Annotated in this window: 40 protein-coding genes and 2 pseudogenes (2 of these 42 only partly in view); 17 read left to right on the top strand and 25 right to left on the bottom strand. The window is 72.4% G+C overall.

Annotated elements, in window-relative coordinates:
- Positions 1-22, top strand: the 3' end of a protein-coding gene (locus tag AB6L24_RS11435) for a response regulator (RefSeq protein WP_030356118.1). It extends 665 nt beyond the left edge of the window; 22 of the gene's 687 nt are visible here — the last part of the coding sequence; the start codon falls outside the window, past its left edge; the stop codon is at positions 20-22.
- 190 nt (positions 23-212) lie between these two features.
- Positions 213-1,250 carry a lytic polysaccharide monooxygenase gene (locus AB6L24_RS11430; RefSeq protein ID WP_405654771.1) on the top strand — a complete coding sequence of 346 codons (1,038 nt, stop codon included), beginning with the start codon at positions 213-215 and terminating at the stop codon, positions 1,248-1,250.
- Positions 1,251-1,353: 103 nt separating this feature from the next.
- On the opposite strand, the gene AB6L24_RS11425 is transcribed toward AB6L24_RS11430, so the two are convergent.
- From AB6L24_RS11425 to AB6L24_RS11415, 3 genes are all read right to left on the bottom strand, one after another.
- Entirely contained in the window at positions 1,354-2,223 is an 870-nt protein-coding gene (locus tag AB6L24_RS11425; RefSeq protein WP_380836106.1) for an esterase/lipase family protein, read from the bottom strand.
- Positions 2,224-2,447: 224 nt separating this feature from the next.
- A complete protein-coding gene (locus AB6L24_RS11420) occupies positions 2,448-3,137 on the bottom strand; it encodes a pentapeptide repeat-containing protein (RefSeq protein WP_405654769.1) in 690 nt (229 codons plus the stop codon).
- Between the two features lie 277 nt (positions 3,138-3,414).
- The gene (locus tag AB6L24_RS11415) at positions 3,415-5,367 is read right to left on the bottom strand and encodes an ABC transporter ATP-binding protein (RefSeq protein ID WP_405654767.1); all 1,953 of its coding nucleotides are present in this window, start codon (positions 5,365-5,367) and stop codon (positions 3,415-3,417) included.
- Between the two features lie 86 nt (positions 5,368-5,453).
- Here AB6L24_RS11415 and AB6L24_RS11410 point away from each other — a divergent pair, with 86 nt between their 5' ends.
- The 6 genes from AB6L24_RS11410 to AB6L24_RS11385 all read left to right on the top strand — a co-directional run bounded on the left by AB6L24_RS11410 (position 5,454) and on the right by AB6L24_RS11385 (position 14,436).
- On the top strand, positions 5,454-6,095 hold the full coding sequence (locus AB6L24_RS11410) for a TetR/AcrR family transcriptional regulator (protein WP_405654765.1): 642 nt from the start codon (positions 5,454-5,456) through the stop codon (positions 6,093-6,095).
- A gap of 158 nt (positions 6,096-6,253) precedes the next feature.
- Positions 6,254-6,958, top strand: coding sequence for a hypothetical protein (locus AB6L24_RS11405; protein ID WP_405654762.1), 705 nt, complete (start codon positions 6,254-6,256; stop codon positions 6,956-6,958).
- Complete coding sequence (locus AB6L24_RS11400; protein ID WP_405654760.1) at positions 6,955-8,493, top strand: DNA polymerase Y family protein; 1,539 nt, start codon at positions 6,955-6,957, stop codon at positions 8,491-8,493. Before AB6L24_RS11405 ends, AB6L24_RS11400 begins: the two co-directional genes overlap by 4 nt.
- Positions 8,486-11,590, top strand: coding sequence for an error-prone DNA polymerase (locus AB6L24_RS11395; RefSeq protein ID WP_405654758.1), 3,105 nt, complete (start codon positions 8,486-8,488; stop codon positions 11,588-11,590). Before AB6L24_RS11400 ends, AB6L24_RS11395 begins: the two co-directional genes overlap by 8 nt.
- A 225-nt stretch (positions 11,591-11,815) precedes the next feature.
- Positions 11,816-13,207, top strand: coding sequence for an MFS transporter (locus tag AB6L24_RS11390; RefSeq protein ID WP_405654756.1), 1,392 nt, complete (start codon positions 11,816-11,818; stop codon positions 13,205-13,207).
- Positions 13,204-14,436 (top strand): FAD-dependent monooxygenase, encoded by a 1,233-nt coding sequence (locus AB6L24_RS11385; RefSeq protein ID WP_405654754.1) that lies wholly within the window; start codon positions 13,204-13,206, stop codon positions 14,434-14,436. Before AB6L24_RS11390 ends, AB6L24_RS11385 begins: the two co-directional genes overlap by 4 nt.
- Before the next feature lies 1 nt (position 14,437).
- On the opposite strand, the gene AB6L24_RS11380 is transcribed toward AB6L24_RS11385, so the two are convergent.
- Genes AB6L24_RS11380 through AB6L24_RS11370 form a run of 3 tightly spaced genes read right to left on the bottom strand, consistent with a single transcriptional unit; the run spans position 14,438 to position 18,748 of the window.
- Complete coding sequence (locus tag AB6L24_RS11380) at positions 14,438-15,109, bottom strand: response regulator (protein WP_405654752.1); 672 nt, start codon at positions 15,107-15,109, stop codon at positions 14,438-14,440.
- Entirely contained in the window at positions 15,106-16,452 is a 1,347-nt protein-coding gene (locus tag AB6L24_RS11375) for a sensor histidine kinase (protein WP_405654750.1), read from the bottom strand. The genes AB6L24_RS11380 and AB6L24_RS11375 overlap by 4 nt, the downstream gene beginning before the upstream one ends.
- Positions 16,453-16,459: 7 nt before the next feature.
- Entirely contained in the window at positions 16,460-18,748 is a 2,289-nt protein-coding gene (locus tag AB6L24_RS11370; RefSeq protein ID WP_405654748.1) for an MMPL family transporter, read from the bottom strand.
- A gap of 232 nt (positions 18,749-18,980) precedes the next feature.
- Here AB6L24_RS11370 and AB6L24_RS11365 point away from each other — a divergent pair, with 232 nt between their 5' ends.
- Together AB6L24_RS11365 and AB6L24_RS11360 are read left to right on the top strand one after the other, a co-directional pair.
- A complete protein-coding gene (locus tag AB6L24_RS11365) occupies positions 18,981-20,000 on the top strand; it encodes a DUF3533 domain-containing protein (protein WP_405654746.1) in 1,020 nt (339 codons plus the stop codon).
- Positions 20,001-20,121: 121 nt separating this feature from the next.
- The gene (locus AB6L24_RS11360; protein ID WP_405654744.1) at positions 20,122-21,267 is read left to right on the top strand and encodes an AAA family ATPase; all 1,146 of its coding nucleotides are present in this window, start codon (positions 20,122-20,124) and stop codon (positions 21,265-21,267) included.
- On the opposite strand, the gene adhE is transcribed toward AB6L24_RS11360, so the two are convergent.
- Positions 21,170-23,971, bottom strand: coding sequence for a bifunctional acetaldehyde-CoA/alcohol dehydrogenase (gene adhE, locus AB6L24_RS11355; RefSeq protein WP_405654742.1), 2,802 nt, complete (start codon positions 23,969-23,971; stop codon positions 21,170-21,172). The two genes, AB6L24_RS11360 and adhE, sit on opposite strands and share 98 nt — an antisense overlap.
- A gap of 513 nt (positions 23,972-24,484) precedes the next feature.
- Between adhE and AB6L24_RS11350 the strand changes: the two genes are divergently transcribed.
- Positions 24,485-24,934: a subtilase-type protease inhibitor gene (locus tag AB6L24_RS11350; protein WP_405654739.1), complete on the top strand. Its 450-nt coding sequence runs from the start codon at positions 24,485-24,487 to the stop codon at positions 24,932-24,934.
- On the opposite strand, the gene AB6L24_RS11345 is transcribed toward AB6L24_RS11350, so the two are convergent.
- Positions 24,924-26,012 (bottom strand): hypothetical protein, encoded by a 1,089-nt coding sequence (locus tag AB6L24_RS11345; protein ID WP_405654737.1) that lies wholly within the window; start codon positions 26,010-26,012, stop codon positions 24,924-24,926. The genes AB6L24_RS11350 and AB6L24_RS11345 overlap by 11 nt on opposite strands.
- A 158-nt stretch (positions 26,013-26,170) precedes the next feature.
- Between AB6L24_RS11345 and AB6L24_RS11340 the strand changes: the two genes are divergently transcribed.
- The gene (locus tag AB6L24_RS11340) at positions 26,171-28,972 is read left to right on the top strand and encodes a M4 family metallopeptidase (protein WP_405654735.1); all 2,802 of its coding nucleotides are present in this window, start codon (positions 26,171-26,173) and stop codon (positions 28,970-28,972) included.
- Positions 28,973-29,090: 118 nt separating this feature from the next.
- Here the strand turns inward: AB6L24_RS11340 and AB6L24_RS11335 are convergent, their stop codons facing one another.
- From AB6L24_RS11335 to AB6L24_RS11285, 11 genes are all read right to left on the bottom strand, one after another.
- Positions 29,091-30,788, bottom strand: coding sequence for a dipeptide ABC transporter ATP-binding protein (locus AB6L24_RS11335; RefSeq protein ID WP_405654733.1), 1,698 nt, complete (start codon positions 30,786-30,788; stop codon positions 29,091-29,093).
- A complete protein-coding gene (locus AB6L24_RS11330) occupies positions 30,785-31,777 on the bottom strand; it encodes an ABC transporter permease (RefSeq protein WP_405654731.1) in 993 nt (330 codons plus the stop codon). Before AB6L24_RS11330 ends, AB6L24_RS11335 begins: the two co-directional genes overlap by 4 nt.
- Before the next feature lie 3 nt (positions 31,778-31,780).
- Complete coding sequence (locus AB6L24_RS11325) at positions 31,781-33,556, bottom strand: ABC transporter substrate-binding protein (RefSeq protein WP_405654729.1); 1,776 nt, start codon at positions 33,554-33,556, stop codon at positions 31,781-31,783.
- A gap of 131 nt (positions 33,557-33,687) precedes the next feature.
- Positions 33,688-34,644 (bottom strand): ABC transporter permease, encoded by a 957-nt coding sequence (locus tag AB6L24_RS11320; RefSeq protein WP_405654726.1) that lies wholly within the window; start codon positions 34,642-34,644, stop codon positions 33,688-33,690.
- Positions 34,645-35,064: 420 nt separating this feature from the next.
- Positions 35,065-36,150: a S1 family peptidase gene (locus AB6L24_RS11315; protein ID WP_405657133.1), complete on the bottom strand. Its 1,086-nt coding sequence runs from the start codon at positions 36,148-36,150 to the stop codon at positions 35,065-35,067.
- A 404-nt stretch (positions 36,151-36,554) separates the two neighbouring features.
- Positions 36,555-37,454: a S1 family peptidase gene (locus tag AB6L24_RS11310; protein ID WP_405654724.1), complete on the bottom strand. Its 900-nt coding sequence runs from the start codon at positions 37,452-37,454 to the stop codon at positions 36,555-36,557.
- A 240-nt stretch (positions 37,455-37,694) separates the two neighbouring features.
- The gene (locus AB6L24_RS11305) at positions 37,695-38,498 is read right to left on the bottom strand and encodes a DUF1684 domain-containing protein (protein ID WP_405654722.1); all 804 of its coding nucleotides are present in this window, start codon (positions 38,496-38,498) and stop codon (positions 37,695-37,697) included.
- Between the two features lie 5 nt (positions 38,499-38,503).
- Complete coding sequence (locus tag AB6L24_RS11300) at positions 38,504-39,829, bottom strand: NtaA/DmoA family FMN-dependent monooxygenase (RefSeq protein WP_405654720.1); 1,326 nt, start codon at positions 39,827-39,829, stop codon at positions 38,504-38,506.
- The gene (locus AB6L24_RS11295; protein WP_405654718.1) at positions 39,826-40,908 is read right to left on the bottom strand and encodes an LLM class flavin-dependent oxidoreductase; all 1,083 of its coding nucleotides are present in this window, start codon (positions 40,906-40,908) and stop codon (positions 39,826-39,828) included. Before AB6L24_RS11295 ends, AB6L24_RS11300 begins: the two co-directional genes overlap by 4 nt.
- A gap of 94 nt (positions 40,909-41,002) precedes the next feature.
- On the bottom strand, positions 41,003-42,754 hold the full coding sequence (locus AB6L24_RS11290; protein ID WP_405654716.1) for an FAD/NAD(P)-binding protein: 1,752 nt from the start codon (positions 42,752-42,754) through the stop codon (positions 41,003-41,005).
- On the bottom strand, positions 42,751-43,614 hold the full coding sequence (locus AB6L24_RS11285) for an amino acid ABC transporter permease (RefSeq protein WP_405654714.1): 864 nt from the start codon (positions 43,612-43,614) through the stop codon (positions 42,751-42,753). The genes AB6L24_RS11290 and AB6L24_RS11285 overlap by 4 nt, the downstream gene beginning before the upstream one ends.
- Positions 43,615-44,188: 574 nt before the next feature.
- On the opposite strand from AB6L24_RS11285, the gene AB6L24_RS11280 reads away from it, so the two are divergent.
- Entirely contained in the window at positions 44,189-45,145 is a 957-nt protein-coding gene (locus AB6L24_RS11280; RefSeq protein WP_405654712.1) for an ABC transporter substrate-binding protein, read from the top strand.
- Between the two features lie 105 nt (positions 45,146-45,250).
- Here AB6L24_RS11280 and AB6L24_RS11275 read toward each other — a convergent pair whose 3' ends face one another.
- Complete coding sequence (locus AB6L24_RS11275; RefSeq protein ID WP_405654710.1) at positions 45,251-46,516, bottom strand: DUF5685 family protein; 1,266 nt, start codon at positions 46,514-46,516, stop codon at positions 45,251-45,253.
- A gap of 321 nt (positions 46,517-46,837) precedes the next feature.
- Between AB6L24_RS11275 and AB6L24_RS11270 the strand changes: the two genes are divergently transcribed.
- On the top strand, positions 46,838-47,284 hold the full coding sequence (locus tag AB6L24_RS11270; protein WP_405654708.1) for a cell division protein SepF: 447 nt from the start codon (positions 46,838-46,840) through the stop codon (positions 47,282-47,284).
- Positions 47,285-47,334: 50 nt separating this feature from the next.
- Here the strand turns inward: AB6L24_RS11270 and AB6L24_RS11265 are convergent, their stop codons facing one another.
- Both AB6L24_RS11265 and AB6L24_RS11260 read right to left on the bottom strand, forming a co-directional pair.
- Positions 47,335-48,537 (bottom strand): acyl-CoA dehydrogenase family protein, encoded by a 1,203-nt coding sequence (locus tag AB6L24_RS11265; protein ID WP_405654706.1) that lies wholly within the window; start codon positions 48,535-48,537, stop codon positions 47,335-47,337.
- 461 nt (positions 48,538-48,998) lie between these two features.
- A complete protein-coding gene (locus AB6L24_RS11260) occupies positions 48,999-50,618 on the bottom strand; it encodes an MFS transporter (protein ID WP_405654703.1) in 1,620 nt (539 codons plus the stop codon).
- 259 nt (positions 50,619-50,877) lie between these two features.
- Here AB6L24_RS11260 and AB6L24_RS11255 point away from each other — a divergent pair, with 259 nt between their 5' ends.
- Both AB6L24_RS11255 and AB6L24_RS11250 read left to right on the top strand, forming a co-directional pair.
- Positions 50,878-52,053, top strand: coding sequence for a hypothetical protein (locus AB6L24_RS11255; RefSeq protein ID WP_405654701.1), 1,176 nt, complete (start codon positions 50,878-50,880; stop codon positions 52,051-52,053).
- Positions 52,054-52,359: 306 nt separating this feature from the next.
- A pseudogene (locus tag AB6L24_RS11250) lies at positions 52,360-53,375 on the top strand (phosphatase PAP2 family protein).
- 162 nt (positions 53,376-53,537) lie between these two features.
- Here AB6L24_RS11250 and AB6L24_RS11245 read toward each other — a convergent pair.
- On the bottom strand, positions 53,538-53,753 hold the full coding sequence (locus tag AB6L24_RS11245) for an I78 family peptidase inhibitor (RefSeq protein ID WP_380852280.1): 216 nt from the start codon (positions 53,751-53,753) through the stop codon (positions 53,538-53,540).
- Positions 53,754-54,279: 526 nt separating this feature from the next.
- On the opposite strand from AB6L24_RS11245, the gene ctaD reads away from it, so the two are divergent.
- A complete protein-coding gene (ctaD, locus tag AB6L24_RS11240) occupies positions 54,280-55,968 on the top strand; it encodes a cytochrome c oxidase subunit I (RefSeq protein ID WP_405654699.1) in 1,689 nt (562 codons plus the stop codon).
- 16 nt (positions 55,969-55,984) lie between these two features.
- On the opposite strand, the gene AB6L24_RS11235 is transcribed toward ctaD, so the two are convergent.
- Both AB6L24_RS11235 and AB6L24_RS11230 read right to left on the bottom strand, forming a co-directional pair.
- Complete coding sequence (locus AB6L24_RS11235; protein ID WP_405654697.1) at positions 55,985-56,851, bottom strand: hypothetical protein; 867 nt, start codon at positions 56,849-56,851, stop codon at positions 55,985-55,987.
- A gap of 164 nt (positions 56,852-57,015) precedes the next feature.
- A pseudogene (locus AB6L24_RS11230) lies at positions 57,016-57,671 on the bottom strand (glycosyltransferase family 4 protein); its annotated part runs 442 nt beyond the window's last position; the annotation flags it as partial.

Below are 57,671 nucleotides of genomic sequence, written 5' to 3'. Positions count from 1 at the left end.
GCGGTACCGGTGGGTGGGGTGACCTGACCTGAGGGCAGGCTGAGGGGGTCCTTAACGCGAGCATAAGGATCGCCTTCGGCCGGTCCCGGCAGGCGAATTCGGGGATCGCGGCGGCTAGCTTGCTGATCGCCACGAGGTTCGCGCCCCGCCCACCGCGGAGGTTCGCTGCCCGTACGCCCCCACCTGTTCGCCGCTCTAGGAGAGATCCCCCCATGACCGCTGCTCGCAAGGTCGCCGCCATCGCCACCGCGGGTGTCGCCCCGCTCGCCCTGACCGTGTTCACCGCGACGCCCGCCGCCGCGCACGGGTCGATGACGGATCCGGTGAGCCGGGTGTCCGCCTGCTTCCAGGAAGGGCCCGAGGCGCCGAAGTCGGCCGCGTGCAAGGCGCTGGTGGCGGCCGGCGGGACGCAGGCCCTGTACGACTGGAACGGCGTCAACATCGCCAACGCCGCGGGCAAGTCGAAGGAGATCATCCCGGACGGGAAGCTGTGCAGCGCCGGGAACGACAAGTACAAGGGGCTCGACCTGCCGCGCGCCGACTGGCCGTCCTCCAAGCTCGCCGCCGGCAACCACACCTTCAAGTACCGGGCCACCGCCCCGCACCGGGGTTCCTTCGAGCTGTACGTCACCAAGGACTCGTACGACCCGAAGAAGCCCCTGAAGTGGTCGGACCTGGAGACGCGGCCCTTCGCGAAGGTCACCGACCCGAAGCTGGTGAACGGCAGTTATGTCTTCCAGGGGAAGGTGCCCGCCAAGTCCGGCCGCCACCTGGTCTACTCGATCTGGCAGCGCTCGGACTCCCCCGAGGCCTTCTACACCTGCTCCGACGTGGTGTTCGGCGGCAAGAGCGGCGGTGGTTCGGGCACGGGGGCCGCGGCGCCCGTCGCCTCCGCGCCCTCCGAGAAGGACATAGCCGACGGCGCGGACAAGTCGTCCGTGGAGCACCGCGGCCACGGCGACAGCGACGCGAAGACCGGGCCGAAGGTCACGGAGGCGGAGCCCGCCGAGGACGCCGGGGACAGCGGGGACGACGCGGCGGCCGCGCCCGGCGGGTCCGGGAACCAGCCGGAGGTGAAGGGCGCCGCGGGCAAGCCCGTCGCGGCCGACGAGAACCTCGCCGAGACCGGCGGCGACAGCACCACGCCATACATCGCGATCGGCGGCGCCGCGGTGCTCGCGGTCGGCGCGGCCGCGATGTTCGCGACGACCCGCCGCCGCGCGGCCACCGGCGGCCGTCACGGCCGCTGACCTGGTCCTCCCGGCCGTGTGGAGGTCATTCCGCGGCCAGGGAGAGGTGAGGGCCGCCGCCACCCCGGACGCGGGGTGGCGGCGGCCCTTCGCGCGAGCGCTCCTACGACAGGCAGGTGGTCGGCTTCGCGTGGGCCGGGTCGAGGGCGTTCGCCACCTCGTGGTGGGCGACCCGGTCCAGGATGCCCACCGCCACGTGCTCGGAGAGGTCCACCGCGCAGAGGTCCTGTACGACGACGTTGCGCACGTCGGGGCCGTTCAGGAACTGGGAGCGGTACGGGGTGACGACCTCGTCGTACTTCGTGGCGATGACGGTGTAGCGCACGCCCGGGACGGTGTCGCCGCCCGCGTTGAGCTTGGTGAGGAACTTCGATCCGGCGATCTGGTCGGCGAGCGCCGGGGTGGCCGCCGACAGCAGGTCCTCCGCGCCCGGGAAGAAGGGCAGCAGCTTGGTCAGGCCGAGCAGGGTCGTGCCGTGGTTGTCGGGCGCGAGGCCGATCAGGGCGTTCACCTTCTCGGCGCCGCCGAGGAACTTCAGGTAGTGGCGGGGCATCATGCCGCCCTGCGAGTGCCCGACGATGTCGACCTCCTTGGCTCCGGTCGCCTTCAGGACCTTGTCGACGTAGGTGTCGAGCTGTCCGGCCGACTTGTCGATCGGGCCGAGGCCGTGGAAGAAGGGCACGCCGGGCAGTTGGCCGTAGTCCAGCGAGAAGACGCAGTAGCCGCGCTTGACCAGGTAGGGCGCGAGGACGAGCCAGTTGTCCACGGAGTTGCCGAAGGTGCCGTGGGCGAGGACGACCGGGCGGGGGTGGGCGGCGGACGGCTTGCAGCCGTAGTCGTTCCAGCCGCTCGACACGGCGGCGGTGCGCGAGGGGGCGGATTCGGCGGCCGTGGCGGTGGGGGTGAGCGTGGCGGCGCCCGCGACGATCAGGGCGGCGGTGAGCGCGCGCAGCGCTCGTCTCCAGGGCAGCATCGGGTGATCTCCTTGCGGCTCAGGGGAGTGCGAGGACTGGGTAACGATCGCCCTGTGGCCCGGGACACGAGGTTGACGTGGTCACGCTAAATTACGAGCCGGTAGTGCAAGTGTGAAGTTACGCGCGGGTAAAAAATCGCGGCAAAATCCAGCGATCACTGGCACGGTCACGGCACGGCACGGCCGCCCACACACCGGCGCCGCGCGACGGCGGGCGGCGCCGCTCAGGCGTCCGCCACCCGCAGACCGGCCAGGTCCGCCAACGCCGGTGCCAGCTCAAGGAGTTGGATGCCGCTGATGGTCGCCCCACGCAGCCCGTCGAGGCCCGAAGCAATGCCGAGGGCCGCCGCCCCGCTCAGGTCGGCCCGGTCCACGGTGACGTTGTCGAAGCGGACGCGCTCCAGCGTCGTACCGGGAAAGGTGACCCCGCCCAGGCGCGCGCCGCCGAAGTCGACATCGCGCAGCAGGCAGTCCACGAAGGCGACGTCGCGCAGTTCGGCCGCGCGCAGGTTGACCGAGTCGAACTTGCAGCGGTGGAAGACCACGCGGCGCAGCCGGGCACCGTACAGCTCCACCCCGGCGAGCAGCCCCGCGCCCGCCTCGCAGTCCGTCCACTGGGTCTCGGCGAGGTCGGTGCCCACCCAACGGGTCTGCCACGTCCAGACGTCGGTGAAGCGGACCCGGCGATACCGCCCGCCCTCGACGGCCACCGAGGAGAAGGCGCACTCCAGGAAGACGCTGCCGCCGCCGTCCAGATCGGTGAAGTCGCCGCCGTCGAAGTGCACGGACTCGTGGTCCCCGTCCCGCCCGAGCTCCCCCTCGAACACCTCGAGGCGGTGGGCGAACGGAAGGTCGGCGAGGCTCCGGGGCGCGGGGACGGGAGGAGGGGTTGCGGGGTGCGGGGTCGCGGGCATGACGGGTCCTCTCCGAGGGTGGAGTCGGGGTGGAGCTGAGGGGTGGGATGCCGTTCGTTGTATCGCGCCCGGGTGGCGGCGGCCCAATCGCGCGGCGCGGGGCCCCCGTCGCCGTCGCCCGAGCCGTCGCGGCGAGACACCTTCGAGGGAGGCGATTAAAACGCCACAAATCATCCACTCGAAATGTGAGGTACGTCATCGAACGGAGAGTGCGACGGAAGCCCGCAGACCCTCAACTCGCATACGAAGAGGGTGAGTTGGGGTCATCGAGACTCCCTCACCCGACCTCCGCCCCGGTTCCCTCAAACGGATCCTGCGCCGTACCGCCCGGCAGACGACAAGCGGCCTCTCGCGACATCTCGCGCTCCGGCCCGGTGGGAGCGGCGATGCGCAGGGACTCCACCAGCTCGCGATAGAGCCCGTCCGAGCGCAGGAGCTCCTCGTGCCGGCCTTGCGTGCGGATGCGGCCGCCCTCCATGACGACGATGGTGTCCGCGTCGAGCACGGTCGACAGGCGGTGAGCGATCGTCACCACGGCGCCGGTGGCCGCGCGCGAGCGGATGCAGTCGTGCACCGCCACCTCGGTCAGCCCGTCCAGCTGGGCGGTGGCCTCGTCCAGGAGCAGCACGTCGGGGGTGGCGAGCAGCGCGCGGGCCAGGGCGATGCGCTGCCGCTCGCCGCCGGACACGCCGGTCGAGGACAGCGGTGTGTCCAGACCCTCGTCGAGTGCGTCGATCCTGTCGACGAGCCGTACGTCCCGCAGGGCCTGCCGGAGTTCGCCCGTGGTGGCGTCGGGGCGGGCGAGCAGGAGGTTGTCCCGGATCGTGCCGGGGACGATCGGGGTGTCCTGCTCCACGTAGGCGAGGCGGGCGCGGATGTCGGAGTGGGCGAGGTCGCGGTACGGGCGGCCGTCCAGGAGCAGTTCGCCGTGCGTCGGCTCCAGGAAACGCAGGACCAGGGAGAACAGGGTGGTCTTGCCCGCGCCCGACGGGCCGACGACGGCGGTGTGGCCCCGCCGTGGGATCTCCAGGTCGATGTCCCGCACGGCGGCGGGCCGGTCCGGGCCGTAGGCCGCGGTGACCTTGCTGAGGCGCAGCACGGGCGTCTCGTCCGGGCCCTCGGCAGGGCGCGCGTGCCCGTCGGCGGAGGCGGCGGCGGTGCCCTCGGTGCCCAACTCGTCGGCCTGCTGGATGCGTTCGGCGGCGGCCATGCCGGCCTGGAGCTTGGTGACCTCCTCGCTGATCTCGGTGACGGGCTCCATCAGCGCGAACGCGTACAGCAGGAAGGCGATCAGGCTGGAGACCTCCAGGTGCCCCTCCCCCACCCGCCAGGCCCCCACGCCGAGGATCGCGATGATGGCCAGGTGGATGCCGGACCACGCGGTGGTCCAGGCCAGCGCCTCGCGGCGGACCACCTGGGTGCCGCACTCGGCGGAGGCGCGCGCGTCGACCATGATCCGCTCCGCCATGCGGTCCTCGGCACGGTTGACCTTCACCGTGCGGATGGCGCGCAGCGTGCCTTCCAGTACGCCGCCGAGCCGCCCCACATGCTCCTGGGCCTGCTGCTGCGCCTGCGCGATGCCGGGCATCAGGACCGCGAAGACAGCGCCGGTGAGCGCCACGGCGAGCAGGGTGGTGGCGAGCAGCACCAGGTCGAGGTAGCCCATGAGGACGAGGCTGCCCACGAGCATGGCCGTGCCGTTGATCAGGCCGATCAGCGACTCCGACGCGGCCTCGCGCAGCAGCACCGTGTCGGAGGTGACGCGGGTGACGAGCTCGCCGGTCGGGCGCGCGGTGACGGTGGGCACGGTGGCCCGCAGGAAGCGCCGCACCAGCGACTCCCTGGCCTCCAGGACCACGCGCTCGCCCAGCGCCCCGAGCAGGACCCACTGCCGGAACGACACCGCGCCGCCGACCACGAGCAGGGCGAGGAGCGCGAGGACCGGGCCGAGCAGCGACGACGAGGTGCCGAGGGCGTCGAGGACCTGCTTGGTGACCATGGGCGTGGCGAGGCCGAGGCCGGACACGAGCAGGGCCAGGACCAGGCCGTGGACCAGCGTGCGCCGGTGGGGGCGGGCGAACGACCACAGGATGCGCAGGCGCGGCGCGGTGTCCCGGACGCGGGGCGAGGAGTTCGCAGAGGAGGCGGACGCGGTGGCGGAGGCGGACGCGGTGGCGTCGGTGGCGTCGGTGGGATGGGTGGTAGGAGCCGAAGGAGTGGGATCGGACATACCCACAGTGGAACAACAATGTTCCACAACGGTCAACCGAGTTTCGATTCGGCATGCGTGCGGCCACGAGGCACTACCGTGGGCGCATGGGGTCCGACCGCACTGCCACGCAAGGCGCAGCCACGCCCGACACGGCCACGCAAGCCACCACCGCCACCACCGCCGCCACGCGGGAGAGCACCACCCGCGCCCGCACCCGGCGCGCGATCCTGGACGCCGCCGTCACCCGACTCTCCGCCGACCACGCGGCTTCCCTGGCCGACGTCGCGGAGACCGCCGGGGTGGGGCGCACCACCGTCCACCGCTACTTCCCCGAGCGCTCCGACCTGCTCGCGGCCATCGGCAAGGACGTGGGCGAACGCCTGGAGGCGGCGACCGCACGCGCGCGGCTCGACGAAGGACCGGCCCCGGAGGCCCTGGACCGGCTGTGCCTGGAGTACTTCGAACTCGGCGACCGGCTCATGCTGCTCTACGACGTGCCCCAGTTCTGGGCCTGGTCCGGCCTGGAGGAGGGCGAGGAGACCCCGTCCGACCGCGCCCTGATCACCCTGCTCCGACGCGGTCAGCGGGACGGCACGCTCGACCCCGACGTCAGCGACACCTGGCTGCAGAGCGTCCTGTGGGCCCTGCTCTACGCGGCCTGGGAGCAGACCCGCGACTACGACACCCCCCGGCACACCGCGCTCTCGCTGTGCCTGCGCACCCTCAGGAAGGCCACCGCGGCCTGAGCCCCGGCCCGCCCCTCGGCGAGGAAATTCACCCAGGGCGTACCCGGAGGGCGATCCCCTTGCAGGCAAAGCGGGTTGGGCCCGTGGGGCGGACGGGAGCCCCGGGGCGCCGGTGAACTCGTCTTGCAATATTCGAACTGTTGTCCGATGCTCGAATCATGGCGTCAGCAGTACCGGTCCCCAGCAGGGACGATGCGCGAAACGGCGCCGGGTTTCCGGTGGCCTCCGAGCTTGAGTCCCTCCTGCCCGGCGGCCGGCTGCGCCCCGGCTCGGCCGTGAGCGTGGGCCAGGACCTCCCGCTGCTGCTCGCCCTCGCCGCACCGGCCGCCGCCCAGGCGGGCGCGTGGGCGGTGGTCGGGCTGCCCCAGCTGGGAGTGCTCGCCGCCGATTCGATGGGGTTGAACGTCGGCACCGGACTGTGGGTGGACCGCCCCGGCAAACGCTGGCCCGATGTCGTCGCCACGCTCGCGGAGGCCGTGCCGGTGCTGCTGCTCGGTCCGCTCGGCCCGGCTCCCGACCGGCAGGCCCGGCGGCTCGCGGCCGTGCTGCGCCGAACCGGAGCGGTGCTGCTCACCACGGGAGCCTGGGCGGGTGCCGAGCTGCGGATGGCGGTGACCGCGTCGCACTGGGAAGGCGTCGGCGCCGGACACGGGCTGCTGCGGGCCCGGCGCGTGCAGGTCGTGGCCACCGGCCGCGGCGCGGCGGGCGGTGCGCCGCGCACCGCCCGGCTGTGGCTGCCCGGCCCCGACGGACGGGCCCGCCCCTTCGAGAACATCCCCGATGCCGTGGACACCCCGGCCGACGCGCCCGATGCCGCGCCGCCCGGTGCGGCACGCCACGGCGGTCTGCACGTCGTCGGATGAGCACCGCCGAACGAGTCGCCTGTGCCTGGTTGCCCGACTGGCCCATCGTCGCCGACGGCAGCAACCCCGACGGGGCACGGGCGACCGCCGTCGTCGGCGGCGGGAGGGTCGTCGCCTGCTCCGCCGCCGCCCGGGCCCTCGGAGTGCGGCGCGGGATGCGGCTGCGGCAGGCGACCGGCCGGGCGCCCGGCCTTGAGCTGTTCGAACGGGACGTGGAGGGCGAGATCCGCTGCTTCGAACCGGTCCTGCAGCACCTGGAGCAGCACATAGCCCCCCGTTGGGAGGTGATCCGCCCCGGGCTGCTCGTGCTGCCCGCGCACGGTCCCGCCCGCTACTTCGGCGGCGAGCGGGCGCTCGCCGACCGGATCACCGAAGCGATCTCAGCCGTCGGCTTCACGGTGCGGGTGGGCGCCGCGGACACCGTCTTCGCCGCCGCGCTCGCCGCCCGTCAGGGCCGGCTCGTCCCGGCGGGGCGGACGGCTCGGTTCCTCGCCCCGTACCCGGTGGGCGTGCTCGGCCGCCCCGAGCTCGCGGTGCTCCTCACCCGGATGGGGCTGCCCACGCTGGGCGCCTTCGCGGCGCTGCCCGGCGACAAGGTGACCGCCCGCTTCGGCACGGACGGCGCGGCCGCCCATCGCATCGCCCGCGGCCTCGAAGCGCACGGCCTGAGCACCCGGGCGCCCGGGCAGGACCTCACCGTCGCCCACGACTTCAAGCCGGCCGTGACCCTGCTCGAGCCGGTCGCGTTCGCGGCGAAGGAACTCGCACGGCAGCTGCACGAACGCCTTGCCGCGGCCGGCGCGGTGTGCGCCCGGGTCGAGGTCGCCCTCGAACTCACCGGCGGGAAGCGGCTGACCCGGCTGTGGCGGCACGAGGGGAGGCTGTCGGAGCTCGCGGTCGCCGAGCGGGTGCGCTGGCAGCTCGCCGCCTGGCAGGAGACCGGCGCCCTGGCCGACGGCGGCGGGCCCACCGCGGGCATCGTCCGGCTTGCGCTGCGCCCGGAGGCGCTGAGCGCGGCGACCGGCCGCCAGCAGCAGCTGTTCGGCGCGCCGGGGGTCGCGGAACTGGAGGCCGCCGCCGCCCGTCTGCAGGCGATGCTCGGGCACGACGCCGTGACCCGGGTCGCGCTCGGCGGCGGCCGGGGGCCCGCGGAGCGGGCGATACGCGTGGCCTTCGGCGACGTACCGCCCGAGAACCGGCTGCCCGACGGACCCTGGCCCGGCCAGCTGCCCGCCCCCTACCCCGCATGGGTGCCCGCGCAGCTGGAGCAGGCACGGCTGCTGGACGCCGCGGGCGAGCCGGTGGCGATCTCGGCACGCCTGGTCCTGTCCGCGCCACCGGTCCGGCTGATCGTCAAGGGCCACCGGCCCGTCGCGGTGCGGGGCTGGGCGGGGCCGTGGCCGGTACTCGAGCAGTGGTGGAACACCGTCCGGGCCCGCCGCCTGGTCCGGATGCAGGTCGTCACCGAGGCGGGCCCGGCCTGGCTGCTCGTCCTCGAGCAGGGCCGATGGTGGGCGGAGGCGCACTATGGGTGAGGTGCTGCGGCTGCCCGCCCGGGGCCGCGTCGCGGCACCGGTCCCGGCCGGGTGGGCCGAGCTGCACGCGCACTCCTCGTTCTCGTTCCTGCAGGGCGCGTCGGACCCGGAGGTGCTCGCGGCGGAGGCGGCGCGCCTCGGCGTCGAGGTGCTCGCCGTGACCGACCGGGACGGGCTCTACGCCGCCCGCCGACTGGCCTCCGCCGCGCGCGGGCACGGCCTTTCCGCCGCGTACGGAGCGGAGTTGAGCCTGCCCGAGCCGTACGGGCCCGTGCTCGTCCTCGCCCGTGACCTGACCGGCTTCACCCAGCTGTCCGCGCTCATCAGCGCCGCCCAGCTCGCCGGCGCCAAGCAGCAGCCGGCGCACGACCCGGCGCGGCTCGCCAAGGACGTGCGGGACGGGCACCTGGCAGTCCTGACCGGCTGCCCCGGAGCCGGTGCGCGCCGCCTCGAGACGCTCCTCGGCCTCCTGGGCCCCGATCACCTGCACGCCGAGCTGATCGACCACGCCCTGCCCACCGACACCCCGCGCAACGACGCCCTGCACGCCGCCGCCCGCCGGCTCGGCCTGTCCGTCGTCGCCTCGAACGCCGTGCACTACGCCCGCCCGCGCGACGCCCGGCTCGCCCAGGCCCTGACCGCGCTGCGCCGCCGCGAGGACCTGGACCACGCCGCCGGCCATCTGCCCCCGGCACCCACCGCGCATCTGCGCGCCCCCGGCGACATGGCCCGGCGCCTGGCCCGCTACCCCGGCGTACGGGAGGCCACCCTGGAACTCGGCCGCGCCTGCAGCATCGACCTCGCCGAACTCAGGCCCGAGCTGCCCGGCTTCCCCGCGCCGCCCGGCCACACCGAGATGTCGTACCTGCGTGAGCTCGCCGTCCGGGCCGCCGAGCGCCGCTACGGTCCGCGCGCATCCGCCCACACGGCCTGGATCCAGCTGGAGCACGAACTCACCGTCATCGACCGCCTGGAGATGGCCGGCTACTTCCTGATCGTGTGGGACATCGTGCGCTGGTCCATGGACCACGGCATCTGGTGCCAGGGCCGGGGCTCCGCCGCCAACTCCGTCGTCTGCTACGTCCTCGGCATCACCGCCGTGGACCCGGTCAAGCACCAGCTGCTCTTCGAGCGGTTCCTCTCCCTGGAGCGGGCCGAGACCCCGGACATCGACATCGACTTCGAGAACGCCCACCGCGAGAAGGCCATCCAGTACGTCTACGAACGCTGGGGCCGCAGCCATGCCGCCCAGGTCGCCAACATCATCACGTACCGCCCCCGGCTCGCCGTCCGCGACGCCGCCCGCGGGCTCGGATACCCCCTCGGCCGGATCGACGAGATGACCCGGCACATCCAGCACCACGAACCCCCGGGCGAGGACGCCGACATACCCGACGACGTACGCGAACTGGCGGCGGAACTCACCGGCTTGCCCCGCCATCTCGGTGTGCACTCCGGCGGCATGGTGCTGACCCGCCGCCCGATCGGCGAGGTGATGCCCGTCGAGTGGGCCACCGCCGAGGGCCGCAGTGTGCTGCAGGGCGACAAGGAGGACGTGGAGGAGGCGGGCCTGGTCAAGATCGACCTGCTCGGTCTCGGCATGCTGTCCGCCCTGCACACGGCCTGTGACCTGATCGCCGAACACCACCACGTCAGCTACGACCTGGCGTCCATACCGGCCGACGATCCCGGCGTCTTCGAGATGATCTCGCGTGCGGACACCGTGGGTCTCTTCCAGGTCGAATCACGCGCGCAGATGTCGACGCTGCCGCGCCTGAGACCCCGTGACTTCCAGGACCTCGTGGTCGCCGTCTCGCTGATCCGCCCCGGACCGATCCAGGGCGGGTCCGTCCATCCGTACTTGCGCCGAAGAGCCTGCGACGAGCCGGTGAGCTACCCCCATCCACTCGCCGAGCGGGCCCTGAAGCGCACGCTCGGAGTCCCGCTCTACCAGGAGCAGATGATGCTCCTCGCGATGGACTGCGCGGGCCTCGGCCCCGGCGAGGCCGACACCCTGCGCAAGGCGCTCACCGCCAAGCACGCCCCCGAACGGGTCGCGGAGCTGCGCAGACGGCTGCTCGCCGGGATGGCCGAGCGCGGCATTCCGGAGCAGGCCGCCGAGGAGCTCTACACGATGATCCAGGCGTTCTCGGGCTACGGCTTCCCCGAGTCGCACTCCCAGTCGCTCGCGCACATCGTGTACGCATCGGCCTGGCTGAAGCTGCACTACCCGGCCGCGTTCATCGCCGGTGTGCTCGCCAACCAGCCCATGGGCTTCTATTCACCGCTCACCCTGATCGGCGACGCCCGCCGCCACGGCGTCCGGGTCCACGGTGTGGACGTGACCTGCTCGGGTCCGCGGGCCGGGCTGGAGGCCGACGGGGAATCCCAGGGCGGCCGGGCCATCCGGCTCGGCCTCGGCGGGGTACGGGGGATGTCGGACGCGGCGGCGGCGGAGGTCGTCGCCGGACGGCCGTACCGGGACCTGGAGGACTTCGCCCGGCGCACCCGGCTGTCCGCGAGGGTCCTGGAGAACCTCGCCACCGCGGGCGCGCTCGCCGCGTTCGGCGTGGACCGGCGTGAAGCGCTGTGGGCGGCCGGGGCGTTGGCCGGTGTCGACGACGGCTTCCTGCCCGGGGCGACCACCCCGCCCACGGCCCCGGACCTGCCCGCCATGACCGCGGTGGAGCAGACCTTCGCCGACCTGTGGGCCACCGGGTCGAGCCCCGACAGCCACCCCGTGCAGCACCTCCGCGCCCACCTGGAGGCGAGCGGTGTGGTGACCGCGGCCGAGGTGCGGCGGCTGCCGGGCGACACCCCGGTCACCATCGGCGGCCTCGTCACGCACCGCCAGCGCCCGCCCACCGCGAAGGGCACCTGCTTCCTCAACATCGAGGACGAGACCGGCATGACGAACGTGATCGTGCCCCCGCCGGTCTGGGACGCCCATATGAAGCTCGCCGTCGACAACGCCGGTCTCCTGGTCCACGGCCGCGTCGAACGGGCCGACGGCGCGGTCAACCTGGTGGCCCGCCGCCTTGAACCGCTGGTCCTCACCCACCCCGGCTCGACGGGCAGGTCATCGCGGTCATGGTGACGCCGGCCTGCCGCGGCGGGGCACCGCACCCTTCGGGAGCCGGGCCCCGCACCTGCCCGTAGTGCGCAGGCACCAGGGCGGGTGCGGGCTGGTCCGGGCGCACCAGGGGAAGACGGCGGCGGGGGACGATGCCCGGCCGGGGGTCAGGAGGCAAGTGTGGGAGACGCGCGTCCCGCAGGTGAGCGCGCTCGCCCGCACCCCACGCCCACGACGAACGGGACACCCATGTCCGTAACTGTCCTTCCCCCGGCCCGCGTCGGGAGGTTCTCGATCGCGGCCCTCGGCATCCTGGCACTCGCCCTCGGCACCCTGCAGTCCGTGGTGGAGCCCGCGCTCCCGCAGCTGCAACGCGAGTTGGGGGTCAGTCCCGCCGAAGGGGCCCTCATCGGCAACACGTTACTGATCACCGGTGCGGTCGTCGCACCCGTCGCGGGCAAGCTCGGCGACCGCTACGGCGGCAAGCGGGTCCTCGTCCTGCTGATGGCCGTGGTCTCGGCCGGCGGTCTGCTGGCCGCCCTGGCGCCGAACCTGCCGGTGCTCCTGGTCGGTCAGGTGCTGCAGGGCGTCATGGTGGGCGCGCTGCCCCTCTCCTTCATCCTCGTACGCAAACACCTCTCGCCGGCTGCGTCACGGCTCGCGATCGGCCTGGTCATGGCGCTGTTCACGGGCGGCGGCATGGTGGGGACGCTGAGCGCGGGGCCGATCTCCGACGGGCTTTCCTGGCACTGGATGTTCGCGCTGCCGACCGTCGCGATCGTCGTGACGACGGCGGCCGTGGCGCGGCTGCTGCCGCACGATCCGCCGGTCCGGGCGGACACCGGGATCGACTGGCCCGGCGTGGTGCTCCTGAGCGGCACGCTGCTCGTGTTCATGCTCGGGCTCGTGAAGGTGACGGGCTCCGGCCTGCCGCCCCTCGCGGTCGGCGCCCTCGCGCTGGTCGTGGTCGCCCTCGCGACCGGATGGGTCGTCGTCGAGCGCCGGGCGGCCTCGCCGATGGTCGACCTGCGCATGCTGGCCCGGCCCGCCATCTGGCATTCGTGCGTGCTCACCTTCGTCGTCACCGCCGCCTTCGGGATGGTGGCCTTCCTGCTCCCGCAGTTGTTCGCGCTGGAGGCCGACGGGTACGGCTTCGGGCTCGGCACCACCGAGATCGGCCTGCTCCTGCTGCCCGGCGCCGTCGCCGGGGCGGTCAGCGACTCCGTCGGCGGGGTCGCGGCGCGGCGCCTCGGTCTGCGTACCGTGCTCGTCGCGGGAGCGATCGTCACGACGGCCACGACGCTCGCCCTGGCCTCGCTGCACACCGCTCAGTGGCAGCTCGCCCTCGCGAAGGTGCTGACCGCGATCGCCGCGGGCGTCGCGTCCACGGCGCTGCTCACCCGCGCCGCCACCGCCGTCGGGACCGAGGACACCGGCATCGCCACCGGACTGCTCGTGGTGACCCGGGTGATCGGCGTCGCCATCGGCGGCCAGGTCGGCGGCGCGATCCTCGACGCCGGGGCCGACCGGGCGGGTCCGCCGGCCGAATCGGCCTTCGCCACCGGCTTCGTCGTCGCCGGTCTCGTCGCCGCCCTGGCACTGCTCGTCGTCCGCTTCACGAAGAAGGGAACCCAGGCATGACCTCTGTCGATCTGTCGACGAACGCGAGGACGGCGGCCGCGCGGCGCACCGTCCTGATCTCGGGCGCCAGCATCGCCGGGCCCACCCTCGCGTACTGGCTGCGCCGCTCCGGACACACGGTCACGGTGGTGGAGAAGGCGGGGGCGCTGCGCGGCGGCGGCTACCCGATCGACATCCGCGGCACCGCGACGGAGGTGGTCCGGCGGATGGGGATCCTGCCGCGGCTGCGGGACGCGCACATCGAGCTGCGCCGCTTCACCTTCCTCGACGCCGACGGCTCCACCGTGGCCTCGGTCGACGGGCGCGCCGCCGCCGGCGCCACCGCCGGCGTGGAGAGACAGGACCTGGAGGTACGTCGCGGGGATCTGGCCGAGGTCCTGCACGCGCTGGTCCGCGACGACGTGGAGTTCCTCTTCCGCGACTCCATCGACACCCTCGACCGGTCCGGGCACGGGGTCGACGTGACGTTCCGCAGCGGGCGGCAGCGCACGTTCGACCTGGTCGTCGGCGCCGACGGCATGCACTCGGCCACCCGGAACGCCCTGTTCGGCCCCGAGGAGCGCTTCCACCGCTACCTCGGCCAGTGCTTCGCCGTCTTCACCATGCCGAACGCCTTCGGGCTCTCCCGCGAGCTCATGATGTGGAACACCCCGGGCAGGGCCGCGGCCCTCTACGCCACCGGGGGCGACGAGCTGCACGCCTTCCTGACCTTCCACCGGCCGCGACCGCCGCTCGCCGCCCTCAGGAACCCCGACGTCCAACGGGACCTGGTCGCCGCGGTGTTCGCCGACGCGGGATGGGAGGTCCCGGCGATGGTCGACGCCCTGCGCGGCGCGGACGACCTGTTCTTCGACACGGCGGGACAGATCCGCATGCCCCACTGGTCGAGCGGCCGCGTCGCCCTCGTCGGTGACGCGGCGTACGCCCCCTCGTTCCTCACCGGCCAGGGGTCGAGCCTCGCGCTCGTCGGCGCCTACGTGCTCGCCCACTCCCTGGCCGCGCACCGGGACCCCGCCGCGGCCCTCACCGCGTACGAGCACGGTGTCCGCGCGTTCGTGACCCTGAACCAGGCCCTGGTCGACAACGGCGGGGCCACGCTCTTCCCCACGACGGCCGAGGCCCTGGAGCGGCGCAACACCATGCTGCGCGGCCTCGACGCCATGCCGTCGGCGACGGTACGACCGGCCCACTCGGCCCTGACGCTGCCCGAGTTCGCCCCGGCGCCGTGAGCTAGTCGCCGGTCGCCCGGGCCAGGCCCGTCCGGTAGGCGATGACGACGAGCTGGGCCCGGTCGCGGGCCTCCAGCTTCGTCATGGCGCGCTGGACGTGGGCGCGGACGGTGAAGGGGCTGAGGAACATCTGCTCGGCGATCTCCTGGTTGGACAGACCGGTCGCGACCAGGGCCACCATCTCGCGCTCGCGCGGGGTGAGCACGGCGAGCTGCTCGGGGCGGCGCGGCGGGGCCTCGTCCGGTGTGGCCAGGAACCGGGTCACCAGGGAGCGGGTCGCGGCCGGGGACAGCAGGGTGTCGCCGTCGGCGATCGTCCGCACGGCCGCCAGCAGGTCCTCGGCCCCGATGCCCTTGCCGATGAAGCCGCCGGCCCCCGCGCGCAGCGCCTGCGCGACGTACTCGTCGGTCTCGTACGTGGTGAGGATCAGGATGCGGCTGCCCCGCAGTTCGGGGTCCGCGCAGATCTGCGACGTGGCGGTGAGACCGTCCACCTCGGGCATCCGGATGTCCATGATCACCACGTCGGGGCGCAGTTGCCGGGTGAGCCGCACCGCCTCCCTGCCGTCGGCGGCCTCGCCGACCACGGTGATGTCGTCGGCGGAGTCGAGGAGCAGCCGGAAGGCCCCGCGCAGCAGGGCCTGGTCGTCGGCGAGCAGCACGCGCAGGGTCATGGCGCGCCTCCGGCCCGGTGGCCGCCCGTACTCCCGTCGTCCTTCGCTGTGTCCGGCATGTGTCCCTCGGTGGTCGTGGCTCCGTCGGTCGTGCGCGTGGTGTCCTTGGCGGGCGGCAGGGGCAGTTGGGCACGGACGAGGAAGCCGCCCTCCGGGCGTCTGCCCGCGGAGAGCCGGCCGCCGATCGCGGTGGCCCGTTCGCGCATCCCGATCAGACCGTAGCCGGGCGGGCGGTCCGTCGTCGTGCCCGCACCCGCTCCGGTGGCCGCGGTCGGCGCCGGACGCGCGCCCCTGCCGTCGTCGGCGACGGTGACGGTCACGCGGTCGCGGCTCCAGGCGAGGTGCACCCGGGCGCTGCCGGTGCCGGCGTGCTTGGTCACGTTGGTGAGGGCTTCCTGGACGATGCGGTAGGCGGTGAGGTCCGCTCCCGGTGGCAGCGGCCTCGCCGTGCCGTCCTCGTGCACCGACACGTCAAGGCCCGCGCGGCGGAAGGACTCCAGGAGCGTGGGCAGCCGGGACAGGCCGGGCGCGGGTTCGGCGGGCGCGGCCGGGTCCCCGGACTCCGTGTCCCCGGTCTGGCGCAGCAGGCCGACCGTGGCCCGCAGGTCGTCGAGGGCGTCGCTGGTGGTCTCGACGAGTTCCTTGAGGCTCTTGCGGGTCTGCTCCGGGCGGGTGTCGAAGAGGTGGGCGGCGACCGTGGCCTGCGCGTTGGCCAAGGTGATCTGATGGGCCACCAGGTCGTGCAACTCCCGGGCGATGCGCACCCGTTCCTCGGCCACCCTCCGGCGCGCCTCGCTGTCCCGGCTCTCCTCGGCCCGCAGGGCCCGCTCCTCCACGGCCGCCAGATAGGCCCGCCGGTTCTGCACCGAGCGCCCGAACACCCCGGCCACCAGCGGGAACGCCGCCACCGCCGCCACCCTGCTCGCGTCCTTCCAGGAGAGGGCGCCGAACAGGGGGGTGGCGGCGACCAGGAGTGCCGCGGAGATGAGCAGGACCGCGCCCGCCGCGCGCCGTTCGTTGCGCACGGTGCGGGCGTAGGAGTAGGCGGTGATCACGGCGGGGGCCACGATGAGCGGACTCAGCAGGAGGCCGAGGGGCGGCACCAGCATGGCGCTCGCGCTGGTGACCGCCATGACGGCCAGGGGTGCCCGGTGCCGCAGCGGCAGCACGGCACTGGACACCACGGCGATGAAGTAGGCGGCGACGGACGGCGGTGACAGCGGTCCGTCGTCGTCCCGCAGCACACCGCCGAGCAGGCAGAGCGCGAACGCCGTCGCCGTGACCACTGCCTCCCGCCACCACGCGCCGCGCGGTCGCGGGCCACCGCCGTCCGGGTGCGTCATGGCCCGCTCAGTACCGGTGCCGGCCGACGGGGAGCGGCTGCGCCGCCGCGTCCGGGGCGGTCGCGGGGGCGGGGACGTGCCTGCTCAGCTTCTCGCCCTCGATGTCCACGTTCGGCAGCACACGGCTCAGGATACGGGGCAGCCACCAGGCCCGGTGGCCGAGCAGCGCGAGGACCGCGGGCACGATCGCCATGCGGACCACGAAGGCGTCGAAGGCGACGGCGGTGGCCAGGCCGACGCCCATCGTCTGGATGGTGGGGCTGCTCATCCCGATGAACCCGGCGAACACGCTGACCATGATGACCGCCGCCGCGGCCACCACCCGTCCGCTGTGCCGGAATCCGGTGACGATGGCCTCGCCGGGCGACGCGCCGTGGACGTACGCCTCCCGCATCCGGGTGAGCAGGAAGACCTCGTAGTCCATGGCGAGGCCGAACACGATCCCGATGACGAGGATCGGCATCAGCGACATCACGGGGCCGGTCTGCTCGATGCCCAGCAGGTCCGCGCCCCAGCCCCACTGGAAGACGGCGACGAGGACGCCGAAGGCGGCACCCACCGAGAGCAGGAAGCCGAGCGCGGCCTTGACCGGGACCAGGAGCGAGCGGAACACCACCATCAGGAGCAGCACCGCGAGGCCGATGACCACGGCGAGATAGGGCACGAGGGCGTCGGACATGGCCTCGGAGATGTCGATGTTCATCGCGGTGTTGCCGGTCACGAGGACCCCGGCGCCCGTGGTGGCCTCGACGCCGGAGACCGCGCCCCGGATCTCGTTGACCAGGTCCTTGGTGTCGCCGCTGTTGGGCGCGGTCTTCGGTACGGCGGTGAGGACGGCCGTGTCCTTGGTCTTGCTGAGCACCGGGGCACCGACCGAGGCGATCCCGTCCATGTCCCGCACGGTCTTGACGACCTGGTCCGTGGCGGCCCGCGTGTCCGCCGCGTCCGAGGCGTCCACGACGACGGTCAGGGGGCCGTTGAAGCCGGGTCCGAAGCCGTCCGACAGCAGGTCGTAGGCGCGGCGCTGGGTGGTCTCCACCGACTTGGACTCGTCCCCGGGCAGCCCGAGTTCGAGGCTCAGCGCCGGTGTCGCGACGGCGCCGAGGCCGAGGCCCGCGACCATCAGGACGGCCACGGGGCGGCGCAGCACGAACCGCGCCCAGCGGGTGCCCATGCGCTTCGCTGGATTTGCCGCGATGGGTTGCCGGTCGCCTGCGGGTTCGTCGTGGCCGGTCGCGCAGTTCCCCGCGCCCCTTCGGGGCGCTTCCGCAGCCTCGCGCACGGCACGCGCCAGCACGCGGCGGCCGAAGAAGCCGAACAGCGCGGGGACCAGGGTCAGTGCGACGAGGACGGCGAGGGCCACGGCGCCCGCGCCGCCCAGGCCCATCTTGGTGAGTTCGGGGATGCCGACGACGCCGAGGCCGACCAGGGCGATGAAGACGGTCGCCCCGGCGAAGACGACGGCGGACCCGGCCGTGCCCGCCGCCCGGCCCGCGGCCTCCTCCGGGTCGCTGCCGCGGGCGCGTTCGTCGCGGTAGCGGGAGGTGATGAAGAGGGCGTAGTCGATGCCGACCGCGAGGCCCAGCATCAGCGACAGGATGGCGACGGTGTCGGTCAGGCCCAGCGGTACGGCGAGCGCGGAGACGAGGCCGAAGGCGATGGCCACGCCGACGAAGGCGGTGAGCAGCGAGAGGCCTGCCGCGACCAGCGATCCGAGGGTGAGGACGAGGACGACGGCCGCCACCGCCACGCCGATGATCTCCGTCGTGCCGCCCGGCGCCTCTTCCGCCTCCAGGGCCGAGCCGCCGATCTCCACGGTGAGCCCGGTGTCCCTGGCCTTGCTCGCGGCGTCCTCCAGGGCGCTCTTCGTCTCCCCCGTCAGATCACGGGCGTCCGCGCTGTAGGTGATCGTGGAGTAGGCGATGGTGCCGTCCTTGCTGACGGCTCCGGTCTGGTACGGGTCGGTGGTCGACGCGACCTGGTCGCCCCCGTCCAGCGATCCGAGCGTGTCCTTGACGGCCGCCTTGTTCTCCTTGGCCGTCACCCGCTGCCCGTCCGGGGCCTGGAACACGAGGCGGGCCTCGGCGCCCTGGGCGTTGCTCTCGGGGAAGCGCTCGTCGAGGAGGTCGAAGGCCTCCTGCGACTCGGTGCCGGGCATGGAGAGGTCCTCTTCCTCCGCGGCCGGCGCCACGGCGGCGGCCGCCACGGCGAGGAGCAGGGCTCCCAGCCACAGACCGCCCACGAGACGGCGCCGCCGGAAGGCCCACCGTCCGATCCGGTACAGAAAAGTCGCCACCTGTAACTCACTCCAGACGCCGCTAGGCAAGTGCGTGCAAGCGCGGGATTCGCGCGTCTCCCACAGTTGCCTCCGGCGCCCCTGCCGGGCATCGTCCCCTGCCGCCGTCTTGCCCTGGTGCCCCCGGACCAGCCGCTCCGGCGTCCTGGTGCCCACGCACTAGAGGCGGCCCTGTCATCCATTCGGCCCACCCCGCCTGCGTGACCCCCGGGCGCCTCGGAGCGTGGGAGGCATGACCTTCGCCGACGAGTTGAAGAGCGCCGTCACCCCGCGAGCAGCCCTGCTGGTCATCGGTGTACTGGCCCTCCAGCTGCTGTTCATCGCCTCCTACGTGGGCGCGCTGCACCATCCGAAGCCGCGGGACGTGGCCTTCGGGGTCGTCGCGCCGGGCGACGCGGCCGCGCAGACCAGGGACAAGCTGGCGAAGCTGCCCGGCGAGCCACTGGACCCGCGCGTGGTCAAGGACGAGGCGGAGGCGCGTCGGCAGATCATGGACCGGAAGATCGACGGGGCTCTGATCGTCGACCCCCGGGGCACCACCGACACCCTCCTGGTCGCCTCCGGCGGCGGGAAGGCCCTCGCCAACGCCCTGGAGACGATCGCCGTCAAGGCCGACGGCGCCGAGAAGCGCTCGGTGCGGCCCGTCGACGTCGCCGCGGCCTCGCCCCAGGACTTCAACGGCCTGTCGTCGTTCTACCTGGTCGTCGGCTGGTGCGTGGGCGGCTATCTGTGCGCCTCGATCATGTCGATCAGCGCGGGCTCGAAGGTCGCGAACCCCCAGCGCGCGGCGATCCGGCTCGGCGCGATGGCCCTGCTCGCCCTCGCGGGCGGCCTCGGCGGCGCGGTCATCATCGGCCCGATCCTGGGCGCCCTGCCCGGCTCGGTCATGGCTCTGTGGGGCCTGGGCGCCCTGGTCACCTTCGCGGTCGGCGCGTTCACGCTGGCCCTGGAGGCGATCACGGGCGTCGTCGGCATCGGCCTGGCCGTCCTCGTCATCGTGGTGGCGGGCAACCCCAGCGCGGGCGGCGCCTTCCCGCTGCCGATGCTGCCCCCGTTCTGGGAGGCGATCGGCCCGGCCCTGCCACCGGGCGCGGGCACCTGGGTGGCCCGCTCGATCGCGTACTTCCAGGGCAACGCGGTGACGGGCCCGCTGCTTGTGCTCGCGGCGTGGGCGGTGGCGGGGACGGCGGTGACGCTGCTGGTGGCGATGCGCAGGCGAGCAGCCGGCAGCCTCTCCGCCGAGGCGGGGTAGTTCAGCCCGTCCGGCGTTTGAGGACGAGCCGCGAAGCGGCGAAAGGGGGGGCCAGGGGCGCAGCCCCGTGAGAACCCCACGCCCAGGGCCACTGTCAGTCCCACCTGCGACCCTCAGGAACATGATCCGCACACTCGCCGTCGAGAACTACCGCTCCCTGCGCAAACTGATCGTCCCCCTGGACCGCCTGAACGTCATCACGGGCGCCAACGGCACCGGCAAGTCCAGCCTGTACAGAGCCCTCCGCCTGCTGGCGGACTCCGCGAGCGGGGGCGCCGTCGCGGCCCTGGCCAGGGAGGGCGGCCTCCCCTCCGCCCTGTGGGCAGGGCAGGCCAAGGCGGAGGCGACGAGCATGCGCCTGGGCTTCGCGGGCGACGAGTTCGGCTACGCGGTCGACTTCGGGCACCCCATCCCCACGTCGGGAGAGGGCGCGGCCCCGTCCCTGTTCAACCTGGACCCGGAGATCAAACGGGAGTGCACCTGGGCGGGCCCGGTCCTGCGCCCCGCGGCCCTGCTCTGCGACCGCGCGGGCCCCGCGGTGCGCACGCGGACGGCGGACGGCGGCTGGCACCGCACGCAGGGCCTGCGGCCGTACGACAGCATGCTGAGCGAGCTGGCGGACCCGCAGCTCGCGCCCGACCTGCTCCGGCTGCGCGAGCTGATCCGCTCCTGGCGGTTCTACGACCACGTCCGCACCGACGCCGACGCGCCCGCCCGCGCCGCCCGCATCGGCACCCGCACGCCGGTGCTCGGCCACGACGGCGCCGACCTGGCGGCGGCCCTGCAGACCATCCGCGAGATCGGCGACACCGGGGCGCTCGACGCGGCTGTGGACGACGCGTTCCCGGGCACGCGGGTGCGGGTCGAGGACAACGGCGGGCGGTTCGAGGTGCAGCTGCACCAGCGGGGGCTGAACCGCCCCCTCGGCGCGGCCGAGCTGTCCGACGGGACGCTGCGCTATCTGCTGTGGGCGGCCGCGCTGCTCACGCCGCGGCCGCCCTCGCTCCTGGTCCTGAACGAGCCGGAGACCAGCCTCCACCCGGACCTGCTGCGCCCCCTGGCGGACCTGATCCTGCACGCGACGAAGGACACCCAGATCGTCCTGGTGACCCACGCCGACCCCCTGGCGGAGGCGGTCGCGAAGGGGGCTCGGCGCCACCGCGTGGACGTCAACTCCATCGAGCTGGTGAAGGAGTCGGGCGAAACAACAGTGGCAGGCCGAGAAAGTCTCCTGGACGAGCCGCTTTGGTACTGGCCCAAACGCTGAGGACCCCGCGAGGGGCGCGGGGCACGGCGTACCGAGCCCCGTAAGGGGCGCGGGGAACTGCGCGCTCAACCCCCACGCCCCGCGGGGAACAACGAACCTCAGGCCGCAGCCCCACCCCGTAATACGCCGACCGCATCAACCCCTCCAGCTCGGAGAGCATCGGCATCCGCGGATTGGCGGGCGCACACTGATCCGCGTAAGCGTTCCTCACCTGCTGAGGCAGCGCCTCGATGAAGGCGGCCTCGTCGACCCCCGCCTCCCGGAAGGAGGCAGGAATCCCGCACCGGGCCCGCAGCTCCTCGACGGCCCGGGCGTAGGACTCGACCCCCTCCTCCGGCGTGGCCGCCGCAAGGCCCAGCATCCGGGCGATCTCCTGGAACCGCTCCGGCGCCCGGTACACCTCGGCCTTGGGCCAGGGCGTGGCCTTGCCCGTCACGGTGCCGTTGTGCCGGATGACATGCGGCAGCAGCACCGCGTTGGTGCGCCCGTGCGGGACGTGGAACGTGTTGCCGAGCGTGTGCGCCATCGCGTGCACGAGGCCGAGGAAGGCGTTGGCGAAGGCCATGCCCGCGACGGTCGAGGCGTTGTGCATCTTCTCGCGGGCCTCGGGGTCGTCCGCCCCGTTCAGCACGCACCGCTCCAGGTTCTCGAAGATCAGCTTGATGGCCTGGAGGCAGAGCCCGTCGGTGTAGTCGTTGGCGTACACGGAGACGTACGCCTCGGTGGCGTGGGTCAGGGCGTCGAAGCCGGAGTCGGCGGTGACGGCCGGGGGCAGCCGCAGCGGCAGGACCGGGTCGACGATGGCGACGCTCGGGGTGAGGGCGTAGTCGGCGAGCGGGTACTTCTGCGCGGCCTCGGGGTCGGAGATGACGGCGAAGGGGGTCACCTCCGAGCCGGTGCCCGAGGTCGTCGGGATGGCGACCATCCGCGCCTTCTCCCCCAGGCCCGGGAAGCGGAAAGCCCGCTTCCTGATGTCGAAGAACTTCTCCTTGGTGTCGGCGAACTCGACCTCGGGGTGCTCGTACATCAGCCACATGACCTTGGCCGCGTCCATCGGCGAGCCACCGCCGAGGCCGATGATCGTGTCCGGCCGGAAGTCCCGCATCCGGGCGGCGCCCGCGCGCACGGTGGCGAGTTCCGGGTTGGGCTCGACGTCGTCGATGACCTGCACGGTGACCGGCTCGGTGCGGGCGGCGAGGATGTCCGTCACGCGACGTACGAAGCCGAGTTCGGACATCGTCCGGTCGGTCACGATCGAGACGCGCTCGATGCCCTCCATCTCGCCGAGGTGGCGCAGCGCGTTGCGCTCGAAGTAGATCTTCGGCGGGACCTTGAACCACTGCATGTTGGTGTTCCGCCGTCCGATCCGCTTGACGTTGACGAGGTTGACCGCGGAGATGTTGTTCGACACCGAGTTGTGTCCGTAGGAGCCGCAGCCGAGGGTGAGCGAGGGCAGGAAGGCGTTGTAGACGTCGCCGATGCCGCCGAAGGTCGAGGGCGCGTTGACGATGACGCGGACCGCCTTGACGCGCCGGCCGAACTCCTCCGCGAGCGCCTCGTCCTCGGTGTGGATGGCGGCGCTGTGCCCGAGGCCGTGGAACTCGACCATCCGCGCGGCGAGTTCGAGCCCCTGCTCGGTCGAGTCCGCCTTCAGCGCGGCCAGTACGGGCGACAGCTTCTCGCGGGTCAGCGGCTCGCCCTCGCCGACCTCCGCGCACTCGGCGAGCAGGATCTGGGTGTTCTCGGGCACCTCGAACCCGGCCTGCTCGGCGATCCACCGCGCGGACCTGCCGACGACGTCCGCGTTCAGCTTCGCGCCCGCGCAGTTCGCGGCGAACGCCGTGGTGCCGAAGACGAACTCCTCCAGCTTGGTCTTCTCGGCCGCCGACACGACGTACGCGCCGAGCCGCTGGAACTCGGCGATCCCCTCGTCGTACACCTCCCGGTCGAGAACGACCGCCTGCTCGGAGGCGCAGATCATGCCGTTGTCGAAGGCCTTGGAGAGCACGACGTCGTGCACGGCGCGGTTCAGCTTGGCGCTGCGCGCGATGTACGCGGGTACGTTGCCCGCGCCGACGCCGAGTGCGGGCTTGCCGCAGGAGTAGGCGGCGCGGACCATCGCGTTGCCGCCGGTGGCGAGGATGGTGGAGACGCCCTCGTGGCGCATGAGGAGGCCGGTGGCCGCCATCGACGGGGCCTCGATCCACTGCACGCAGTCCTCGGGCGCCCCGGCCGCGACCGCGGCGTCGCGCACGATGCGGGCGGCCTCGGCGGAGCAGTTCTGGGCGCTCGGGTGGAAGGCGAAGACGATCGGGTTGCGGGTCTTCAGGGCGATGAGGGCCTTGAAGACGGTGGTGGAGGTGGGGTTGGTGACGGGGGTCATCGCGCAGACCACGCCGACCGGTTCGGCGATCTCGGTGATGCCGTTCAGCTCGTCGCGGGAGATGACGCCCGCGGTCTTCACTCCCCGCATCGAGTTCACGACGTGCTCGCACGCGAAGAGGTTCTTCACGGCCTTGTCCTCGAAGAGGCCGCGCCCGGTCTCCTCGACCGCCAGCCGGGCCAGCTCCCCGTGCGCGTTCAGCGACGCCAGGGAGGCCTTCGTGACGATGTGGTCGACCTGTTCCTGGTCGTAGGACTCGAAGCGGGCCAGCGCGCCGAGCGCCCTCTGGACCAGTCCGTCCACCATCTCCTCGGTCTCCATGGCAGGCACTCCTTCTCGCGACCCTGTGGTGACGTCTCCATTCGACCTCCGGAGCACCACGCGGAGCTTCCGAAAAAGCCCTGATCCGAGAGGGAGAAGGTCCTGCCGGAGGCGCGAACACTTCCGGAAAACGATCTCTCACCTGCGCTGACGCCGAAGGACCAAAGACCCTTGCGAGCTTGTGAATGCATTCACAAAATCTTTTCCACGCTCCGGTTCCGGCCATTCCCGCCCCCACCGAAAGGCCCGACCGGAGTGACCCGCCCCACTTTCCCGGGCCTTCACCCCACAATCCGCGCATCCGGGAACTTCCCCGTGATTTCCCCTTCCCCCCGGTCACGCGTGGTGCACCACATCTCAACCGGCCGTGAGGGACCCTTGCTTCACGCCACTACACACAGTTTTCAACCAACGACTGAAAGTCAGCGACCGATGTGCTTTCGGCGTCGCCCTGAGCAAGACTCCGGTCCGTTCCGTTCGTTATCTGTAACGACAAGCAAGGGAGTGTTCGAAATGCGGTACATCTCTGGGGGGATCGCGCTGGGTGCGGCTCTGGCGCTCGGCGGTCTGGCCACCGCGGCCACCGCCGCGCCCGCGCCCGTGGCCGCCAAGCCCGCGGCCCCGGCCGCGAGCGGCTTCGCGCCCTCCGAGCTGGTGCTCACCATCGGCTACGGCGACAAGGCCGCCACCGCCTCCATCCAGCGGGCCGTGACCCTCGGCTGTTCCTCCACCGGCGTCGGCAGCCACCCCGACGCGCCCGGCGCCTGCGACCAACTGCGCGCGGTGGGCGGCAAGTTCGACAAGGTGACCAAGGTGCAGTCGAACGCCGTCTGCACCAAGGAGTGGAACCCGATCGTCGTCACGGCGCAGGGCGTGTGGGAAGGCCGACGCGTCAACTACGAGCACACCTTCGCCAACCCGTGCGCGATGACGGTGGGCCAGGGCCAGGTCTTCAACTTCTGAGCCAGCCCCGCAACGCGGCCTGGGCGCCGGCCTGGAAACGGGTGTCGGCGCCCAGTTCGTCGAGCAGCCTGCTGATGCGGCGGCGCGCGGTGTGCACATGGACGCCGAGTCGGCGCGCGATCGCCTCGTCCTTGAAGCCGCCCGCCAGCAGGCCGAGCAGATCCCGGTGCTCGTCGGAGAGGCGCGGCCCGGCGCCGCCGAGCGGTAACGCCCGCTCCCACAACGCCTCGAAGAGCGGCCGGAAGACGTGCTGGAGCAGCGTGTCCCGTACGACGACGGCCGTGCGGGTCGGATCGGAGCCGGACGCGGGCGGCAGCAGCGCGTCCCTGCCGTCCACAGCGATCAGCTTGGTGGGCACCTCGGCCGCGACCCGCACCGCGAGCCCCCGGTCGACCAGCGGCCCGAGCAGCCGGGTCCGGCCGGGGAGCGCGAGCCCCTCGCGGGCGAGCACCACCCGCACGCTGACCCCGCGTTCGAGCAGGGCCGCGATGCCGGTGCCGGGGTCGGCGCCCGCGACCGCCCACGGGTTGAGGTAGGGCGGCCGGTCGAGGATCAGGACCTCCTTCTCGGCGCGGGCCAGCAGCTGGTCCACGTGCCGCACGATGGCGCCGGGACCGCTCACCGCCTCCACGGCCGCGACCGCGCCGGGCGCGAGGGCCGGAGCGGGTTCGAGGCGCTCGGCGATCTCGTCGGCCTGGCGCCGAATCCGCTCCAACTCCGCCGCCTGGGCGTGCAGTTCCGCCTGTCTTCGATGGATCAGGGCCCGTACGGCGGGCGCGGGCGGCACCGGACGCGGCAGCACGGCACGGTCGAGGGGCCCGGCCCCGGCCCCCGCCGCGGCTCCGCCCGTGCTCCTCTCCGCCTCCGTGTCCGCGTACGGCACCGTGAACCCGTGCTCCCGCAGCCGGGACAGCGAAAGCTCGAACTGCCCCCGCGTCAGCCCCAGTTCCCGCCGCAGCTGCTCCGCGTCGCGGGCCGCCGGGGCCCGCTGCCGCAGCAGCGCCCCGTACACCCGCTCGTCCGCCTCCCCCAGGCCCAGGTCGCGCAGCGCGCTCCCCTTGCCGCTCCCCATGGTCATGTCGGGCAGTCTCACCCCGCCCCACGACGCACACAAGTGTGCGGCCCCACTTGTGACCAGTCGTTATTCCTTGATCAACATATGGGCAACGACTTGCATGAGCACGGCACGTACACACCACGTCCATGGTGCGCTCTTTTCTGCGCGTGGAGGGGAACTTGAGAAGCTCACGCAGACGGACACGAATAACGGGGAGCGCGGCGCTGCTCGGCGCCGCGGCACTGCTCGCCTCCGGAGTCCCGGCGGCCCAGGCCGCTCCGGCGGCTCCCGAAGGCCCTGCCACCGAGGTCGTCCCCGGCAAGGGCACGGCGACCCCGGCCCTGGTCGACGGGATCGCGGAGGCGGCCAAGGACTCGGGCAGCCCGGCCGACGCGGCCCGCGGCCACCTCGCGGCCAAGAAGGGCCGCTACGGGATCCCGGACCCGCGCCGGGACCTGAGCACCGATCAGACGCTGCGGCACGGCGCCGGCGAGACCGTGCGCTTCCAGCAGAAGCACCGGGGCGTGCCGGTCCTCGGCGGCCAGTATCTGGTGCGGATGGAGAAGAAGGACGGCGAGCGGGTCGTCACCGGCACCTCGGGCAAGTACTTCACGGGCCTGAAGGTGGGCACGAAGGCCGAGGTCGCGGAGCGGACGGCCGTCGAGCGCGCCGTGGCCGCGACCGCCGCCGGGGACGGCCGCACGGGCAGCCTGACCAAGCTGGCCCCCAAGTCGTCCAAGTCGTCCGAGTCCCGCACGGCCAAGAGCGACGGCCCCGCCCTCTCCGGCACCTCCCACGGCCTCGTCGTCCTGCCCCAGGGCGAGGGCCTCCTGACGTACCGCGTCACCGTCACCGGCAGCGACCCCGCGACCGGCGCCCCGGTGAAGCAGGAGGTGTACGTCGACGCGGCGTCCGGCTTCCCGGTGCTCCAGTACTCGGCGATCCAGACCATCGACGGCGCCGGCCCCGGCGACGGCTTCCCCGGCACCAAGGGCAGCGGCGTCAGGCTCGACGGCAAGAAGGTCGACCTCGACGTGGCGCACGACGCCGCGTCGGACACGTACAAGCTGCGCGACCTCCGCCACCAGTGGGACGGCAGCAAGAACCCCCTGGCCACCTGGGACGCACGCGGAGTCGACGCCAACGACGCGTCGGGGAGGTGGCCGCAGGGGATCACCGAGTTCGGCTCCAAGACCAAGGAGTTCGGCAAGGAGGCCACCGAATCGGGCGCGGTCGACGCGCACTGGGCGGCAGGTCAGGTCCACGAGTACTACAAGAAGAAGCACGGCCGTGACAGCCTCGACGGCAAGGGCATGGCCATCAACTCGCTGGTGGGCGTGACCGACGGCGGCTTCCCGTTCGTCAACGCCTACTGGGACGGCCAGAAGATGGTGTACGGCGGCGGCGACGAGGAGTTCAAGCCGCTCTCCGCCGACCTGGACGTGGTCGGCCACGAGATGACGCACGGCGTCGTCGAGCACACCGCGGGCCTGGTCTACGTCGGCCAGTCGGGCGCCCTGAACGAGGCCATCGCCGACTACTTCGGCAACGCCATCGACGTGAACGCCTCGAAGACGCCGCTGGACGACCCGAAGGCCGGGCTCATCGGCGAGGACCTGTGCCGCACCCAGTCCCCCGCCGACTGTGCCCTGCGCGACCTCAACGACGGCCGCACCACCGCGAAGGACTTCCTCGGCGTCACCATCGGCACCGACAGCGGCGGCGTGCACCTCAACTCGACGATCGTCTCCGGCGCGCTGTGGGACATCCGTGAGGACCTGGGCGCCACCCTCGCCGACAGGATCGTCTACAAGGCGCTCGCGGAGTACCTGACGCCGCTCGACGGCTACACCGACGCCCGCAACGCGGTGGTCGCCGCGGCCAAGGACCTCGGCGTGAAGGGCGCGAAGCTGCGCACCGTGCACCGCTCGTTCGACGCGCACGGCATCACCAAGGGCTGGGAGAAGGCGATCGGCGCCGACTCCGAGAAGCTCCTCGGCGACCTGAACGCCACCCGGGTCGGCGGCAGGCTGCCGAACACCGGCGCGGGCGCGGGCGGCGGCTGGTGGGCCGCGTCTAAGTCCGACGACGAGGGCCAGGAGGCCTTCTCCGTGTACGCGGGCCGCACCGACGGCTCCGGCACGCCGAAGCTGCTCAGCCCCAACGACGGGCGCTACCACGTCTACCCGGACACCGACGGCAAGCGCGCGGTGTGGGTGGCGTACGGGCCGACCAGCGTGGAGATCCTGTCCCGGCCGCTGACCGGCGGCCCGGTGAAGAAGCTGTGGTCGGCGGGCACCACCGTCGCCAACGTGCGCATCTCCAACGGCAACGTCACCTGGCAGGAGTCCAGCCCGCACGGCCAGCAGCGGGTGGCGTACCTGCGCCCCGGTGACCGGGAGCCGGTGTTCGTCGACGGCGGCCGCTACGACGTGGTGACCGCGCTGCCCACGATCCACGGCGACAAGCTCGGCTACGCCAAGGTGTACACCGACAAGGACGGCGTGCAGCAGGTCTCCACGGAGATCACGGACGTGCGCACCGGCAAGCAGACGCTGGTCCCGGCCAAGGGCGGCCACCTCGGCATCGCCACCCCGGCGATCAACGGCAAGTACCTCTACTGGTTGGTCGACGACATCGCCGACGACAACCGCATGGCCCTGCGGCGCGCGAAGCTCGACGGCACCGGCCTGACCGACATCGTCCCCGAGGACTCCAAGGACTCCTACTTCTGGAACGTGGACGCCTCCGAGTCGGCGCTCACGCTCACCCAGTGGCAGCCCCAGCGCGGCTGGAGCAACAGCAACCTCACCAAGCTGGTGCAGACCGACCTGGACGGCAAGGGACTCAAGCGGGTCTCCTGCAACCGGGGCGAGCAGACCGGCCACGCGGCCGACACCGGCAAGCGCGTGGTGTGGATCGACGGCACCACCGGCCACACGGACCTGGTGACCCGGGCCCGCCCGGCCGGCACCTGCTGATCCGGGACGCACGAAACGGCGGTGCCCCGCCCACCTGACACCAGGTGGGCGGGGCACCGCTCTTGGGGAGCCCGGGCCGCCGCCCCGCCCCCTCCCTGGGGCGGTGGACCGGGGTGGCTCAGACCATGGCGGCGAGCAGGTCGCGCGTGTACGCGGCGCCCGGCCGCTCGAAGACCTCGTCGCGGGTCCCGGTCTCGACGATCTCGCCGTGGCGCATGACGGCGACGCGGTCGCAGAAGTGCCGTACGACGGCCAGGTCGTGAGAGACGAAGAGCAGCGAGAGGCCGAGTTCGTCCCGCAGGTCCATCAGCAGGTTCAGGACCTGGGCCTGCACGGACACGTCGAGGGCGGACACCGGTTCGTCGGCGATGATCAGCCGGGGGCGCAGGGCGAGCGCGCGGGCGATGCCGACGCGCTGGCGCTGGCCGCCGGAGAACTCGTGCGGATAGCGGTCCAGGTCGGCGGCGGACAGGCCGACCTGCTCCAGGAGTCCGGCCGCGCGCTCCCGGCGCTCGGCGGCGCCGGCCCGGGTGTGCACCCGCAGCGGTGTGGTGACGATCTGCTCGACGGTACGACGCGGGTTCAGCGAGGCGTAGGGGTCCTGGAAGACCAGCTGCACGTCGCGGCTCAGCTCCCGGCGCAGTGCGGTGTCCCCGGCGGCGCCGGAGATGTCCCGGCCGTCGAAGCGGACCTCGCCCGCCGTGGGCCGCTGGAGCCCGGCGAGCACCCGGGCGGTGGTGGACTTGCCCGACCCGGACTCGCCGACCAGGCCGAGGGTCTCGCCCTCGCGCACGTGCAGGCTGACGCCGCGCACGGCCCGTGCGGGCTCGCGGCGGCGGCCGAGCAGGGTGCGGCCGCCGCCGAACTCCACGTGCAGGCCGGTGATCTCGGCGAGGGGACGGCCGGTCGCGGTGACCGGTGCGCGGGCCGCGGTGCGCGGCTTCGGCTCGGGTTCGTCGACCGTGGGCAGGCGGGTGCCGGGTTCGCTGGTGAGGGTGGGGGCGGCGCCGATCAGGGCGCGGGTGTAGGGGTGTTCGGGCGCGGAGAGGACCCGCCGGGTCGGCCCCTGCTCCAGGAGGTGGCCGCCGCGCATGACGAGCACGCGGTCGGTGGCGTGCGCGACGACGCCCACGTCGTGGGTGACCAGGACGACGGCGGTGCCGTGCTCGTGCCGCAACTCGTCGAGCAGGTCGAGGACCTGGCGCTGGACGCGGGCGTCGAGCGCGGTGGTGGGCTCGTCGGCGACGAGCACGTCCGGACTGTTGATCAGCGCCATGGCGATCATCACGCGCTGTCGCATGCCGCCGGAGAACTGGTGCGGGTGGTCCCGGGCGCGGACGGCGGGGATGCCGACCCGCTCCAGCATGTCGGCGGCGCGGTCGCGGGCCTCGGCGCGCGACGCGGCCCGGTGGTGGATCCGGTAGGCCTCGGCGAGCTGTGCGCCGACCCCGTGGAAGGGGGACAGCGCGGCGAGGGCGTCCTGGAAGACCATCGCGACCCGGTTGCCGCGCAGCGGTCGCAGCGTGTCCTCGGCCGCCCCGACGATCTCGGTGCCGCCGATCTCGATGCCGCCGGTGACCTGGGTCCGCGCCGGGTCGTGCAGCCCGAGCGCAGCGAGCCCGACGGTGGACTTGCCGGAGCCGGACTCCCCCACCAGGCCGACGACTTCGCCCCGCGCCAGGTCGAAGGTGACGCCCTCGACGGCCATGACGGTGCCGCGCGTCCCGGTGAAGGTGACGCTGAGGTCGCGTACCCGCAGGACGGGCCATTCGTCCCGTACGCGCAGGTGGGGCCGTTCGTTATCGGAGCCGCTCACGCGAGCCTCACTCTCGGATCGAGCCAGGCCACCACGAGGTCGGCCAGGGCGACGAACACCACCACGAAGAACGCGGCGAGCAGCACGGTGCCGACGACGGTGGGCAGGTCGTTCTGCACCACCGCGTCCACCGCGAGCTTGCCGACGCCGCTGAGCCCGAACACGGTCTCGGTGATGAAGGCGCCGCCGAGCAGCGCGCCCACCTCCAGGCCGAGGAGCTGCACCAGCGGCGCGGCGGCCCCGCGCGAGGTGTACTTCAGGTGGGCGCGCAGCGGGCTGAGCCCCTTGCCGCGCGCCGTGCGCACGTACCCCTCGTGCATGACCTCCAGCATCTGGGCGCGGGAGAGCCGGGCGAACACGGCGGCGTTGACGAAGCCGAGGACCAGGCACGGAAGCAGCAGTCCCGCGACCCAGGCGCCGATGTCGTCGCCGGGCGAGGTGTAGCCGGGCAGCGCGAACCAGCCCGTCCGGTAGACGAGGAAGTACTGCAGGGCGTAGCCGAGGAAGTAGATCTGCACGCTGGCGCCGACCAGCGTGAAGCCGGACAGGAGCCGGTCGGTGAGCCGGCCGCGGCGCAGCGCGGACAGGAAGCCCGCGCCGATCCCGAAGACGACGATCACCGCGAGCGCGCCGCCCGCGAGCGAGAGGGTGACGGGGAAACGGCTGGTGATGGCGGCGCGCACCGGCTCGTGCAGCGCGTAGGAGTAGCCGAGGCAGGGCGCGTCGCAGGCGATCGGCGTGCCGTCGACGTCGTTGATGGTGCGGCCCGCGAACAGGCCGCGCACATAGTCGGCGTACTGCGCGAGGATCGTCTTGTCGAGGCCCATGGAGTCGCGGACCGCCGCGATCTGGGAGGCGTCGCACTTGGGTCCGCAGGCGATGACGGCCGGGTCGGAGGGGGCGGCGTAGAAGAGCGCGAAGGCGGTCGCGGAGATCGCGAGGAGCACCACGACCGCCTGCAGCGCCCTCCTGAGGAGATAGAGGGGCATGGGTCAGGACTTCTTCAGGTACAGCCAGGCCGGGCTGATGGTGCCGTAGATCGGGTGGATGAAGGCGCCGCCGACGTCGGCGCCGCGCACCTGCTGGACGCGCTGGTGCAGGAACGGCACCAGCGGCACGTCCTTCATGATCGTGTTCTTCTCGAGGGCGATGAGCTGCTCGGCCTTCTTCGTCGCGTCGCCGATCCGCGCGATGCGGTCGAGTTCCTTGTCGACGGCCGGGTTCTTGTACCGCGGGTCGTTGTCGAGGGTGTCGCGGCGGCTGTCGAAGCGGTACGGGACGCCGGTGGCCGGGGTCGGCCAGTCCACGGACGAGGTGGACATCCACAGGTCGTACTTCGGGTCGGTGCCGCGCAGGACCTCGTTGGTGTAGGCGGGCAGCGGCATCGGCTTGGTGACGAGTTCGATGCCTGCCTTGGCGAAGGCGTCCACGAGGACCTGGGCCAGGCGGTCGTTGACGGCGTTGGACTCGTAGGCGTAGGTGAGCCGCTCGACCGGCTTCTCGGCCTTGGCCAGGTGCTCCTTGGCCTTCTTGATGTCGCCGGTGGGCGCCACCGGGTTGGTGTCGTACTTCCGCCAGCCGACGATGGCGGGCGAGGAGTAGGTGGTGGCGATGTCGCCGACGCGCGGGCCACCGAGGGCCTGGCGGGCCTGCTGGCGCGGGAAGAGGTAGTGGACGGCCTTGCGGACCTCCGGGTCGGCGACGCGGTCGTTGCGGATCACCAGGTGCGAGCTGAAGGCGCCGCGGCGGCCGTCGACGACCAGGTCCTTCTTCTTCGGGTCGCGGCCCGCCTCGCCGATCAGCTCGGGCGGGAACTCGTTCTTGGTGGTGACGGTGGCCGCGCCGTCGCCGCGCCCGTTGAGGATCTCCTGGGCGGTGTTGAGCTCCTTCTTCTCGAAGGTGAACTCGAACTTGTCGGCGTACTGGTGGCGGATCGGGTCGGTCGCCGCCTTCCAGTGCGGGTTCTTCTCCAGGGTCAGGGACTGGTTCTGGCGGTGCGAGACGATCCGGTAGGGCCCGGTGGCGAAGGGCCGCAGGTCGTAGGCGGCGCCGGTGTCCTTGTCCGGGCGCACCGGCGACGAGGAGGACTGCGCGGCCATGAACGGCACGTCGGACTGCGTCTTGTGGAAGCGGAAGACGATGGTCTTGTCGTCGGGCGTCTCGATGCGGTCGAAGTCGCCGTCCTTCTTCGGGCCGCCGTAGACCTTGCGGGCCTGCGCGAGGTCGGGCTTGCCGGTCAGCCACTGCGGCCAGTACGACGGGCCGACCTCGAAGCCGGGCGCGAAGGTGCGCTCGATGCCGTACTTGACGTGCTTCGAGGTGATCGGCTTGCCGTCCTGCCAGGCGATGCCGTCCTTGAGCTGGTACGTCCAGGTGCGGCCGCCGTCGGAGGGCTTGCCGGTGTCGGTGGCGAGGTCGCCGACGAGCTTCGGCTTGCCGTCGACGACCTGGTACTGGGTGAGCTGGCGGCCCCACAGGAGCGAGGTGTTGTAGGCCTCGCCCGCGTAGATCTTCTGCGGGTCCAGATGGGCGTAGTCGCGCAGGTTGGCGACGCGGATGGTGCCGCCCTTCCGGGCGCCCGCGACGGCCGGGGCGGGGCCCGCGCTGTCCTTCGCGCTGCCGACCCCGGCGATCAGGTCGGCCTCCTGGCGCGGGGACGCCTGGTCGCTCTCGGTGCCCGCCCCGGCCGAGCAGGAGCACAGCACGAGCATGGCGGAAGCGGCGGCGGCGACGGGCACGGCCACGGTGCGCGAACTGATCCTGGGCATGGTGAACTCCGTTACGGGTGGGACGGATGAAACAACGGGTGGGACAGATGAGACGGCCGGTGCGGTCGGCCTCAGGCAGGCGCGGTTCGGCCTTCAGGCAGGTGCCGGGGCGGCCTCGGGTCGGCGCCGGATCAGCGCCGGGTGCGCGGGTCGAGCGCGTCGCGCACGCTGTCGCCGAGCAGGTTGAAGGCGAGGACGAAGAGCAGGATCGTCACGCCGGGGAAGACCATGTAGGTCGGGTCGTCGTAGAAGACCTCGGAGCCGCGGGCGATCATCCGCCCCCAGTCGGGGATGGGCTCGCTGATGCCGACGCCGAGGAAGGAAAGGGCGGCCTCGGCGGTGACGATGCCGGGCAGGGCGATGGTGATGTGCACGAGCACCGGCGCCCACACGTTGGGCAGCAGTTCGCGCAGGACGATGTGGCGGCGGGACGCACCCATGGCCCGGGCGGCCGCCACGAACTCCCGGGTCCGCAGGGACCGGACGGTGGTGCGGAGCATCATCGCCAGCGGCACCCAGCCGAACGCCGCGAAGATCACCACGAGCACGGTGAACTGCATCCAGGCGGGTTCGTTCTCGCCCGGGTCCACGAAGCGGGTCTGCACGATCGGGCTGAGCGCGAGGAAGAGCAGCAGCGTGGGGAAGGCGAGGAGCACGTCGCAGACGAAGGTGAAGACGCGGTCGGCGAGCCCGCTCAGATAGCCGACGGTCACACCGAGCACGACGCCGAGGACGGCGATCACGACGACGGAGGCGCCGGCCACCAGCAGGGAGGTGCGGATGCCGTAGAGGAGCTGGGTGAACACGTCCCGGCCGAGGCCCGGTTCGAGGCCGAACCAGAACTCGCCGGACATGCCGCCGCCCGGCAGCACCGGCAGACCCTCCGGGCTGAGCAGCCCGGGTTCGTTCTGGCCGTAGTGCTCGGTGGGGTTCTTGCCGTACACGGCGGCGACGAGCGGCGCGGCGAGGGCGAGCAGCGCGAACAGGGCGACCACACACAGCGCGGCGAGGCCGAGCCGGTCCCGGCGGAAGGCGCCGACGGCCGCGGCGAGCGGGCTGCGGGGGCCTGGGTGTGGCGCGTCGGCCATGCTGCCCAACTCCTGATGACGTGCGGACGCGGAGGTTTCCCGCGTCGGGGTGCGCATCATTAGAGCCAGCGGGACGGAGCCTTTGCAAATCCCCCACAGAAAGCATTTCGGGAATGCTGCGGAGATTTACAGCGGCGCAACATTACGAGCCCCCAAAAAGGCATGAACACGGACATATTGCCGCATTGAGATCTACGCCACAGACCCTCGCCACGGAAGGTAGTCGAGCGCTTCGACCTTAGTTAGGAAGGTCATCCACGCACACAGCCTGCGCATCATGGGGCAATCTACGCGCGTCACCCCTTGGGAATTCAGGGATCCCGAATTCTTCAACCTGCCTTCTTAATTCTCTCGTGAAATACCGATGGGCCCCGGAAACCGAATGGTTTCCGGGGCCCATCACAATGCTCGGACCAGGCGTCAGCCGATTTCCGCCCCGAAGGCCTCGAGGGCCTCGGGCACCGGCTGGAAGAACGTCTCGCCGCCGGAGGAGCAGTCACCGCTGCCGCCGGAGGTCAGGCCGAGCGCCGTGTCGCCCGCGAACAGCGCGCCGCCGCTGTCGCCGGGCTCCGCGCACACGTCGGTCTGGATGAGGCCGTTCACGATGTCGCCGTTGCCGTAGTTCACGGTGGCGTCCAGGCCCGTGACCTTGCCGTCGTGCAGCTGCGTGGTGGAGCCGCTGCGCTGCACCTCCTGGCCGACGGTCGCGGCCCCGGCCTTGGTGATCTTCTGCGTGGAGCCGTTGTAGAGGTTCACCTCGCTCGGGTGCGCGGTGTCGCCGGAGTACTTGACGATGCCGTAGTCGTTGTCGGGGAAGCTGGAGCCCGCGTTCTCACCGATGGCCGGGCCGCCCTGCTCCTCGGACCAGCTGGTGACGGACTCCGTGCAGTGACCCGCCGTCAGGAAGTGCGGGGCACCGTCCTTGACCACGTTGAAGCCCAGCGAGCAGCGGCTGCTGCCGCCGAAGATGGCGTCGCCACCGGCGATGAAGGGCTTGAACTCTCCCTTGGAGTGCTTCAGTTCGGCCTTCTCGCCGAGGCCCTCGACGACCGACGTCAGCTTCTTCAGGTCGGCGCCCTTGACCGTGCGGTCCACGGTCACGACGACCTTGTTGGTGGCCGGGTCGGTGGCCCAGGAGCTGCCGGGGACCGAGGCCTTGTCGGTGAGCGTGGTGCGGGCGCCCTTGAGCTCGGCGAGGGAGTTCTCGACCAGTCTGGCCTTGGCGCCGGCGGACTCGACGGCGTCCTTGGCGTTGTCGTCGAGGACGTTCACGACGAGGTTCTTGGCCTGCGCGTCGTAGTACGTCCCCGCGGCGTCGGTGCCCAGCTCCTTGTCGAGCGAGGAGGCGAGCTTTCCGGCCTTCGCGATGGAGAGCGTGTCCGGCTTGGGGGTGGGGGTGTCCTCACTCGCGTTCGCAGTCTGGAAGGTGACGGCCGCGCCGATCAGAGCGACGACGCCCGCGCCTGCCATGGCGGCACGGCGCTTGGGTATGCGGCGGTGCTTCAACTCGCGTCCTCCTGTGGGGGGATCGGTCCGCTCCGGTGTGGGGACCTCGGCGGCCGAGAGGCGTACGCGCATGGCGGGCTGACGATGGGAAAGCCGCGTCCATGCCAATAGGACGCGGCCCACTATTCCCAGCGCACGAGGTCGCACACAAGGTCTACTTCAGGACGCGCGCCCGACAACGGCCGTGCGGCCGGGACCTGTTGACCGTCCGTGGTCTCACCACGTCGGTTCCCGCTGCAAACACCGCGTGCGAGCGGTGGTCGGCAGCGGGTGAGGACTAGTCCTGTCCGGTTCTCGACGTTCGGTGGCCGTGCGCGGACGGCGCGGGGACAGCGGAGAGCCCCCGCCCAGGAGTGGGGCGGGGGCTCGAAGGCCGCTGACCGTGCGGGGTAGGGAGGTGGGCGTCAGTACACGCTCACGTTGTACGCGCGCAGGGCCTCGGTGACCGGCTGGAAGAACGTCGTACCGCCGGAGGAGCAGTTGCCGCTGCCGCCGGAGGTCAGGCCGAGCGCCGTGGAACCGGCGTAGAGCGGGCCGCCGCTGTCGCCGGGCTCGGCGCAGACGGTCGTCCTGATCATGCCGTACACGATGTCGCCGTTGCCGTAGTTCACCGTGGCGTTCAGGCCCGTGACGCGGCCGGAGTGGGTGCCGGTGGTGGAGCCGCGACGCGTCACGCTCTGGTTGACGGTCGGGTCCGCGGCGCGGGTGATGTCCTGGCTGCCCACGGTGCCGGACTTGGTGATGGAGTTGTTCGTGTACCTGACGATGCCGTAGTCGTTCGTCGGGAAGCTGGAGCCGTGCGTGGTGCCGAGCACGGTGGTCTTCGCCGAGTTGGCCCACCAGGTGCCCGCGCCGTCCGTGCAGTGCCCGGCGGTCAGGAAGTAGTACGTGGAGCCGCTGCGGACGTTGAAGCCGAGCGAGCAGCGCCAGCTGGAGGCGTACGTGGCGTCGCCGCCGGAGATGTACTTCTGGAACTTGCCGGGCGTCCGCTCGATCTTCAGGGCGCCGGCCTTGTCGCCCGCCGCCTGCTTCAGCTTGGCGATCTCGGCCTTGGAAACGGTGCTGTCGGCGGTGACCACGACCTGCTTGGTCTTGGGGTCCACGTTCCACGCGGTGCCCGCGACGTCCGCTTCCAGGACGGCGTCACTGGCGGCCGTCAGGTCGGATGCGCTGTAGGTGCGGGCCTCGTCGGCGCTGGCGGCGGGAACGGCGAGTGCGGCCGCGGCCACGAGCCCGGTCGCGATGGCGACCGTGCGGGAGTGTCTCGCTATACCGCTGCGGGGGGTGGTGCGCTTGATCCTCACTGCTGGTTCCTCCCGAGGGAAGTCAGGGGGCCCATGTGGGTTGGGGGCCCGTGAGGCGCGGTCGAAGGACCGGTGGATTCCGGTTACACCGTGTCCCTGACAAGCGCTGCTCGGGAGTATTGGGGCCGCCGTGACACCGCACAAGGGGTGCCTTTCGGCCGGGGCGGCCGATACACGACGACCGGCCCCGGCAGCGGCGCGTCCGTGCCACCACCGGGGCTCTGGGTCATCGGCGTCCTGTCAGACGTACCGGCGGGAGGAAAGGTTCCGTTCTCCGGCGGCGATCTCGGCGGTGAGGGTGTTGCCGGGGGGCGGGAAGGGGCAGATGAAGTGGTCGGCGAACGCGCACGGCGGCAGCAGCGACCGGTTGAAGTCGACGTGCGTACGGCCCTGTTCGTCGGGCGCGGCGGGCCGCAGGAACCGGAAGCGGTAGCTGGAGACCCCGCTGGTCCCGTCCGCGAACACCGCCCACAGCGAGCCGTCCCCTTCCACGCTCACCTGCAGCGTGTGCTCCTTCCCTGCCAGCGTGAAGGCGAGTTCGCCGCCGAGCCCGAGCCCCCGCTCCACCCCGTCCGCGTTCCCGACCCGCACGGTCCGGTCCCGCTCGTACGGCGTGAAGCGCCCCTCGACCGCGAAGCCCGGGTCGTACGTGCTGACGTCGATGCCGATGAAGGCGCCCCGCGCGGCCGCGTCCGGGTCGAAGTCCCGCACCGCCCAGAGCCCTTCGCGGCGCAGCACCACAAGGCGCCGCTCCCCCAGGCCGAGCCGGGAGGCGGTGACGGCACCGGAGTCGGGCGCGAGGCGGGCCGTGCCGGTGAAGGGCCGTCCGTCCAGGGCGATGCCGTCGTCGGCCGCCGCCGTCAGGACGAGTGCGTCGCCGCCGTCCGACCAGTGCCCGGGCAGTCCCGGCAGCGTCCCGCCGGGGTGGTCGGCGAGCCAGTGCGTGCCGGTGAGGGCGAGGGGGCCGTACGGCGCGGAGACCGTGGCCGTGCGCAGCTCGTGCCACTCCTTGAAGTCCCGCAGCGTGTCTTCGGTCGTGCTCATGGTGATCAACCCTTCCATACGGGCTCGGGCAGCCCGAGGTGTGAGCGCAGGGTCGCGCCCCGGTATTCCGTGCGGTACGCGCCGCGCTCCTGGAGCAGCGGCACCACCCGTTCGACGAACTCGTCGAGCCCGCCCGGCGTCAGGTGCGGGACGAGGATGAAGCCGTCGGCGGCGTCGGTCCTGACGAACTCCTCCAGCTGCTCGGCGACGGCGGCGGGCGTGCCGATGAAGGACTGCCGGGACGTCGTCTCGATGACGGTCTGGTGCAGGGACAGGCCCTTGGCACGGGACAGGGCCCGCCACTGCTCGGCGATCGCAGAGGGGTCGCCGACCTTCACCCGGCCCTGCACGAGCGTCGAATCCGGGTCCGGGTCGATGTCGGGCAGCGGTCCTTCGGGGTCGTACGCGGACAGGTCGACGCCCCACACCTGTTCCGCGGCGAGCAGGGCGTTCTGCGGCGACACCTGTTGGCGGCGGATCTCGGTGGCGCGCTCCTGGGCCTCGGCGGCGGTGTCCCCGAGGACGAAGGTGACGCCGGGCATGATCTTCAGGTCGTCCGGGGCGCGCCCGTACGCCGCGAGCCGTCCCTTCACGTCGGCGTAGAAGGCACGGCCCGCCTCCAGGGTGCCGTGCCGGGTGAAGACGACGTCGGCGCCGGACGCGGCGAACTCCCGGCCCTCGGGCGAGTCCCCGGCCTGGATCACGACGGGGTGGCCCTGCGGCGGGCGGGGCAGGCCGAACTCCCCGGCGATGTCGAAGTGCCGGCCGCGGTGCGCGAACGGCCGCGGCTCGCCGACGGACCCGTCGGCCCCGTCGGGGGTCCAGGAGTCCCACAGCTCGCGCGCGGTGGCGACGAACTCGGCGGCGCGGGTGTACCGGTCGGCGCGGTCGAGGAACCCGCCGCGGCGGAAGTTCTCGCCGGTGAAGGCGTCGGACGAGGTGACCACGTTCCAGGCGGCGCGGCCGCCGCTCAGGTGGTCCAGGGAGGCGAGGCGCCGGGCCAGTTCGTAGGGCTCGTTGAAGGTGGCGTTGACGGTGGCGGCGAGGCCGAGGTGTTCGGTGACGGCTGCGAGGGCGCTGAGGACGGTGAGGGACTCGGGCCGCCCGACCACGTCCAGGTCGTGCACGCGCCCCTTGTGCTCGCGCAGCCGCAGCCCCTCCGCCAGGAAGAAGAAGTCGAAGAGCCCGCGTTCGGCGGTGCGCGCCAGATGCTCGAAGGAGGAGAACTCGATCTGGGAGCGGGACCGGGGGTCAGTCCACACGGTGGTGTTGTTGACGCCGGGGAAGTGGGCGGCGAGGTGGATCTGTTTCGGTGTCGTACGAGCAGTCATGACGGGTCCCCCGCGAGTGCGGCGTAGCGGTTGGCGGGCCGGGCCAGGCCCAGGTGCTCCCGGAGCGTCGCGCCCGGGTAGAACGTGCGGAACACACCGCGGTGCTGGAGCAGCGACACGGTGCCGTTGACAAGCCGCTCCAGGTCGCGCCGTGGCTCGACGGGGGTGAGGTGGAAGCCGTCCACGGCGCCCGCGTCGTGCCAGGCGGCGATGAGGTCGGCGAGGTCGACGGGGCCGCCGCGGTACAGCGGGCCCTCGGGGGTGGGCAGCGGGCCGCCGCCGTGTCCGGGCTGCGCCGCGTGCTCGCCGCTGCCGAGGTCGACGACCAGCGCGGCGAGCACCCGCAACTGCCCTGGTGGACGGCCGAGTTCGGCGGCGCGGCGGTGCAGCGCGGCGCGGGCGGCGCCCGCCTGCTCGGGGCTCGCGGCCCGCACCAGGGCGACGTCGGCGTGCCGTGCGGCCGTCTCGCGGGCGTGGCCCTCGGTCGCGTCGACGACGACCACCGGGTTCCCCTGCGGCGGCCGCGGCACGATCGAGGGGCCGCGCACGGAGAAGGTGCCGCCGTCGAAGTCGACGTAGTGCAGCTTGTCCCGGTCGATGAAGCGTCCGGTCGCCACGTCCCGGATCTCGGCGTCGTCCTCCCAGCTGTCCCACAACCGCCGTGCCACGTCGGCGACTTCACCGGCCTCCCGCCACAGCGCGTCGGCGGGCGCGGCCCGCCGCCGACCGAAGAGCCGCGCCTCGGCCTCGGTGGCCGACACGTCGACGGCCCAGCCGGCCCGGCCGTGGCTCACCCAGTCGAGGGTGGCCACGGCGGCCTGCACATGGAAGGGCTCGGTGTGCGTGGTCGTCACGGTCGGCACCAGGCCGACGCGTCCGGTGGCCGGGGCGATCCGGGAGAGCACGGCGAGCGCGTCGGGCCCGTGCCGGGCGAAGGAGTCCCCGAGCGTGACGAAGTCGAGGGCGCCGCGCTCGGCGAGCAGCGCGAGCTCGGTGTGCGGGGCGGCGGCGTAGGCGCCGGGCTGGTCGATGGCGGCGGCGAGGTGCAGGGGGCCGCGGCACGCGGCGGATGCGGTCATGAGGAGCGAACCTCTCTCGACGGGTGCCGGCCGGAAGGGGGCCGGCGGCAGGACGGACAGGTGCGGTCGGGTACGCGGGGCGGCACCGGGCCGCTCATCGCGCCGGGTCCGCGAGGAAGGTGAGGACGGCGCGCGCGGTGGCGTCGTTCTGCCGGAACGAGGGGCTGTTGGTGCGGGGCCGGGTGAAGGCGCCCGCGCCCCGGGCGTCGGTGTGCGGGCCGAGCGCGAAGCGGCGCGGGTGCGGGGTGCCGGAGCGGTCGCGGACGCGGCCGTCGGCGGGGTCGACGGCGAGGAGTCCGTCGGGGGTCTCAGCGACGCCCTCCGCGTGCAGGGCGCGCAGCAGCGGGTCGCGGGTGCGGGCGAGCGTCGGCTGCGGCAGCCGCGCCTCGACCAGGGCGCGGGCCTCCACCGCGGCCCCGGGCACGGTCGCGCCGCGCGCCCGGAACACTCCCCCGCTCGCGGCCACCGTCATCCCGGCGCCGAGGAACCGCACCACCCCGGCCCGCGAGAGCGCGAGCAGTTGCCGCAGCCTCGGCCCGGGCGGCCCCGAGGCGAGATAGCTGAAGTAGCCGTGCCACCACGGCCCGATGTCGCCGAGCCGCACCAACTGCCCGTACACGGAGAGCAGTCCGAGGAAGACGGCCAGGTCGGGGCTGTGCGCGGGGTCGTGGCGGCGGGTGAGGTCGGCGGTGATGTAGGCCCTGATGCCGTCCTGGAGTCCGTCGTACGAGGGGTGGCGGACACCGTCCAGGGGGTGGTCGATGGCGCGCAGGTCCAGGCGGTCGGCCGGGTCGGGCACGGCGGCGGAGACGAGGGCGGCCAGCTCGGGGCTGCCTGGCGGGCAGACCGCGTACTTCTCGTCGAAGTCCGGCCAGGCCATGGCGGTGCGTTCGGCGTGGGCGGCGAACAGGCGGTGGTAGTGGGCGAAGCCCAGTTCCTTCTCGATCAGCGGCCACACGTCGCGGGCGAAGTCGTGGCCGTCGGGCCGCGCGAGGAGTTCGTCGATCTGGTCCGGGCCCAAGTAGCGCGGCAGCGGCGGCCGTTCGCCGTCGTCCCAGGTGTAGCCGAGCTTGGCGTGGTAGGGCACGCCGCGACGCGACCCGACGTACAGGACGGGCTCGCGCCCCGACGGCACGTAGGTGTCGCCCTCGTAGCGGCCGCCGCGCCCCTCGGTCAGGAGCACCATCAGGTCGATGAAGGCCAGGCCGAAGCCCCGGACCAGGACGGGCTCGCCCGCCCGCAGGGCGCTCAGGTCGGTGTCAGCGGTGAAGTCGGGCGGCAGGTGGACCAGGCCGTGGCGGCGGGCGTAGCGGGACAGGCGCTGCTGTTCGTGGTCGAGGTCGGCGTCGAGGTGGCCCTGGGCGAGGATCACCAGGTCGGCGGGCAGGGGGTGTTCGGCGCCTTCGAGCCACACCTCCTGGCGGCCGTCCGGTGGTCCTGTCAGGCGCAGGGCGCGGCGGGCGTGGTGGTGGACGGTGATGCCGGACGGCAGGGCGGCCACCGCTTTCTCGTACACCCAGCGCAGATAGGCGCCCTGGGTGCGGCGGTCGGCGAAGGCCTGTCCGTCGGTGCCCGCCCACTCGTGCAGGGCGGGTCCGGGGAGCACGGGCCCGGCCGTCTCGACCGTGTCGTCGGTGAACATCGTGACGTCCTCGGCGTGCGAGTTCATCCACAGCAGCGGGGACTGCTCCGCGCGCCAGATCCGTCCCGGGCCCGGCGGGTAGGGGTCGACGAGGTGGATGTCGAGGCGCGAACTCGCGTACAGCTCGGGCGCGTTCGCGGCGACGCGCTCGATGATGCCGGTGGCGCGGGGACCCGCGCCGACGATGACGAGGGCGGGGTTCATCGGGTCCGCTCCGAGCCGCGCGCGTAGTACCGCTCCACGTAGTACTGGCCGACGCTGAGCAGCGAGGTCACGACGACGTACCAGAGGGTGGCGACGAGCAGGAGCGGGATGACCTGGTAGGTGCGGTGGTAGACCAGCTGGACGGAGTAGAGCAGGTCCTGGACGGCGATGACGCTGACGATCGAGGTGCCCTTGAGGGTGCCGATCAGCATGTTCCCGGCCGGGGGCACGATGGAGCGCATGGCCTGCGGAAGGACGACGCGCCTCAGCCGCCGCCACCGCCCGAGCCCGAGCGACTGCGCGGCCTCCACCTGCCCCCGGTCCACGGAGAGGATGCCGCCCCGCACGACCTCGGCGGCGTACGCGGCCTCGTGCAGCGTGAGCCCGATCACGGCGATGGTGACGGGCCCGAGCAGGTCCACGGTCTTGACGCCGAACAGCGTCGGATAGAGGGCGCCGATGTTGAACCAGAACAGCAGCTGCACCAGGATCGGCATGGACCTGAAGAGCCAGACGTAGCCCCAACTGACGGATCTCAGAACGGGGTTGGAGGAAAGGCGACCCAGGGCGAGCAGGGTGCCGAGCGCGAAGCCGAGCGCCATCACCACCCCGGTCAACCACAGCGTGAGCCAGAGTCCGCGCAGCACGGACGCGGAGGTGAAGTAGTCGCCGACGACGTCCCACTGGAAGGCGTCGTTGCGGGCGACGGACTGGGCGACGAGCGCGAGGGCGATCAGGACGACGGCGGCGGCGATCCACTGGCCGACGCGGGGCCGCGCCACGACGGGCAGGTCGGCGGGGTCGTCCGTGGGCGGGTCCGGCGGGCGGACGTCGACTTTGGCGAGGGTGTCGGATGACATGCGAAGGCTTTCGTCAGGACGAGCAGGACGACAGGACGAGTGCCGCCTTCACATGGGTCGCGCATCGGCGCGGCCGGACACGGACCGAGCCCCTCAGCAAGGGTCCGCCTCCTGAGACTACGGGGCGCTTCGCGTCTGCTGTCAAGGCTGTCCAGGAGCGGCACGGAACGCTGTCCAGAATATGAGCCGTACGTCTCAGGTCAGTTGACGCAGAAACGGATGCCTGTTCCACTTGTGCTCATGCATCCACAGCAGTGGCTGGTCAGGCGCTCCCACATCGACTTCGGTCGCGTGTGGTCCGCGTCTTGTTGATGCACTTCTGAGCCGACCTGCCCCGCCCGCGCGCCCGGCCCATCGCCCCGCGCGTTCCACCATGCGGACAGCTGTCTCGGCTTTCTCCGAACTCCCGCGCGCTTTCGCGCCGTTGCTTCGCCTTCACACGCGTACCTCCACGCGCCCCTCCCCTCGCACGACCCGTACGTCATCACACGCACCGCGTCACGCCCTGCCTCACTTCACCTCACCTCACCCACGCGCCGCGCCACACCGCACCGGAGCCGGAGACCACCACGTCATGCGCACACCCCTGCCCTCCCGCCGCCTCACCACGGCCTTCGCCCTGCTCACCGCCGCCACCCTGACGCTCACGGCGTGCGGCTCCGGCGACTCCACGACCGCGGGCGGCGCCGCCCCCGCGGGCAGGAGCGGCAAGCTCCCGACGACGGACGTGGTGTCGTCCGTCGCCAAGAACGACAAGGCGGCCCGGCTGCTCCCGGCGGACGTGCGCGACCGCGGCACCCTCAGGATCGCCACCAGCGTCGGCGGCACCCCGCCGGGCTCGGCCTATCTGCCGGACGGCAGGACCGTCGTGGGCCAGGACATCGACTTCGCGAACGCCGTCGCCAAGGTCCTCGGCCTGCGCCTGAAACGCGAGACCGCGAGCTTCGAGGCGATCCTGCCGGCCCTGGACAGCGGCAAGTACGACCTCGGGACGGGCAACTTCGGCGTCACCGACGAACGCCGCAGGACCATCGACTTCGTCACGTACATCAACGACGGCCAGGGCTTCGCCGTCCGCGAGGACAGCAAGCTGAAGAAGATCACCGACTTCGCCCAGCTGTGCGGCCTGAACGTCGCGACCGGCGCGGGCACCACCTTCGAGGTGACCCTGGAGGACAACAAGCACGTCTGCGCCGACGCGGGCAAGAAGCCGTACAGCGTGAAGACCTACACCGAGCCCGGCGCGATCTGGCCCTCGCTCCAGCAGGGGCGCAGCGACGTGGTGATGTCGACGATCAACGGCCTGCGGTACGCGGTGCGGCAGCAGGAGGGCCTGAAGTTCCTGGGCGAGTTCCACCGCCTGGACGTGGGCTTCGCCTTCAAGAAGGGCACGAAGCTGGCGCCCGCGTTCCAGGCGGCGGTCAACCGGCTCATCGAGGACGGGACGTACGACCGCATCCTGAAGAAGTGGGGCACGCGGGCGTCGGCGATCGACGAGTCCCGGATCTCACCGCCGGAGATCAAGGACTGACGGTACGTCACGTGCAGGCGCCCGCACGTGACGGTACGTCACCGGCGGGTGGCCGCACGGGCCACCCGCCCGGGAGGCCCGCCGGGCCCCCGGGCGGTCCCCGTCTCAGTCACAGCACGAGCAGCAGTCACAGCAATCGCAGTCGCAGTCCCGGCAGGCGCCCTCGCGCTTCTTGCGGGACCACGGGCCCTCGTACTCCTTGGCGCAGCACAGCTGGCAGGTGCAGCACAGCCCGATCGCGACGGCGCACCCGGCCCAGAACCCGCGCCGCGGCTTCGGCGGCTCGCCGCCGGACCAGTCGCCGCTCCCGCCGTAGTTGCCGCCTCCGTAGTTGCCGCTCCCGTAGTCCCCGCCGCCGTACGAGTCGCCCCGGTGGTTCCCGGCCCCGTGGTTCGACCCGTCCCCGTAGGAACCCGAACCGCCGGACCCGTACGACCCCGAGCCGTAGGACCCGTCGTAGGCCGTCACCTCGTGCCCGGGCGCCCCGCTCACCTCGTGCGGCGCGTGCCCGCACGAGGTGGTGCCGAACGCCCGGGCCACCGAGCGCTCCAGTTCGTGCACGAGCAGGAAGTGGGCGAGCTTGGCGTCGGTGAAGCGCACCTCGGCGAGGGCGAGCCTGATGCCGTGCAGCGCGTCGTCGGCGAGCCGCCGGGCCTCGGCGCGGGAGGTGCCGAGGGCCGTGATCGGGTTCCAGGCGCCCGCCTCGGCGTCCGCCACCCGGTCCTCGACGGCGTCCAGGAGGTGCGCGAGCCTGCCGAAGAGGCGTCCTGCCTCGGCCAGCGGCTCCGCGTTGCCCGGGCGTCCGGCGAGGACGGCGGTGTGCGCGAAGGCGGCGGCGGTCGCGGTCTCGGTCGGCTCGGTGACCGTGAGCAGGGAGGTGCCGGGGCCCGCCAAGGCCTCGATGCCCTCCTGCCGTTCGACGGCGTCGAGCAGGACCGCCGTGTCGAAGCCCACGTCGGCGCCGGTGCTCGCGCCCTCGCGGCCCCACTTGCCGGCGACGCGCCGGGCCGCGGCGGCCACCGGCCTGCGCGCCAACAGGCCGTCACCGTCGACGACGTGGTCGCGGACCTTCGCGGACGCCAGCACGAGCGAGACGGCCGCGGCGAGCCGGGCGCCCTCGCCCCGGGCGACGGACGCGGTGCGCATGCCGCGCAGCGGACAGGGGCCCGCGGTGCGCCGCCGACCGGAGGCCCGCTCGGCCTGAGCCTCCGTCAGAACCGAGATGATGAGCCCGTCGTAGTTGGTCACGACGCGCGCGAACTGCCCGTGGTCACCGCGCAGCGCGAGGCAGAGCCCGCACAGATGCGCCATCCACTGGGTCTTCAGCCCCTCCCCGAGACGGTGGCTGCACGGCCTGACGATTCCGAACAAGGCGACTCCCCCGTGAGCCCGATGAGTCCGATGGATCCGCTGGACACGCGAACTCCGGCATCGTATCGACCCGTCCGCGCACCTGCCGTTCACCCGTACGCACCGCGCGTCACCCATACGCCGCGAAGAATCATATTTCACTCACTGTCAGCAGCCGTACACGGCAAGACCCTTGAAGAATCCCGCGCGTCGCCGTATTGACTGTGTGCCAGTACCGTCACGAAAACCCCGCGCGGCGACTATCCCCTTGGCGCACCATCCGCATCATGGACGACCATAGGGGTGCGGAACGCAAGCAGACCGCTGCGAGAGGAGGCGTCCATGGGATCGGTGCGCAAGGCGAGTGCCTGGCTTGGCCTCGTCGACGACAACAACGACGAGCGTTACTACGACGGATACGAAGACGACGGGGCCGACGGCCCCGAGGCGGCCGAGGCCTGGGTCACGGACCCGCGGGTCAAGGTCGCGTCGGACGTGGCCGAGGACAAGGGCCACAGGATCGGCACGGTCACGCCGGACAGCTTCCGCGACGCCCGCGCCATCGGTGAGATGTTCCGGGACGGCGTGCCCGTCATCGTGAACCTCACGTCGATGGAGCCCGGCGACGCCAAGCGTGTCGTCGACTTCGCGGCCGGGCTCATCTTCGGCCTGCGCGGCTCCATCGACCGGGTCGCGCACCGGGTCTTCCTGCTGACCCCCGCCGACACGGAGATCGTCAGCGGCGAGGCCACGGCCCAGCGGACCGACGGCTTCTTCAACCAGAGCTGAGGCAAGGCCGCTCGCCGTGCCCGTGCCCCGCCGCCGCGCGCACCGCGCGCTCAGCGGAAGGCGTCGAGCCCGGTGAGCGCCTTGCCGAGGACCAGCTGGTGCATCTCGACGGTGCCCTCGTAGGTGAGCACCGACTCGAGGTTCGTGGCGTGCCGCATCACGGGGTACTCGAGCGAGATGCCGTTGGCGCCGAGGATCGTGCGCGACGTGCGGCAGATCTCGATCGCCTCTCGTACGTTGTTGAGCTTGCCGAAGCTGACCTGCTCGGGCCGCAGCCGCCCGGCGTCCATGCGGCGCCCGAGGTGGTGCGCGAGCAGGATGCCCTTGTGCAGCTCGACCGCCATGTCGGCGAGCTTGGCCTGGGTGAGCTGGAAGCCGCCGATCGGCCTGCCGAACTGCTCCCGGGTCCTCGAGTAGTCCACGGCCGCCTCGAAACAGGCGCGGGCCGCTCCCATCGCGCCCCAGACGATGCCGTAGCGCGCGTGCGACAGACAGCTGAGCGGGCCCTTCAGGCCGGTGACGCCGGGCAGCACCGCGTCCGCCGGGAGCCGCACCTCGTCCAGGACCAGCTCGCTGGTGACGCTGGCGCGCAGCGACCACTTGTGCCTGATCTCCGGTGCGGTGAAGCCCGGAGTGTCCGTGGGGACGGCGAAGCCCCTGATCCCGTCGTCCGTCTGCGCCCAGACCACGGCGACGCCCGCGACCGATCCGTTCGTGATCCACATCTTGCGCCCGGTCAGGACCCAGTCCGTCCCGTCCCGCTTCGCGTACGTCCGCATGGCCGCCGGGTCCGAGCCGTGGTCGGGCTCGGTGAGGCCGAAGCAGCCGATGGTCTCGCCCGCCGCCATGCCCGGCAGCCAGCGCTCCTTCTGCTCCTCGGAGCCGAACTTCCAGATCGCGTACATCGCGAGGGAGCCCTGCACGGACACCAGCGACCTGATCCCCGAGTCCGCCGCCTCCAGCTCCAGGCAGGCGAGGCCGTACTGCACGGCGCTCGCGCCCGCGCAGCCGTAGCCCGTCAGCGACATCCCCAGCGCCCCGATCGACCCCAGCTCCCGGGCCAGCTCCCTGATCCCCGGCAGCTCGCCGCTCTCGTACCACTCCGCGATGTGCGGCAGCACGCGGTCCGCCGCCCACGACCTGACGGTGTCGCGCACCGCCAGGTCCTCCGCGTCCAGCAGGTCGTCGAGACCCAGGGGGTCGGCCGGGTCGAAGGGGGGCGGTGTGGTGTTGCTGCTGCTTGCGGGCGACATGGGGTGGCCTCCGGCGGGCTTCTTAACTAGCACTGGTAGTCACATCCGACTCGGGTCGACGCTACGGTGCGGCATCCTTCACGTCCAGAGCGGGCCTGGGCCTCGCGGGGGCGCCCCAGTCCCACCCTTTTCCCGAAACCGGGGCTGCGCCCCTGGACCCCGTAGGCGGTCGTCCCGTGCGGGTGGGACAGCCCTCCCCCGCTATCGGCGCTCCGCGCCTCGTCCTCAAACGCCGGACGGGCTGAAAACGACTTCCCCGGGGCGGGCGGGTGGGAAAAGCCCGTCCGGGGCTGAGGGTGCCGGGCTTTCGGGCAGGCCGGTGCAAGTTTGGGCGGGTGGGTGGGAGAAAGCCTGTCCGGCGCTTGAGGACGAGGCGCGGAGCGCCGATACGGGGGTGAGCCACGAGGGGCCGAGGGTGCCGGGCTGTCGGGGAGGCCGGTGCAGGCTCGGGCGGGCAGGCGTCAGCGCAGCGACTTCGCCGCGACCCCCGCACCCTCGCGGGGAACAGGTATCCCCGCCTCCGCCTCCCCGGCAGGGCCCCCGCACTCCATCCCCCGAGGCAGCCGCAAGGCTGCGAGGGCCCCGAGAAGGAGCAACCCCGCGCTGACGAGCAGAGTCACATGGAGCCCGTGCATGAAGGAGTCCCGGGCGGCCACCCGCAGCGCCTCGCCCTGCGCCCCACCGAGCCGATCGGCCACGTCATAGGCCTCCCCGAGGGAATGCCCGGCGGCGGCACTGTCGGCGGCGGGCACCCCCCGCACGGAGGAGAGCCCGGGCGCGTACGCGGCGTTCATGACGCTGCCGAGGAGCGCGATGCCGATCCCCGCACCGAGCTGGTAGGAGGTCTCACCGATGGCCGCGGCCCCGCCGGCCTGGGTCTGCGGGGCCTCGCTGAGCATGGATTCGTAGGCGCCGAAGAGCGTGGTCTCCAGGCCGAAGCCGAGCAGGACGAAGCCGGTGAGGAGCAGCGGGGCGTTGTCGTCGGTGCCCATGGCGGTGAGGGCGGCGACGGCGAGTGCGGTGAGCGCGAAGCCGGAGGCGACCATGGCGCGGGGCCCGAAGCGCTGGAGCATCCGGGACCCGGCGAGCCCCGCGGCCATGGCGGCGATGGTGAGGGGAAGCAGCCGGAGCCCGGTCTCCAGGGGGGAGAGGCCGAGGACGAGCTGGAGGTACTGCGCGGCGATGAGCTCGAGCCCGACGAGGGCGAGCATCGCGAGGACGATGCACCCCACGGACGTACTGAACGCGGGCCGCGTGAACATGGCGAGGTCGACGAGCGGATACGTCCGGCGCCGCTGCCGGCGGACGAAGGAGACGAGGAGCCCGCCGCCGACGAGGAGCGCGAGCAGCGTGGTGGCGCCGAACGGCGACTCCCCGCTGCCGAGCCGCTTGACGCCGAGCACGAGGCCGAAGAGGCCACCGGCGGCCATGAGGGCGCCGACGACGTCCCAGGGTCCGTTGCGGGCGCCGGTCGACTCGGGCAGGAGCCAGCGTCCGACGGGCAGGCTGACGAGCATCAGCGGGATGTTGATGAGGAAGACCGATCCCCACCAGAAGTGTTCGAGGAGGAAGCCGCCGAGCAGCGGGCCGCAGGCGGCGCCGACGGCGGCGACGGCGCTCCAGATGCCGATCGCGAGGGCGCGCTCGCGCCGGTCGGGGAAGACCTGGCGCAGGATCGAGAGCGTCGCGGGCATGATCATCGCGCCGCCGACGCCGAGCAGCGCGCGGGCCGCGATGAGGACGTTCGGGGTGTCGGCGAGCGCGGCGATCGCGGAGGCCACGCCGAAGAGGCCGTAGCCGAGGAGCAGCACGCGGCGGCGGCCGACGCGGTCGCCGAGGGTGCCGAAGAGGATCAGGAGCGAGGCGCAGACCAGCGGATAGATGTCGACGATCCACAGGAGCTCGATCGCGCCGGGCTTGAGGTCCTCGGTGACGGCGGGCACGGCGACGTGCAGGACGGTGGCGTCGACGGCGACGAGCAGCAGGCTGACGCAGAGGACGACGAGCACGACCCAGCGGTTGGCGCCCGCGCCGGGGGGCCGACGGCCGGATGGAGCGGCGGCCGTGGTCGTCCCGGACATGTGCGTACCTCCCAGTGATTCCTCGCGAGTGCGGCCAGTGGGGGGCCGGCGGGACCCTACGGGATCCGGTCGTCCGGCTGTGGCGGCTGTGAACGGCGAGTGGCCGTCAGCGTACGCGAGTCCCCGGCCGGCTCGCGTGGCGGACCTCTCATGGTTGCCGCGCGGGGGTGTGGTGTGCGCCACGTTCGCCCGTGCCGGTGATGTTCGGCTGCCCTCGTGCCGTCACGAGCATGCGGGCGGGGAGCCGATAATCGAGCCCGTGACCGATCTTGATCAGCGCCCCGCCACGGGGCACCGGACCGCCGCCGCGCTGCGCCGGGCGGCGCCCGCGCTCTTTGTGTACGCCGGGGTGCGCGCGCTGGGGCTCGCGGTGCTCGCCGTGTGGGGTGCCGCGGCGGGCAAGAGTCCGCACACCTTGCTCTCCGCCCGCTGGGACTCGCTCTGGTACACCCGTGTCGCCGACTTCGGTTACGGCTGGGAGGTGCGACTGCCGGACGGCAGCGTCCACTCGAACCTGGCGTTCTTCCCGCTGCTGCCCTGGCTGGAGCGGGCCGGGTCGGCGTTCGGCCTGTCGTACGCGGACGCGGGCCTGGTGGTGAGCGCGCTCGCCTCGCTGTGCGCGGCGGGCGGGATCTTCGCGGTCGCGGAACATGTGTACGGCCGCCGGGCCGGGGTGTGCGCGGTGGCGCTGTGGGCGGTGCTGCCGGTCGGCATCGTGCAGTCGATGGCGTACAGCGAGTCGCTGTTCACGGCGCTCGCGGCCTGGTCGCTGTACGCGGTCCTGACCGGGCGCTGGGTGACGGCGGGCCTGCTCGCCTCGCTGGCCGGGCTCACCCGCCCGGTGGGGGCGGCGGTGGTCGCCGCGGTGTGGGCGACGGCGGCCCTGGCGGCGTACCGCAGGAAGCGGGCCGGTGAGCGGCCACTGGTGGCCGGGCGGGACTGGCGAATGCTGCTCGGCGTACTGCTCGCGCCGCTCGGCGCGGCGGGCTACGTCCTGTGGGTGGGGCACCGCACGGGCGACGGCCTGTTCGGCTACCTCGACGTCCAGAAGCAGTGGGGCAACGGCTTCGACGGGGGCTACGCCTTCGCGCGCTTCATCGGCGAGAAGTTCACGTCCCCGGCGGGGGCGCTCGCGGGGATCGGCCTGATCGTCGGCGTCGCTGGTCTGGTCTGGCTGTACGTGAAGGGGGTGCGGCAGCACCAGCCGCCCGCCCTGCTCGTCTACTGCGGGGTCGTCGTCGTGCTCGCGCTGTGCGCGTCCGGCTACTTCGGCTCCAAACCGCGCCTGCTGATGCCCGCCTTCCCGATCCTGCTGCCGCTCGCGGTGGCGCTCGCGCGGCTGCGCACGAGCAGGGTGGCCCTGGTCGTGGGCTCGGTGGCCCTGGTCAGCGCGGTGTACGGGGCCTTCTGGCTGCACGGCTCGGGGCCGCCGTGAGCCCGTCCCCGGCCCGTCGGCGCCCTCCGCTTCCCGCCAAGATCGCCCGCTCAAGATCGTTCCCGGACACGGGCGGTGAGCATCCGGTGATCGGACGGAGAATTCCGCGCCAGGTCCCGGTGAACGAATTCATAAGGCGCCTAAAACCGCGAGCGTAATGATCAACGGATTGGGTAAAGCAGGCATCATTGAATAGGCATTCCGGCCGGAATAAACCGGAGCCTGAGATCAATGCCACATCACATCGTCATCACAAACGCTCTGATTCGACCTAGTAGGGCACTCACTCGCTGTAACGTCGATTGGGTGCGTACCGAACGAAACCTGACCCGTCTGGACCGGCTCTTCGCCCGGCTAGACCGTGAGCCGGAACGACCGGCCCACCTCGATGAGCCGCGGATGAGCCCGCACCGGGTCGTGCTCTTCAGCGCGACGCTGGCCTTCTACGCGGCCATCGTCGTCGCCGTCGTGGCCACGTCCTGGCTCGTGCGGTTCGACTGGCAGGTCATGTTCTTCCGGCCCTACCAGCAGTGGCCCGAGATCCACGGCTTCCTCGACTACTGGGTCGTCCTCGGCCAGCGCGGCCCGACCGCCGTGATGGTCGCGGCCTGGCTGGGCTGGCGCTCCTGGCGGCAGCACACGCTGCGCCCGCTGCTGATGTTCGGCGCCGCGCTGCTCCTGCTCAACGCCACGGTGGGCGCCGCCAAGATCGGCATGGGCCGCCTCGGCCCGCACTACGCCACCGTCATCGGCTCGAACGAGATGTGGCAGGGCGGCGATATATTTCCTTCGGGCCACACCGCCAACGCCGTCGTGACCTGGGGAATCCTGGCCTATCTCGCCTCCACCCCGCGCACCCGCCGCTATCTGTCGGCGCTCTCCGCCGTGGTCTCCCTCAGCGTCGGCCTCACCACCGTCTACCTGGGCACGCACTGGCTCAGCGACGTCCTGCTCGGCTGGGCCGCCGGCCTGCTGATCCTGCTCGCGCTGCCCTGGGTGGAGCCGCTCATCACCCGCGTCGAGGCCTGGATCCTCGGCATCAGGGACGCCTGGGCGCGCCGCGGCGGCCGCCCCGCCACGACCCCGGTGCCCACCCCGGCCCTGGTCCCGCAGCGCACCTCGGGCGCCCCCGGCGCCCCCGGCGACGAGCAGCCCGCCCGCGAGCCCGTCGCGACCGCCGCCCCCGCACCCCCGCCTACCTCGCCCCGGGCCCGCACACCGCCCGCTGCGAGCGCACGCCGGTCACCCCGCAGGGCCCCCGCCGCCCGCCGCACCCCGAGCGGGTGCGCGGCACCTCGGCGAGGCCCCTCGCGGGCGGCTGAGCGCCCCACCGACCGCGGGAAACGGTACGCACAGCTGGATCCCGCACGACGAAGGCCCCGGACACCGCACAGGCGTCCGGGGCCTTCGTCCGTCCCGCCCAGGGGCGTCCTGGGCGGCGTCGGGGCCGTCGTGTTCGGGGGCGTCGGGTCCGGGGCGGCGGCTCAGCCCTTCCAGCAGCGCGTCACCGCGCCGTCCGCGACCTCGAAGTTCAGCCGCCCCGCGAGGTACTCCATGGTGATGAACGCGCCCGGCGGCAGCGACCTGACGGTGGACCAGCCGCGGGCGCGGGCCCGGCGCTCGGCGTCCTCGGCGGCGAGGCCGACGTAGGAGTCCGGGCTGTCCTGGGGCTCGGCGGCGGGTGTCGGTATGGGTGCCATGCCCGTCACGGTAGGCGGCCGGTGCGCCGCGGGGAAGTCCGGCAGGCGTGCACCATGCGTCACCGGTGCCCCTCTGGTCACGCTTCTGTCACAGGATCACGACGCGCGTTTCGCCCGTACTTCGTCACACGTACGAGCGGTTCGTTGCTCTCGAAGGCCGAATTCGGCCTGAACTCCGGGTCGCTCAGGAGCCCGTGAAGAGATCGCCGGAAAACCTCTCGGAACACTGTCGGAAGATCCTCCCCGACGCCTGGCAATGCCTCCGGAAATCCTCTACCGATCCTCCGCATTTCCGATTACCGGGAGCTTCCGGTGAGGTGACGAGGCATGAGGAATTCACGGTTCCAGGGATCCGGTACAGACGGCTCCCGGAGTGCGTCCGTCGCCGGAACGCGGTAGGCGCGCCGGCGCGGCGAGGGCCGTCCGCGGCCGGAAGGCGGGACGCCCTCTGTCGGATCCGGGGGCGCGGCGACATCATGTCGTGTGCTTCGAGCAAGCCCGGGACGCGACAGCGAAGGGGCAAGCGATGGGGACGCAGACGGTGCGGGCGCAGGCGGGGCCGGCGCGGGAGCGGACGCCGGGGCGGATCGTCGTCGACTGGCTGACCACCACCGACCACAAAAAGATCGGGCACCTCTACCTGATCACGTCGTTCGCGTTCTTCCTGATCGCGGGTCTGATGGCCCTGATGATGCGGGCCGAACTCGCCCGCCCCGGCCTGCAGCTGATGTCCAACGAAGAGTTCAACCAGATGTTCACCATGCACGGCACGATCATGCTGCTGCTCTTCGCGACGCCGACGTTCGCGGGCTTCGCCAACGAGATCATGCCGCTGCAGATCGGCTCGCCGGACGTGGCCTTCCCGCGCCTGAACATGCTCTCGTACTGGCTGTTCCTCTTCGGCGGCCTGATGGTGCTCGGCTCGCTCCTCGTGCCGGGCGGACCCGCGGCCTTCGGCTGGTTCGCGTACGCGCCCCTGAACAGCCTGGAGCGGTCCCCCGGCATCGGCGCCGACCTGTGGATCATGGGGCTCGCGCTGTCCGGCTTCGGCACGATCCTCGGCGCGGTGAACTTCCTGACCACCATCATCGGGATGCGCGCGCCCGGGATGACGATGTTCCGGATGCCCATCTTCACCTGGAACGTCCTCTTCACGTCGATCCTGGTGCTGCTCGCGTTCCCGGTGCTCGCGGCCGCCCTGCTCGTCCTGGAGGCCGACCGGCGCTTCCACTCGGTCGTCTTCGACGCCCAGTTCGGGGGTGCGCTGCTGTGGCAGCACCTCTTCTGGTTCTTCGGGCATCCGGAGGTCTACATCATCGCGCTGCCGTTCTTCGGCATCATCACGGAGATCATCCCGGTGTTCAGCAGGAAGCCGGTGTTCGGCTACGTCCCGCTGGTCGGCGCGACGATGGCCATCACCGGGCTCTCGGTGGTCGTGTGGGCGCACCACATGTTCGCGACGGGCGCGGTGCTGCTCCCGTTCTTCTCGTTCATGTCGTTCCTGATCGCGGTGCCGACCGGGGTCAAGTTCTTCAACTGGACGGGGACGATGCTCAAGGGGTCCCTGTCGTTCGAGACGCCGATGCTGTGGTCCGTCGGCTTCCTGGTGTCGTTCCTGTTCGGCGGCCTGACAGGCGTCATCCTGGCCTCGCCGCCGCTGGACTTCCACGTCACCGACTCGTACTTCGTCGTGGCCCACTTCCACTACGTCGTCTTCGGCACCGTCGCGTTCGCGACCTTCGCGGGCTTCTACTTCTGGTGGCCGAAACTCACCGGCAAGATGCTCGACGAACGCCTCGGGAAGATCCACTTCTGGACGCTGTTCGTGGGCTTCCACACGACGTTCCTCGTACAGCACTGGCTGGGCGCGGAGGGCATGCCGCGGCGGTACGCGGACTATCTGGCGGCCGACGGCTTCACGGTGCTCAACACCGTGTCGTCCATCGGCGCCTTCCTGCTCGGCCTGTCCACGCTGCCGTTCCTCTACAACCTCTGGAAGACCGCCAAGTACGGCGAGAAGGTCGAGGTCGACGACCCCTGGGGGTTCGGCCGCTCCCTGGAGTGGGCGACCTCCTGCCCGCCGCCGCGGCACAACTTCGTCACGCTGCCCCGGATCCGCTCGGAGTCCCCGGCGTTCGATCTGCACCATCCCGAGTTCGGGGCGCTGCGGGCGCCGGACGACCAGACCGAGCACCCCGGTCCGGGGCCCGGCTGAACCGGGCCCCGACGCATCAGGCGCCGACCGCCGCCGTCACCCGTACCGCCAGATCGTTGTCGTTCGTGTAGTACGGGCCCACCTCCACCTGGCCGCCCACGCAGTCCACGCGGGTCGCCGGGTAGGTGAAGATCGGCTTCTTGTCGGCCACGTCGTCCAGGAGGCGGGCCAGGCGGATGCGCGGTCCTTCGTCGCCCGCCGGGTGGAGCCACAGGTCCCAGACGCCCTCGGCGTCGGCGAGTTCGGCGTAGGGCAGGGCGAAGCCGAAGTCCGCGGTGCCCGCGGGGGTCACCTCGGCGTGCAGGACCCGGGAGACGTCGCCGCGCAGGACGGCCTCGATGCGGGCGGCGCCGGTCAGCGCGGTGCCGTAGACCCTGCCGTGCCCGGTCAGGCCTGTGCCGTCGATGCACAGCTCGCCGACCTCGGTGTGCGGGGCGCGCAGCCAGGCGCGCACCGACAGGTTGCCCTGCTTGGTGGCGTACGGGATCCGGACCGCGACATGGCCGCGGCTGCCGCTGGGGGCGCGGTCGACCAGCGAGCGCAGGTCGTTCACGCCCGGCACGAGGCGGCGCGGCTCGCCGCCCTCGACCTGCGCGTACGCGTTCCAGCGGCCCTCGGCCAGCTCGACGCTGCTGGGCAGCGCGGCGCGCAGGCTGCCGTCGGCCGCGGGAGCGAGCGGCAGGCGCACCTCGACGGGCGGGTCCGACTCGCGCAGGCGCAGCAGCAGATGGGCGGCGCCCGCCTCACCGGGGTCGGTGACGTCGAAGGTCAGCCCGCCCGCGGAGTCCGCGATGCAGTCGGCACGCGGCGCGAGCGGCTGCGGCTCACCCGTCGTGGTCTCCTCCGAGCCGTCCAGCGTGCCCCGTGTGAACACGGCCGTCATGCCAAGCGCCCCTTCGTCGGTACCGTCCGGCGGGCGTCCCGCACGGCGTACGCGCCGCCGAGCAGGGCCCCTCTCGCGCGGTGCATCGAGCCGCGCATCCGGCCGCCCAGCGAGCCGCCCCGCGTGAGCATGCCGTGGAACATGTCCTCGTAGCGCTCGGCTATGCGGGCCGGGTCGAAGCGCTCGGAGTCCTCGAGCGCGGCGCCCGCCATGCGCTGCCGCAGCGCGTCGTCGTTGATGAGTTCGAGCAGTCCGCCCGCGATCGCGTCGGCGTTGCCGACCTCGACGAGGCGGCCGTCGACGCCGTTGTCGATGATCTCGCCGGGACCGTGCGGGCAGTCCGTGGCGACCACCGGGAGCCCGCAGCGCATGGCCTCCACGATGGTCATGCCGAACGACTCCAGGCTGGAGGTGACGGCCGCGATGGAGCCCTTGGCCCACTCCGGCTCGATGGGGTGCGCCGGGCCCATGAGGAACACGTGGTTGTACAGGCCGAGGTCGTCGATCAGCTTGCGGAGCTTGTCCTTCTGCTTGCCCCCGCCGTAGATGCGAAGGCGCCAGTCGGGGCGCTCGCGGCGCACCTTGTCGAAGGCGCGGATCAGCAGGTCGTACCGCTTGACGGGGGCGAGCCTGCCGGCCGCGACGACCCACTTGTGGGAGCCGTCGGCGGGCTCGATGCCGGGCGCGGGCACCGGGTTCGGCACCGCCTGCACATGCACGCCGGGCAGTCGCATCCGCTGGCGGTAGGCGTGCGCGTCGGCCTCGGTCGTCGTGGTCAGGACGTCCAGGCGCGGGTACACGCTGCGCAGTTGGAGGCGCA

The organism is Streptomyces sp. RK9 (assembly GCF_045070545.1).
GTDB lineage: Bacteria > Actinomycetota > Actinomycetes > Streptomycetales > Streptomycetaceae > Streptomyces > Streptomyces alboflavus.
Note: the sequence above shows the minus strand (reverse complement) of the source record. Positions and strands in the feature narration are given on the sequence as shown.

What these genes read in the sequence shown, in the direction of transcription:
- AB6L24_RS11365 (WP_405654746.1), top strand. Translation starts at nt 18,981, where the DNA reads ATGACCTTCGCCGACGAGTTGAAGAGCGCCGTCACCCCGCGAGCAGCC.
- AB6L24_RS11430 (WP_405654771.1), top strand. Translation starts at nt 213, where the DNA reads ATGACCGCTGCTCGCAAGGTCGCCGCCATCGCCACCGCGGGTGTCGCC.
- AB6L24_RS11345 (WP_405654737.1), bottom strand. Translation starts at nt 26,012, where the DNA reads ATGACCATGGGGAGCGGCAAGGGGAGCGCGCTGCGCGACCTGGGCCTG.
- AB6L24_RS11375 (WP_405654750.1), bottom strand. Translation starts at nt 16,452, where the DNA reads ATGACGCACCCGGACGGCGGTGGCCCGCGACCGCGCGGCGCGTGGTGG.
- AB6L24_RS11295 (WP_405654718.1), bottom strand. Translation starts at nt 40,908, where the DNA reads ATGACCGCATCCGCCGCGTGCCGCGGCCCCCTGCACCTCGCCGCCGCC.
- AB6L24_RS11330 (WP_405654731.1), bottom strand. Translation starts at nt 31,777, where the DNA reads ATGCCCCTCTATCTCCTCAGGAGGGCGCTGCAGGCGGTCGTGGTGCTC.
- AB6L24_RS11285 (WP_405654714.1), bottom strand. Translation starts at nt 43,614, where the DNA reads ATGTCATCCGACACCCTCGCCAAAGTCGACGTCCGCCCGCCGGACCCG.
- AB6L24_RS11395 (WP_405654758.1), top strand. Translation starts at nt 8,486, where the DNA reads ATGGGTGAGGTGCTGCGGCTGCCCGCCCGGGGCCGCGTCGCGGCACCG.
- AB6L24_RS11425 (WP_380836106.1), bottom strand. Translation starts at nt 2,223, where the DNA reads ATGCTGCCCTGGAGACGAGCGCTGCGCGCGCTCACCGCCGCCCTGATC.
- AB6L24_RS11410 (WP_405654765.1), top strand. Translation starts at nt 5,454, where the DNA reads ATGGGGTCCGACCGCACTGCCACGCAAGGCGCAGCCACGCCCGACACG.
- AB6L24_RS11400 (WP_405654760.1), top strand. Translation starts at nt 6,955, where the DNA reads ATGAGCACCGCCGAACGAGTCGCCTGTGCCTGGTTGCCCGACTGGCCC.
- AB6L24_RS11300 (WP_405654720.1), bottom strand. Translation starts at nt 39,829, where the DNA reads ATGACTGCTCGTACGACACCGAAACAGATCCACCTCGCCGCCCACTTC.
- AB6L24_RS11420 (WP_405654769.1), bottom strand. Translation starts at nt 3,137, where the DNA reads ATGCCCGCGACCCCGCACCCCGCAACCCCTCCTCCCGTCCCCGCGCCC.
- AB6L24_RS11360 (WP_405654744.1), top strand. Translation starts at nt 20,122, where the DNA reads ATGATCCGCACACTCGCCGTCGAGAACTACCGCTCCCTGCGCAAACTG.
- AB6L24_RS11290 (WP_405654716.1), bottom strand. Translation starts at nt 42,754, where the DNA reads ATGAACCCCGCCCTCGTCATCGTCGGCGCGGGTCCCCGCGCCACCGGC.
- ctaD (WP_405654699.1), top strand. Translation starts at nt 54,280, where the DNA reads ATGGGGACGCAGACGGTGCGGGCGCAGGCGGGGCCGGCGCGGGAGCGG.
- AB6L24_RS11320 (WP_405654726.1), bottom strand. Translation starts at nt 34,644, where the DNA reads ATGGCCGACGCGCCACACCCAGGCCCCCGCAGCCCGCTCGCCGCGGCC.
- AB6L24_RS11270 (WP_405654708.1), top strand. Translation starts at nt 46,838, where the DNA reads ATGGGATCGGTGCGCAAGGCGAGTGCCTGGCTTGGCCTCGTCGACGAC.
- AB6L24_RS11405 (WP_405654762.1), top strand. Translation starts at nt 6,254, where the DNA reads ATGGCGTCAGCAGTACCGGTCCCCAGCAGGGACGATGCGCGAAACGGC.
- AB6L24_RS11265 (WP_405654706.1), bottom strand. Translation starts at nt 48,537, where the DNA reads ATGTCGCCCGCAAGCAGCAGCAACACCACACCGCCCCCCTTCGACCCG.
- adhE (WP_405654742.1), bottom strand. Translation starts at nt 23,971, where the DNA reads ATGGAGACCGAGGAGATGGTGGACGGACTGGTCCAGAGGGCGCTCGGC.
- AB6L24_RS11390 (WP_405654756.1), top strand. Translation starts at nt 11,816, where the DNA reads ATGTCCGTAACTGTCCTTCCCCCGGCCCGCGTCGGGAGGTTCTCGATC.
- AB6L24_RS11415 (WP_405654767.1), bottom strand. Translation starts at nt 5,367, where the DNA reads ATGTCCGATCCCACTCCTTCGGCTCCTACCACCCATCCCACCGACGCC.
- AB6L24_RS11235 (WP_405654697.1), bottom strand. Translation starts at nt 56,851, where the DNA reads ATGACGGCCGTGTTCACACGGGGCACGCTGGACGGCTCGGAGGAGACC.
- AB6L24_RS11350 (WP_405654739.1), top strand. Translation starts at nt 24,485, where the DNA reads ATGCGGTACATCTCTGGGGGGATCGCGCTGGGTGCGGCTCTGGCGCTC.
- AB6L24_RS11305 (WP_405654722.1), bottom strand. Translation starts at nt 38,498, where the DNA reads ATGAGCACGACCGAAGACACGCTGCGGGACTTCAAGGAGTGGCACGAG.
- AB6L24_RS11325 (WP_405654729.1), bottom strand. Translation starts at nt 33,556, where the DNA reads ATGCCCAGGATCAGTTCGCGCACCGTGGCCGTGCCCGTCGCCGCCGCC.
- AB6L24_RS11260 (WP_405654703.1), bottom strand. Translation starts at nt 50,618, where the DNA reads ATGTCCGGGACGACCACGGCCGCCGCTCCATCCGGCCGTCGGCCCCCC.
- AB6L24_RS11380 (WP_405654752.1), bottom strand. Translation starts at nt 15,109, where the DNA reads ATGACCCTGCGCGTGCTGCTCGCCGACGACCAGGCCCTGCTGCGCGGG.
- AB6L24_RS11280 (WP_405654712.1), top strand. Translation starts at nt 44,189, where the DNA reads ATGCGCACACCCCTGCCCTCCCGCCGCCTCACCACGGCCTTCGCCCTG.
- AB6L24_RS11385 (WP_405654754.1), top strand. Translation starts at nt 13,204, where the DNA reads ATGACCTCTGTCGATCTGTCGACGAACGCGAGGACGGCGGCCGCGCGG.
- AB6L24_RS11245 (WP_380852280.1), bottom strand. Translation starts at nt 53,753, where the DNA reads ATGGCACCCATACCGACACCCGCCGCCGAGCCCCAGGACAGCCCGGAC.